Genomic DNA, 57,005 nt, shown 5'->3' on the forward strand with positions numbered 1-57,005 from the left:
GATCCGAGACCACTCTTCGTCGCTTAGATAAAATAACTTTCTGCCCATCCAAACCTCCTATCATCAGAAAGCTTGAATCACAGTTCCAATGTCACGAAAAGCACCAATTGAGTACAGACCCTAGAGCTGCCGCGACCGGTCTGCACAGGCGCAGACCGCAAACTATGACCTCCGCGGCGCAGGTATGCCGCGGGATGCAGATACAGGGAGATAGAGATCTATGATCCGTTTTTCATGGAAAACAGCAGCTTTGGCGGGCCTTGCCATCACATTCGCGGGTGCAGAGGTCATGGCAGCCACGACCTGGAACGCCTCGCTATGGGGCAAGCGCCGGGCCTTTACCGAGCATATGGAAAAGCTCTCCGAACTGGTTGCTCAAAAATCCAACGGCGAGTTCCAGATTAAACTTCACTACGGTGCCGCGCTGTCGAAGAACCGGGAAAACCTTGATGGTATTTCCATCGGTGCCTTCGAAATGGCGCAGTTCTGCGCGGGTTACCACCGCGACAAAAATCCGACCATTACCGTCCTTGAACTGCCGTTCCTGGGTGTGACGACACTGGAGCAGGAGATCAAGCTCTCCAATGCAGTCTACAGCCATCCGGCCACCCAGAAGGACCTGGCCCGCTGGAATGCCAAGCTTCTGATGCCCTCGCCGATGCCGCAGTACAACGTGGCCGGCACGGGCGCCGCGCCCACCAGCCTCGCTGACTTCGACGGCATGCGCATCCGGGCGACCGGTGGTATCGGCCAAGCCTTCAAGACGGTCGGCGCGGTTCCAACCTCGGTGACCTCTTCCGAGGCTTATAACGCGCTGGAATCCGGTGTGGTCGATTCGGTCGCTTTCGCACCGCACGCCCATCTGGCGTTCCGGACCGTCGATATCGCCAAGTGGTGGACGACCAACCTGAACCCGGGGACTGTGAACTGCCCGATCGTCGCCAATATCGATTCATTCGAGGCGCTTTCTGACGAGAACAAAGAGATCCTGATGAGCTCGATCCCGGAGGCTCTGGACCACTATCTGGCCAAATACGGCGAGGTCTATGACAAGTGGGGTCCAGTGCTGGAGGAGAACGGCGTTCAGAAAATTGATTTTCCTCAGGCTGAGATCGATGCTTTCCGCGAGTCCGCGGCGACGCCTGCGCGCGAAGCCTGGATCAAGGATATGGAAGCCAAAGGTGTTCCAGCTCAGGAACTCTATGATCTGGTTGTTAAAACCCTGAACGAATAGTTTGCTTTAGGCAGACATATATCCTCGGCCCCTGCTGATGCGGGGGCCGTTGCCTTTTCCGGGGGACACTCATGGCCAGCACCACCGTACGGACTGACGATTCGCTGCTCTCCAAAGCGGATCGGCAAATTTTCCGTGTCGAATCGACCCTTAATCTGATGGCCGGACTGGTCGTCTTCACGCTGATGATCCTGGCGGTCGCCCAGATCGTCGGGCGCAAAGTCTTCAACCTGCCGATCCCCGGTTTCATCGACTGGGTCGAGCAGTTCATGGTGGTCTTCGCGTTCCTGGGTGTGGCCTATTGCCAACGGCTTGGCGGGCATATCCGCATGGACATCCTGATCGGCAGGGTGCGTGGCCGTCCGCTCTGGCTGGCGGAGGTCGTGGGCGTGCTTCTCATGATGATTGCGGTCGGGGCTCTGGTCTACGGTTCCTATCTTCATTTCGAACGGGCCCTCACGATCGGTGATTCGACCATCGACATCGCACTGCCCACCTGGCCCGCGAAGCTGATGGTGCCGGTTGCGCTGGGACTGCTGTGGCTGCGGTTACTGGTTCAGCTGATTGGCTACGGGCGGGCATTCATCAACGGCGAAGAGATCCCCATCGCCGTCCCCATGATCGAGGACGCCGCCGCCGTTGCCAAGCGCGAGGCGGAAGAAGCCATGGGGCTCAGTCTCGATGAACTCGAGGGACGTGGCAAAGACCCTGATGGAGGTGATAAGGACAAGGGGGCACGGTCATGACCCCATTTGAGATTGGTCTCCTCTTTTCAGGTCTGCTGGTCGTTCTGGTCCTGATCGGCGTGCGGGTGGCCTTCGCGGCGGCTCTGATCGGCCTGTTCGGCCTGATCACCATTCAGGCGCAGCGCCTGGGCTTTGACAAAGGTCTGCTGGTCGCGATCAAGCTGGCGGGCACCATTCCGCATTCCAAGTCCACGACCTATGCCCTGTCGCTGATCCCGACCTTCATTCTGATCGGTTATCTCGCCTATTACGCCGGCCTGACCAAGAGCCTCTTTGAAGCCGCCAAGCGCTGGGTCGGCTGGCTGCCGGGCGGGCTGGGCGTCGCAACGGTCTTCGCCACGGCCGGTTTCGCCGCGGTTTCGGGCGCGTCGGTCGCGACCTCGGCGGTCTTTGCCCGCATTGCGATCCCGGAAATGCTGAAGGTCGGCTACGACAAAGCCTTCGCCGCCGGCGTGGTTGCCGCGGGCGGGACACTGGCCTCGCTGATACCGCCCTCGGCGATCCTGGTGATCTACGCGATCATCGTGGAGCAGTCGGTCGGGCAGCTTCTGCTGGCGGGCTTCCTGCCGGGTGCTGTCTCGGCACTGATCTACGCGGGGATCGTCATCGGCCTCGCCAAGTGGCGGAAAGACCTCGGGCCGCCGGTCGGCGGCTTCACCTGGCGTCAGCGCTTCGAGAGCCTGCCGGGTGCCATGCCGATTTTCGCAGTGGTCGCGATCATCATCTACTGCATCTATTTCGGCTGGGGCACGCCGACCGAAGCCGGCGCATTGGGCGCCTTCGTGGTGCTGGTCATGGCCGTCTGGAAGGGCATGCGCTGGGGCGAACTCAAGGGCGCCCTGATGGAGAGCGCCAAATTGACGGTGATGATCTTCACCATCATCTGGGGTGTCCTGCTCTATGTGCGCTTCCTGGGTTTCGCCGGCCTGCCGGAGACCTTCGCGGAATGGATTGCCGGACTGGATCAGCCCCGTATCGTGACCCTGCTGATGATCCTGGCGGCCTATGCGATCCTGGGCATGTTCATGGACGCGATCGGCATGCTGCTGCTGACCTTGCCGGTGGTCTATCCCGCGGTGATCGCGCTGGGCTACGACCCGATCTGGTTCGGGATCATCGTGGTGAAGATGGCCGAGCTCTGCCTGATCACACCGCCCATCGGGCTCAACTGTTTCGTGGTGGCGGGGGTCAGACCGGACATATCGGTGCAGGATGTCTTCAAGGGGGCATCGCCGTTTTTCATCGCGGACGTTCTGACCGTTGCCGTGCTGATCGCTTTCCCTGAAATCGTGCTGTGGCTGCCGAACAAGATTGCCGGGGGCTGACAGAGAAAGAGGCTGACGGAGAGCGGATCGGATCTCTATTGCCGGACAAGGCGTTCGAGCGCGACGCCTTTGCTCTCCTTGGTCGCCTGCAGCACCACATGGCTGCTGAGGTTCAGGCCTTCCGGCCCCGTGGCCAGCAGGTGATCGCTGATCGCCGTGTAGGTCCCGATATCGCTGCAGACAAAGCGTAGCAGATAGTCGAACTGACCGCTGACCTTGTGGCATTCCACCAGCTCGGGAATGTCCGCGACCGCGGCTTCAAAAGCACCGAACGCCCCTTTTTCGTGGCTTGAGAGGCTGACGCTGACGAAGACCGTGATCGTCTGCGCGACGCGTTCCAGGTCGATGTGGCAGCTATAGCCCTTGATGACCCCGAGCTTTTCAAGCCGCCTGACCCGTTGCAGGCAGGGACTGGGGGACAATCCGACCCTTTCCGAGAGCGCCTGATTGGTGATCCGGCCGTCATCCTGCAGTGTCGCCAGGATCTTGAGATCGATCCGGTCCAGTTCATTATGCTGTGTCACTTAGCTTCCTTCGCTGAATTCCCAGCGTTTGCGCCCTGGATATTCTGCTGAATTCCCAGAATTATTGGGTTTTTAATGCTTTCGTAAGTTACAGCAGTTTCTGCTGTCATGCCAGAGCTGTCCGGCAGGTCCTACTTGCAGCCGCAATATCTTCGGCAGCACATGAGCCCGGGTATCTGGCATCCTTGACCCGGGTTTGAACGATAGGATCGCTTTTCATGGTGGCTGGAACCGAAATTCTGGAGCGTGCGTCCTCTGGCGGCGATGCCGCGGTCGATACCTCGAGTACTTTATCGGCGGATATGTCGAATCAGATCGGATTGATCGGTGTCCCGACCGACGTCGGGGCCGGTGTCCGCGGTGCCTGCCTTGGGCCCGAAGCCCTCAGGATCGCGGGCCTTGCCAAGGCCCTGACGGGGCTTGGCCATAAGGTCTCGGATCTGGGCGACCTCGACGGGCCCCCCAATCCTGACGAGCAGCCGGGTAACGGCTGCCGCAATCTGCGTGAGGTCAGCACCTGGTGCCGTCTCCTGCGCGACCGCGTGACCGATGTTGCCGGTCAGGGCATGACACCTGTCGTGCTGGGCGGCGATCATTGCATCGCCATGGGCTCTATTGCCGGCATCGCCAAGCACTGCAGCGCCTCTGGGCAGCCGCTCTATGTGCTTTGGTTCGACGCCCATACGGATTTCAACACGCCCCTGTCGTCGCCCTCCGGCAATGTCCACGGCATGCCGATCGCCGCGCTCTGCGGGCGCATCAAGGACTCCGAGTTCGATCTGGGTGTCCCGACCCCTGTCGTCGACCCCAGCAGGATCAACCTCTTTGGGATCCGTTCCGTCGATCATATCGAGAAGGCGACCCTGGTCGACAGTGGTTTGAAGGTCTTCGATATGCGCGCGATCGACGAGCGCAGCACCTTCACCATCATGCGCGAGATCCTGGACGAGGTGACGGCGGCCAAGGGGCATCTGCACGTCAGCCTGGACGTGGACTTCCTGGATCCCAGCATTGCGCCGGGCGTCGGCACGACCGTTCCGGGCGGCGTCACCTACCGCGAGGCGCATCTTTGCATGGAGATGATTGCGGAGTCCGGGCTGATGGGGTCGCTGGATCTGGTCGAGCTCAATCCGCTGCTCGACGAAAAAAACAAGTCCGCCGAACTGCTGGTCGATCTGACCGGCAGTCTCTTCGGCAAGGCGACCCTGCACCGCTGAAGTGCGGCGCGCCGGCAAATCTTTGGAGATGAGAGATGGAACTGAATCCCAAACAACTGGTCGCGGTCGAGGCGGAACTTGGCGCCCATAACTATAAGCCGCTCGACGTGGTGCTCTCCCGGGGCGAGGGGATCTGGGTCTGGGATGCGGACGGCAAGCGCTACATGGATTGCCTTTCGGCCTATTCAGCGGTCAATCAGGGACACTGCCATCCGAAGATCCGGGAAGCGCTGATCGAGCAGTCCGGACGTCTTGCCCTGACCTCGCGCGCCTTTCACAACGATCAATTGGCGCTCTTCTATCAGGAGGTCTGCGAGCTCACCAATTCTCACAAGGTCCTGCCCATGAACAGTGGGGCCGAAGCGGTGGAGAGCGCCATCAAGGCGGTGCGCAAGTGGGGCTATGAGGTCAAGCGTGTTCCGGACAATCAGGCCGAAATCATCGTCTGCAGCGACAATTTCCATGGACGGACCATCACCATCGTCGGCTTCAGCACCGACCCGGCGGCGCGCAACCACTTCGGGCCCTTCGCGCCCGGCTTCAAGGTGGTTCCCTTCGGCGATGCTGAGGCCCTGGAAGCGGCTATCACACCCACCACCGTCGGCTTCCTGGTCGAACCGATCCAGGGCGAGGCCGGCGTGATCATTCCGCCCGACGGTTATCTGAAGCAGGTCCGCGAGATCTGCAGCCGGGAAAACGTCGTCCTGATCCTGGATGAGATCCAAACCGGCCTGGGCCGGACAGGCAAACTCCTGGCCGAGGAACACGAGGAGATCGAGGCTGATCTGACCCTGGTCGGCAAGGCGCTTTCCGGTGGTTTTTATCCGGTTTCCGCCGTGCTTTCGAACTCGGAAGTGCTGGGTGTGCTCAAACCGGGTCAGCATGGCTCGACCTTCGGCGGCAATCCCATGGCCTGCGCCGTGGCCCGGGCGGCCCTGCGCGTGCTGATCGAAGAGGGTATGATCGAAAACGCCGAGAAGATGGGAGACCATTTCCTCGACGGCCTGAAGAGCATCCGCAACAACCTGGTCAAGGAAGTGCGGGGCCGCGGCCTGATGCTTGCGGTCGAATTCCATCGTGAAGCAGGGGGCGCCCGGCAGTACTGCGAAGCGCTCCGCGAATCAGGAATCCTCTGCAAGGAAACCCATGTCGATACCATCCGCTTCGCGCCGCCGCTGATCATCGACAAAGACCAGATCGATTGGGCCCTGGAGCGCATCGCGCCGGTCCTGCGCATGCAATAACCGCTATGGCGCGGAGGTTCAGTCCTCGTCGCCGGTAAAGCGGATAATGCGGTGAAAATAGCGGCGCAGCGCCTCGTTGCGTTCCGGCCGGGCGTTGGTGGAAAAGATCACCAGGTCCGCATGACGCTCCATCCGCTCGAGCAGGTAGGAGACCTCTTGGTTGGCGTAGCGGTCATGGCTGTCCTTGACCTCTGTGCGTTTGCCGAAGAGCGCATCCGCTTCGTCGAAGAACAGCAGCCAGTTCTCGGCCTCGGCCCGTTCAAGCAGTTTGCTGAGGTTTTTTTCCGTTTCGCCGATATAGCGTGAGATCAGATTGGGCAGATCGACATAGACCACGCGGCGGCCGTTCTTTTGACCGAGCAGCAGCGCCGCAAGCGTCTTGCCGGTGCCCGGCGGGCCGGAAAAGAGAACGCGGTAGCTCTCCGCTTTGCCCGCACGGCGCAGGCTTTGCTCTTCCTTGCGGAGTTCCGCCAGTTCGACTTTGATCTTCTTGAAAGCGCCGACGTCCTGCCAGTTCAATTCGGTTGTCAGTTCTCGCGCCGGAAAGGATCTTCCGAAAGCCTTGAGATCATTCGCCTGGATTCTTGGCGTCATATCACGTCCCCTCTCTCCATCAAGCGCCGAATGTCTTTTCTCCCCGACTCATCCGCGTCCGAATGCACGTATTCTCGCATGATTGGCCGCGAGTATAGCTCATTTTTTGAGAGATCCACCAAATTGCGATCTCGGTGCGGTCCGGCGCTGTGTGAGAAAAAGAGCCGCCGGATGTGGAATCCGGCGGCCCATTGAGGTTTTCGACAGGGGTATGACCGCTATTTCGCGGCTTCTTCGAACTCGGCCGTCAACTTGGCTTCACAGTCGTTGACTGCGGTCTGCGCGGCATTAATCCATTCATTGCCGAAGTTCTTCGCATACCAGTCCCAGACCGGCTGCGCGGCTTTCTGGAAGGCCGCTTTCTCCTCGGCGGTCGGTGAGTAGATCGTGCCTCCGGCTTCCTTGAAGGTCTCGAAGGCATCCACGCCCTTGCGCATGGGCAGGACACGGGCCGTCTGCTTCAGGAACTGGAAGCCGTCATAGACGATCCGCTGATGTTCCGGGCTCAAGTCCTGGAACGCGTCTTCGTTCATCCACCAGAGCGCGGCCATATAGGCGTGGCCATCGAGCGAGATGTACTTGAGGTGATCCTGGAACTTCATGTTCACGATGTCGGTGATGCCGTTCTTGGTGCCCTCCACGACGCCGGTGCCCAGCGAGGTGTAAACCTCCGGCCAGGCGATCGGGGTCGGGTTGCCGCCCAGGGACTTCACCAGTTCGATCTGAATATCGGCGCCGATGGTGCGCAGCTTCAGACCGTCGACGTCATCAGGTGTTTTGACCTGTTTGCTGGTGGTCGCGATGTTGCGCCAGCCGCCGGTGTTGGAGACCACCATCAGTCTGGCCGCACCGACGTCCTGCAGCACCGCGGCTCGGATTTTGCTGACCAGCGGGCCGTCAAAGACGCATTCCGCCACCCGGTCGTTGGGCAGCAGATAGGGCAGATCCAGGAACTGGGCAGGCGGGTACCAGCCCGCGAGACCGCCGTTGGTGGTGATGTAAATCTCCAGCCGGCCATCCAGCAGAGCTTCCGAGCATTCGTCCGCGTTGGAGCAGAAGCGCCCCGACGGGAAGATCTCGACCTCGATCGCGCCGTTGGAGGCACTCTCGACGTAGTTCTTAAGCACCAGAGAGCCGTCATAGTCCTCGTCGTCCGGTGAGCCGAGAAACGCGATTTTCAAAGTCGTATCCGCGGCCATCGCCGGGGTGGTATTGATCGCTATCCCACTCAGGGCCGCTGCCCCGAAGCCGAAGGCGGCCGTGGTGGCGGCTAGTTTTTTCCAGGTCATCATCCCATTTACCTCCCTATTCTTGTCATTGGATCAAACCAAGGGCCCGAGGCAGAAACAGCGTCAGGTCCTCCACATAGGTGATCAGGAGGATCACCAGCACCTCTACCGCCAGGAACGGCAGCATGGATTTTACGATCAGCTCGACGCGCACCTTGGCGACCGACGAGGCGACGAAGAGCACCAGCCCCATCGGCGGTGTCGCCAGGCCGACAGTGACGTTCACGCACATGATGATGGCGAAGTGGACCGGATCGAGTCCCAGGTCCGTCACGAAGACGCTGCCCAGGATCGGGCCCAGGATCAGGATCGCCGGACCGGCATCCAGGAACATGCCCACGATGAAGAGCATGATGTTGCAGAGAAATAGCAGCAGCAGCGGGTTCTCCGTCAGCGACAGCAGAAAATCCGACAGCATCTGCGCCGCGCCGACCTGGTCCGCGACCCAGGAGAAGGATTTGGAAGCCCCGATCAGCAAAAGAATGATGCCCGATGCCACCGCCGCGCGCAGGAAGACCCGGGGCACTTCGCGCAGCTTCAGGGTGCGCAACACCACCAGGGCAACGAAGAAGGCATAGAAGGCCGCGACACCCGCCGCCTCGGTGGGTGTGAACCAGCCCGAGAGGATGCCGCCCAGAAGGATAACCGGCGTCAGCAGCGGCCAGAAGGAAGCGCCCGCGGCCCGCGCGACTTCTCGGGCGGGGGCGCGCTCGTTGGCGACGGGAAAATCATGCTTGATGGCGAGAAAATAGGTCACGGCCATCAGCCCGCCGCCGATCATCAGACCGGGAATGAGGCCGGCCGCAAAGAGCGCCGCCGGGCTGACTCCCATGATAAAGGCGTAGATGATCATGATGCCGCTGGGCGGAATGATCGGTCCGATCACTGACGAGGCCGCCGTCACCGCCGCTGCGAACTGACGGCTGTAACCGTTTTTCTCCATGGCGGGGATCAGCATCGATCCCAGAGCCGAAGTGTCGGCTACCGCCGAGCCTGACAAGCCGGCGAAAAGAATGGACGACAGGATATTGACATGCGCCAGCCCGCCGCGCACATGGCCGATCAGGGTCTGCGAGAAGTGCACCAGCCGTGCGGTGATCCCGCCTGTGTTCATGATCTCGCCGGCAAGAATGAACATGGGCAATGCCATCAGCGGCACCGACGACATGCCGGAGAAAAGCTGGCTGAGCAGAGAATTGAGATCGCGCGGTTTAAAGTCGTTGCCCAGGTCGTTCACCACCGTGACCCCCGAGGCGATCAGCAGCCCGAAGACGACCGGCACACTGACGGCCAGCAGGAGCAGGAAAGTCCAGAGAAAAGCCATTGGCATAACGCTATATTCCCCTATTCCGCCCGGTTGGCTTCGACTTCCTCGAAGCTCCGCACAGGTTTGACCTGTTCGTTAAAGGGATCGATCAGTCCGAGGATGTAACGGAAGATCAGCTCTATGTTGGCCAGCAGCAGCAAGGTCATGCAGATCGGCATGGAGATGTAGACCGCGCGCCAGGGAATGTTGATAACCGGGATCATCACCCGGGCCTTGAAGGGCCGGATCGAGGCCAGATCAAGTCCCAACAGCCAGTCCAGGAAGATCTCGGTCGGCATGAAGCGGATACCGACTTTGCGCAGGGTGAGGTCCAGACCAATCAGGAAGAGCAGCATGAGGATAAGGTGGATGACCAGCAGATGCAGCCGGGCGATGCGCCCGCCGAGCATGTCATGGAAAAAATCAAGGGACACGTTAGCTGCCCGGCGATAAGCGATCGGCGCGATGACGAAGGCGGAGACCGGCAACATCACGATGAAGGCTTTTTCCGTCCAGGGCATGGAAATGCCGGTTTTGCGGCCAAAGACCGAGAGGACCACCGTGATCAGCATGATGGCGATGCCGATCCAGGCAATGGGCTTCAGGACCTCCTCGGCGGCCCGGTTGACCCGTCGGAGGCCACTGATCACCAGCAGCAAAAGGCTTGTCATTTTTCCTCCCAATCGGATCGCCGGGCGGCGCTTTTTTCCGCGCCTTGCATTCCGGTCGATCCCGCGTCAGTCGTTTACCTGTCCACCATCCACATTGATTGTTTGTCCCGTCACGTAGCTCGCGTCCTTGCTGAGCAGAAATTTGATCACGGATGCAACTTCCTCGGGTTCGCCGAAGCGGCCCAGCGGGATTTCCCGCAGCAGCATGTCGCGCCGCTTTTCGATCACCTTGGCGGGCATCGAAGTTTTGATGATTCCGGGCGAAACCGCGTTGACGGTGGCCTTCGTCTTGAAACGCCGGGCGAGGGCGCGGGTCAGTCCGACCAGCCCGCCCTTGGCGGCGGTGTAGGCGACGTGATCGACAGCCCCCCGGCGGAAGGCGAGCGAGGAAACGAAGACCACCCGGCCGATTTCATCGGCGGGAAAGCGGTTCGTCATGGCGGTTGCCAGGTCGTAGCCATTGGTCAGATTGTTGGCCAGGGCACGATCCCAGATTCCGTGGTCACGCCCGAGTTGGGGATCTTCCTCGAAGACGCCGGCCAGATGGACAAAACCGTATATCGGGTCTGAGATGGCGGCGAGTGCGGCTTCGTAGTCGGCGGGTGACGCGGTATCGCGTGCGTCAGCCAGAACCTGTTGCTCTGTCGAGCTTTGAAGTTCGGACGCTAATTCCATGACGCTGCTGCCGGGCCGGTCGAGCAGCAAGAGACTGTACCCTTTGCCAAGGAAGATCGGACAACAGGCCCGTCCAATACCACCGGCGGCACCCGTCACGACAATCCATCTGGTGGCAGTATTCATCCGTCGCCGCCCTCCGGTCCATAAAGCCGCAGCGTTTCAATGCGGTTCGAGTCATTGAGTGCACCGGTATGCTGGACCACTGGCCCGAGCGGCAGGCGCGCGCCTTCGCGCACGAAAAGCACGGCCTTGCGCAGCGACACGTCGCGCTCCAGCACCTGACCGCCGGTCACGGGCTCTTCGGTCCAGAAGTCGTACCAGGTGCCCTTGGGCAGGTAGAATCGGACCCTGCCGCCGGGCTGCAACACCGGAGCCACGAAAAGATCGTCACCGAGCATATACTGCTCATCGAAGGCCCAGGCCGCCGGATCCTCCGGGCAGGCGACCGCCATGGCGCGCATCACCGGCAGTCCCATCTCCGCCTGATCCGCGCAATCCTCCAGATAAGGGATCAGGCGGTATCGCAATTCGAGCCAGTCGCGGACGATGACTTCGACGTCCTGGCCAAAGGCCCAGGGCTCGCGCTCGCCGATTCCATGCATCCGGCAGTGGGATGAGAGCACACCGGCCTGAACCCAGCGCACGTAGAGCTCCGGGTCGGGATCGCCGCCATAAAAGCCGCCGATGTCATGACTGTAGTAGGGACAGCCGCTCATACCCCAGGACTGGCCGCCCCGGATGCTTGCCGCCAGGCCTTCCCAGCTGACTTCCGGGTCGCCGCCCCACTGGATCGGTGCGGTTTGACTGCCGCTCCAACCGGACCGCGCCCAGACCATGGCGTCAGCGCCGAAGTGGTCTTGAGTCGCTTCGTAAACGCAGCGGTTATAGAGCAGGGGATAGACATTATGCAGGCGGCGGCCATCGTCGCCATTGGCCGCGTGCGCATCCCTGGGCACCTGTTCGCCGAAGTCGCTCTTGATCACATCGATCCCGCTGTCGAAGAGCCCCTGGTGCGCTTTCGCATACCAGGCATAGGCATCGGGATGAGTGAAATCGACAAGGCCGCTCGGTGGCAAGGGTGTGAGAACCGTGCCGAAGGGGGCCGGATCCCAATGGTAGACGTAAGGCGCGCCATCTTCGTCTTTCAGCAGCCAGTCTCTCGAGGCCAATTCGGCGAAGAGGGGATGTTTCTGTGAGATTAGCGGGTATTCCCAGACGCAAACCCGCAGTTTCAGGTCCTTGATCTTTTGGGTGAAGGCCTTGGGATCGGGATAGCGGTCGGCGTCCCACTCAAAGGCGAAACGCGTAGAGGTGTCGAGCCATGCCCGTCCGTCCAGCGTAAAGACATCGCAGGGCATGCGCTTTTCACGCAGGGTCTGCGCTGTCGATAGGGCCTCGTCCGCAGTCTTGTAAAAGGCTTTGCTCAGCCAGAGGCCGTAGCTCCAGCGCGGCGGCTTGGCGGGACGTCCTGTAAGAGCGGTATAGCGTTCGAGAATTTCCGTCGGTCCCTCGGCGGCGATCAGGAAGAGATCCAGTTCGCTGCTCTCGACCTCCAGGCCGTAAGTCCGGTGGGACCATTGGGGGTAGCCGACACCATGCCGCACGGTGGTCGGCGTGTTGACGAAGAGCCCCCAGCCCGCAGGGCTCCAGGCAAAGGGCGTATTCTTGTAGGAGATCTCGGCATTCACCCCGAGCGCGTCTTCGTTCTGGCTGACCACCAACTGACCGCGCCGGTTCAACGGACCGTACTTCTCACCCAGACCGAAAACCGGATGGCCGCTATCCAGATTGAATGCGGCGAAGAGCCCCCGCTCGGTTTCGGCGAAAGGCGGCAGCCTGAAGGAACGCCGAAAGTGCCGGTCGGTGGTCGAATGGAAGATGACCTTCCCGGCTTTGCGCAGAATAAAACAAAGGGGATCGTTCAGCAGATCCAGCTCCAGGTCGCCGGCCGCAAGACAATAGCCGCCTTCGACCTTGCCTGTTTTGAGGGCGAGCGCCGGGCCGAGGTCGGCGAGGATCGGATAGTCGGCCCCGTCGGGTTCGCCGAGCCGGATGCGGACGATGCCGGTCAGCGGAAAGGAAACCTCCAGGGGCTTGCCGCCGACCGAGAAGCGCGCCACGTGCTCATCCGAATCGATCAGGGCGAGGCCTGAAAGCGGGGAGAGGGCATGGGGCGTTAGCTCGGGCACAGCTTATCTCTTCAGGTCAGCTCGATGACGGGCAGGTCGAGCATGGCGGCCAGCCGCCGCAGGGCGGGGCGGTGCTCGCCGTAAACCAGTCCGGTGTGGTGTTCCAGCCCTTCGCGCATGATGCGCTCCAGCACCTCGCCTGCCGGTTTGTCGAAGCGCACGACGCCGGAGGTGCCGGAGAAGCTCAGCGGTGCCCGCAGGATCTCCGCGCCGCCCAGCACCAGGCGGATCTCGTTCTTGGCCTGGGTCAGGCGGGCCAGAGTTACCCTCCCGGGCTTCAGGGCGAATTCGTTCAGCAGGGGCAGTTTGCGGTTCGAGTGGATCGCCGGACCGATCGGGCCTTCCGGATCTGCCATGGAAATAGGCGCCTGCCCGCAGTGCCAGAAAACCGCTGTGTCGTCCTCGACGTTGACGTCGACCAGATCGGTGTTGAAGGCGGGCTCTCCGGCGGTCCACTGCAGGACCAGGGAACTCAGCGCGCCGAAGACATCGGCTTCGCAGCCACAGGGCGTGCCGTCCTGATTCATGAAAGCCATGGGGCCGCAGGCCGCGCAACCGAAGTCGGTGAAGAACTCTGGCCAGCAGCGCACGGCGAGGGCCTGCAGGTTTTCTTCGTCGGCGAGACCGCGCAGCGCGACGTAGACCTTCATGCTTTTCTGCAGGGAGTCCTGATCCAGATCGTCGAGCGAACCCAGGTCACCCGCGGCCCGTGCGCGAACCGCATCGGCTTTGGCGTCGTCGACAGCCGCCGCCGAGGCAATGAAGCCCCCGATCGGCAAAGTCTGGGTTTCCACGCCGAAGCGGGATTTCAGTTCCGCCGTATCGTAGGAACAGGTGTCGAAGCCCGCCGGATGTTCGCCGACCACGCCGATCCGGGTCTGGGTCAGACGCCGTTTCACATAGCCGGCGCGGGCGAGCGCCATGATCTCCTTCAGGGCCTCCGGAGAGTCCGCTTCACGGTGAACGTAATCGAAAGACTGTCCCGCTTTGCCGAGCGCGTGGGCGGCGAGATTGATACCGCAGAAGCCGTTCAGGCGCAGCCGCCCGCCGCTGCGGGGTTCCGGGAAGGACCAGAGGACCAGGGGCGCATCGACGGATTTCGCCAGCTCGACCGTCATGGTGGCGTCGGTGAAGGTCACCTGCAGTACGAGCAGCAGATCGAGCGGCTTCTCGGTCAGCGCGCCGAGGTTCGAGCGCATGGCCTCCGCGTCGAACTGAAGTGCGGTAGAGCCCACGATATCCGCATCCAGGCCTTCAAGCGCCGCCATGGCCGTGGCCAGTAGCGATTCCGCGTAGGGCACATCGAAGGTCGGTCTGCCGATGGCGACGACACCGATGGAGAGTCTGCGGCTGCCGAGGTTCGCGTTGATCATGCCGCGGTTCCATCCCCATACATGCGCGGAAATTCTGCCCCGGCCCCGGCGATGCGGTAGCCTTCCGCGAAAGCCGGATGGGCCTGCCAGGGTGTGGCCTCGGCGTCGGTGAGTTGGTTGATCGATTCCATGTAAGCCACGCTTTCGCTGGTCAGCGCGCGGTCGACGGCGTTCATATCGGGATAGTTCTGCATGGCCTGCCACCAGATGGCGCGTCCGGCCAGAAAGCCGTTGGCACCGGCGTTATAGGCATAGCGCAAAACGTTTTTGAAAGAGCTTTGGTTGGCGCCGGCGCTGAGCATCACCCAGGGGCGTGTGGTTGCCTCGCCCAAAGCGTCGAACCATTTCTGGCATTCGGCGGCATCGGGCGACCCCGGGTCGGGCACCTGATCCGCCGGGATCGGGCTTTCCAGTTTGAAAATATCGACCCCGAAGCGGGGATCGGCGAAGGTGCGCACGGAGTCCACGACATTCTGCGGCCGTTTGAATTGATGCTCGCGGTAGTCTGTCGTCTGATCCTCCTCGCCGGGCAGCGGGTAGACCAGCATCTCGAAGAGAAAACAGATGTCGTGGCGGGCGCAGGCCTGCCCGACCTCTTCGACGTATCTCTGTTGATGCGCGCAGATTTCGGGGTCCGCGTCGGGCCGGTACCAGGCCAGAACCTTCACGGCGTCCGCACCCATGCGCTTGATCTTTTCCACGCTCCAGTCGGTGATGCTGGCTGACTTGCGGCCGCCGCCGGTCTCTTCGAAGCGATGATCTTCCAGGGTGACGATCAGGCCCTGTCCCGGATGAACGTGCCGCACCGCATCCGAGTAGGCCCAGATGGGGTCCAGGAGCATGGCCGAGGCCTTGGGCGCCAGATTGCGCGTCAGGGCTTCCTTGACGGCGGAGACCTCCTCGTCCGGTGCGGACTCACCGCCTTTTTGCGCGGTGATCAGGTTCATGATCGGGGGCCGCTGATCGACGGCCACCATCTTGAAGCGCCCCTGCGTGTCGGCCAGACGGCGCAGAGACCAGAGTTTGCCTGCGGAAATTTCCATGTTGCTTGTCGCGACTCCCAACGCGCTATGACTGCTTCGGCAGTTTTGCTTTGTTATCGGTTGACCCTGTCTCGGCTGTTACCGTTTCGGCTCTTGGTGCCTGGGCAGGTTGTCCGATTTTCAAATTATACCGCTGTTTTGGAGTATAATGCTCGAATATGGACAAAAAATTCCATAAGAATTTTCATATTCCAACATTTTTTGGATCGATTTTCAGAAACGCGGCGAAAATCGCCCCTGATTCAGGCCGAATCCGTTGTCATGATTTCGACGCTGCAGTTGGCGAGAACCTTCTGCATTGCGGGTGGGGGCATACGATCGGTGAAGACGGCGGTGACATCCGACATGCTACCGATCTTGACCGAAGCGGTGCGCCCGAACTTGGTGTGGTCGGCAGCGACAATCACGTGGCGGGCGTTCCGCATCATGGTTTGGGCCACCATGGTTTCGTTATAGTCGTAATCCAGCAGGGTGCCGTCGCTGTCGATGGCGCCGACGCTGACGACCGCGAAGTCAACGCGGAATTGCTCCACAAAGTCCAGCGCCGCCGTCCCGACGATACCGCCGTTGTGGTGGCGGATGCTGCCGCCTGCCACCAGGGTGTCGATGTTCGGCCGGGTATGCAGCACCGTCGCAGCGTGCAGGTTGTTGGTGATGACCCGCAGGCCCTCGCGGTCGACCAGCTTGCGGGCGACCATCTCCATGGTGGTGCCGATGGTCATGAAGATCGAGCTGTTATCCGGCAGGTAGTCCGCGACCGCGCGGCCGATGGCTTCCTTTTCCTCCAGGTGCGAGATTTTTCGCAGCGCATAGTCGGTATTGATCACGCTGGAGGGCAGGCCGACGCCGCCGTGGTGCCGGACCAGGAGTTCCGCGTCGCAGAGCTCGGCCACATCCCGGCGCACCGTCTGGGTGGAAACCCCGAACTCTTTGGCCAGTGTTTCCACGATCCCGACGCCGCGCCGGCGCACGTGGTCTAAAATCGCTTCGCGGCGTTCGCTGCTTTTCATTACGTTTTCTCTCTCACGTCTTCAGACCTCAGTTCTCCTGCAGGAATTTCTCCAGCTCCGCGCGGCTGGGTGTTCCGGCGCGTCCGCCGGGCCGGGTGCACTTCAGGGCTGCGGCGGCGGTTGCGAAGCGCATTGCCTCGGCAAGAGGCTGCCGTTCCCCCAGGGCGAGAGCAAAGGCGCCGTGAAAGACATCGCCCGCGCCCAGGGTGTCGACGACCGTGACGGGAAAGGCGGGCTGATGGCCGCTGTTGCCCTCACCGTCGATCCAGAAGCAGCCCTCTGCGCCTGCTGTCACGGCAACAATTCCCTGGGTCTTGCTGCGCGCGGCCGCCAGTCCTGCCCGCGCATCCTCCTGGCCGGTAAAGGCCCGCAGCGCGGGTGCGGAGAAGACGACATGACTGGCGGCCTCGACCAGCGGCGCAATGGCCTCTGGCTCCGATGTCAGATCCGCATCCAGCACCGAGGTCGTTCCGCTTTGCCGCGCGGCCGCCAGGAGGCTTTTTGCGCCCTGCGGCCAACGCAGGTCGGCCAGCACGACATCCGCCGCCGCCACCTGTTCCAGGGGAAGCCAGGCGGGGTCGCCGTCGAGGCCGGGGTCGCCGGGTGTCACGATCATGCGCTCGCCCGCTGCGTCGATCAGAACGACGGCAAGGCCCGAGTTTCTATTTGGGAAACGGCGGACATTCGCCGTGTCGACGCCATAGGATTGAAGGTCGGCGAGGATTCTCCGTCCGACGTCATCCTCGCCCACGCGGCTCCAGAGCGCCGTTTCCGCACCCAGCCGTGCGGCCGCCGCGGCAGCGGTCGCCGCCGGGCCGCCGCCGACTTCGGTAAAGGACTTGGCGAAGTTCTTGCCGCCGCCGCTCGGTAAGTGTTCAAGCGTAAAAATCTGGTCCCAAACCGCCAGCCCCAGGCAGATCACTTTCGTCATTCAGGCAGGAGTCCGCGTTGCTTTCTGTTTCTCGCATTCCCTTCCTAGGATCGCGAAAAATGAGCGAAATGCAACATCGGTTGCGCAAAAACCAACATTGTGGACAGAGCCTTCAACCGGCGCAGGTGCGGGTCAGCTGCTCCCAGACAGGCAGTTTTTCATGCTGGACGCCATGCTGCGGATCAGGTCGAGGTAGAGATCCGGGCCGTCGCCAGCCTGTTCTGTCCCCAGGGGGTCGAGCACGCCGGAGCGGGCGTTGGTGCCCTCGGTCACCACCTGAACCAGCTTGGGTTCGAACTGCGGTTCCGCAAAGACACAGGTCTCGCCGAGCGCCCGCACGCGCTCCTGGATCTCCGCGACCCGCTGGGCGCCGGGAATCACCTCGGGGCTGACGGTGATGGAACCTGCGGCCGTCACGCCGAAGCGGTTTTCGAAGTACTGGTAGGCGTCGTGGAAAACGATAAAGGATTTGGCACGGACCGGTGCCAGATCGGCTGCGACTTCGCTGGTCAGCGCGTCGATGCGCTTGGCATAGCTCTCGGCATTCGCCTCGTAGGTCGCGGCGTTGGCCGGATCGAGCGCCACGAGGGCTTCTTCGATCTCATGCAGCATGGCCTTGGCGTTCTCCGGATCGAGCCAGAGGTGCATGTCGATCTCGCCGTGGGCATGCTCGTCATGATCATGCTTGTCATGGTCATGGTCATGGTCGTCGTGGGCATGTTCTTCGTGAGCATGTTTGTCGTGGTCATGATCGTCGTGGGCATGCTCATCATGATCATGTTTGTCGTGATCATGTTCTTCGTGAGCATGTTCATCATGGTCGTGTTTGTCGTGGTCGTGATCATCGTGGCCATGCTCTTCATGGCCGTGATCGTGCTTCTCGAAGGGGCCGCCCTCGCGGAACTCCAGTTTGGTCAGATCGTGCGCTTCGCTCAGGGTGACCAGTTTCGCATTTTCACCCAGGCTTTCGATCGGTTTTTCCAAAAAGGCCTCGAGGTCAGGACCGATCCAGAAGACCAGCTTGGCGTTTTGAAGATTCCGGGCTTCCGACGGGCGCAGGCTGTAGCGGTGCGGTGAGGCCGCGCCCTTTACGATCAGGCCGGGTTCGCCGACACCCTCCATGACCGCGCTCACCAGGGAGTGCACCGGTTTGATGGAGGTGACGACGGCGCCTTCCTCGAGGGCGGCGGCAGACGGGATTTTCATCAGGGCGACGACAGAAACCGTAGCCAGGGCGAGGGCTGTGGATCGCAGATGTCTGTCCGTCAAGCCCTTGAGAAGTCCGTTGATTTGCATTCCTGGCAGCCTTTGTTGAACGTTTCGTCGTTTGCGTCGATATGTTATGACATTACATCATATTTGTGAAACGCTATAACCTATGCAATACAGAGACGCAAGCGCGAGTGCGAGCCGGTTCTGTCGAATCCCTCACGAACGCTGCTCGTCTGCGTTAGTGAGCGGTGGAAACTGCCTGTATTGCCTGAGCAGACGAGTTTTGGTGGCCGCTTGGATATGAAGGATAGAATGGAACAGGCTGCAGCAGCACCGAAAACGCTGGTTGAGGCGCGCGGGATCGGTTTGCGCCGGGCGGGCCGCTGGCTGGTCAGCGGCGTGGATCTCGCGGTCAAAGCGGGCGAGATCGTGACCCTGATCGGACCCAATGGTTCGGGCAAGAGCACAACCGCGAAAATCACGATCGGGATCCAGAAGCCGGACAGCGGCCAGGTGACGCGTGCCAGGGGCCTGCGCATCGGCTACGTGCCGCAAAAGCTCACCATCGACTGGACCTTGCCGCTGACCGTGGCCCGCCTGATGACCCTGACGGGCCGCTATGGCACACCCGAAGTCACGCAAGCCCTTGAGGAGGTCGGCATAGCCCACCTGGCGCAGGCCGAGGTTCAGCATCTCTCCGGCGGCGAGTTCCAGCGCGCGCTTCTGGCCCGGGCCATGATCGGCAAGCCCGATCTGCTGGTGCTCGATGAGCCTGTCCAGGGTGTCGACTTCGCGGGCGAGGTCGCGCTCTACAATCTGATCCGGGAAATCCGGGACCGGACCGGCTGCGGTATCCTGCTGATCTCCCACGACCTTCACGTGGTCATGGCCGAGACCGACACGGTGGTTTGTCTTAACGGCCATGTCTGCTGCCGGGGTACGCCGGAGTCCGTCGTGACCAGCCCTGAGTACCTGCAGCTCTTCGGCAGCCGGGCCGCCGAGACCCTCGCGGTCTACCGCCATCATCACGACCATACACATCTGCCCGACGGCCGGGTGCAGCGCGCGGACGGCGTGATCCTGGGCGACGGGCACGCGCACGGCGACCATGCGCATTGTGATCACAGCCAACAGATTCCAGCCGAGCCTCAGACGCTGCCCGAGGCCGGGGCGGGCGTGAGCCCTCTGCCTGAACCGGCGGCCAAGGATCAGACCCGGGACCCGGAGGCCGCCAATGCTCGATGATTTCTTCGTTCGCGCGCTGGTCGCCGGTGTTGGGCTGGCTTTGGTCACCGGACCGCTTGGCTGCTTCATCGTCTGGCGGCGCATGGCCTATTTCGGTGACACCATGGCCCATTCGGCTCTCTTGGGTGTCGCCCTGGCGTTTCTTTTCGATATCAATCTGATCCTCGGCGTTTTCCTCGTCGCGGCGCTGGTCTCCGTCGCCTTGCTGCTGCTCCAACGGCGCGGCGTGCTCTCGACCGATGCGCTGCTGGGTATCCTCTCCCACTCGACCCTGGCTCTGGGGCTGGTCATGGTCGCCTTTATGACCTGGGTGCGGATCGATCTCATGGGCTTCCTTTTCGGCGATATTCTGGCCGTATCCCGGCCGGATATTCTGGTGATCTACGCCGGCGGTACGCTGATCCTGGGGCTGCTGATCTGGATGTGGCGGCCGCTTCTGGCCGCGACGGTCAGTACGGAGCTGGCCGAGGCCGAGGGCATGCGTCCGGAAGTTTCGCGTGTGGTCCTGATGCTGTTGATGGCCTGCGTCATTGCCATCGCCATGAAGATCGTCGGTATTCTGCTAATCACGGCATTGCTGATCATTCCGGCGGCGACGGCAAGACGCTTTGCCGGGACACCGGAACAGATGGCGGTGATGGCGTCGTTCCTGGGTGCCGCCGCCGTCGTGGGCGGGCTCTTCGGGTCTTTGCGCTTCGACACGCCTTCGGGACCCTCGATTGTGGTCGCGGCCCTGGCTTTCTTCCTCTTGAGCCTTTTATATGGCGGCAGGCTCAAAGCCCGCCTGACCGCCTCTAACGGGAGTTCCACATGACGGCGCCGCTTCCCAACCTGACCAAGAATCAGTCGCTCGTGTTCGAAACCCTCGCCGAAGCCGGCGCGCCCTTGAGCGCCTATACGATCCTCGACCAGCTGCGCGAGCACGGCTTTCGCGCCCCGCTGCAGGTTTACCGCGCTCTCGACAAGCTTCTGGAGCGCGGGCTGATCCACCGGCTGGAGAGCCTGAACGCCTTTGTCGCTTGCCAGCACAAGCATAGCCACGGTCACCAGGGCGCGACGGTCTTCGTGATCTGCGGGACCTGCGGCGACGTGAACGAACTGCACGACCAGGTGATCAACGATCAGATTATGCGCCGGGCGGTCGAACAGAAATTCCAGGTGGAAAGCGCGATGGTCGAACTGCGCGGCCGCTGTTCGGGCTGTGCGGACTGAGTCTGTGGTGGTGAAACTGCTCAGTTAAGCAGATCGAAGGCATCACCCCAGCAGTCGGCGACCTTATAGCCTTCCGGATAGGGATCGCTCGGGTCGAGACCGATCTGGTGGAAGCCGTGAATCCATCCCCGCCCGGTAATGCGGGGCAGGATCGCGGCGCGCCCGACCAAAGTCGTAGCACCGGCAATCTCAACCTTGAAACGGCTGTCGATGATCGAGCGTGCGGTAAAGCTGTCGCCGGCCTTGGCCTCACCGCGCGCCGCCATGACCGCGAGCCGGGCCGAATTGCCGGTGCCGCAGGGGGAGCGGTCGATCCGCCCCGGCGGCATGATGGTCGCGCCCTTGAGTTCGCCTTCAGCGTTATGGGACACGAACATGACGTAGGAGATCCCCTCCAGGCCCGGAATTTCCGGATGTGAGATCTCGAGCTGCTGGTTGATGGCGCGGTGGATCCGGCTGCCGGCATCGACCAGATGGCGCGCCGTATCCGGACCGATCTTGGTGTCAATCACCGCCGGATCGACCAGCGCGTAGAAGATGCCGCCGAAAGCAATATCGACGGAGACCTCGCCGATGCCTTCGACCTCGACCTTTGCGTCCAGCTGATCGGCGAAGCAGGGCGTCATGGCGAGCGACACGCTCTCGCACTTCCCCTCCCGGCAGGTTGCGGTTGCGGTCACCAGTCCGGCGGCGGTGTCCAGGGTGACGACGGTTTCGGGCTCGTGCATCTCCAGAATGCCGGTCTCCAACAGGACCGTGACCACACAGATGGCGTTGGAGCCGGACATGGCATGGGCCTTGTCGCCCTGCAGGCAGATGAAGCCGGCATCCGCGTCGGGGTGGCAGGGCGGAAACAGCAGGTTGGTGCTCATTTGCGCCGTGCCGCGCGGCTCGAAGACCAGGAACTTGCGCAGGGAATCGTCGACTTCGTTCAGATAGCGCAGCTTCTCCAGAATGCTGTCGCCGGGAACATCCAGAACACCACCGGTGACCACGCGTCCGATCTCTCCCTCGGCGTGGGCTTCCACAAGATTTACCGTTTTCTTCCAACGCATTGAGAGCTTCCAGTCTTCGGGAAAATTTTCCGATTAAAGCCATCGCCTTTCGCGGGACCTCAACCTACACTCCAGCCTTAACACGAAAACTTTGACGGTTGGAGGGATTGAATGGGACGTCTGGCGGGAAAGACGGTTGTGATGACGGCGGCGGGCATGGGCATCGGTCGTGCCTGCGCGATTGCCATGGCCGAGGAGGGGGCCGAGGTCCATGCGACGGACATCGACCAGTCCTCGCTCGACAGTCTGGCGGAGGTCAATCCCAACCTGAAATGCCTGCGTCTCGACGTGACCGACGCCGCCGCGATCAGGGCGCTCCCGGAGCGGATTCCGGTCCCGGACGTGCTCTTCAACTGCGCGGGCTATGTGCACGACGGGACACTGCTGGATGCGGACGACGCGGCCTGGGAACGTTCCTTTCAGATCAACGTGCGCTCCCATGCCCGCATGATCGAGGCTTTCCTGCCCGCAATGATCGAGAGAGGCGGCGGCTCCATCATCAATATGGCGACGGTGGCCTCCAGCCTGACCGGTGTGGCCAGCCGCTGTGTCTACAGCGCCACCAAGGGGGCGGTCCTGGGCCTGACCAAGTCGATTGCCAAGGATTATGTGACCGACAGAATCCGCTGCAACGCGGTCTGCCCGGGCACGGTCTTCACGCCTTCGCTCAAGGCGCGCATGGCGGCCAGCGGCGACTATGACAAGGCTTACGAGGCAATGCTGGACCGCCAGCCGACCCGTGAAATGACGCATCCGGAAGATATCGCGCCGATCGTTGTCTATCTGGCTTCGGACGAATCGAAGGTGGCGACGGGACAGTTTTTCGTGGTCGACGGCGGCTGGACGATTTGACGGCTTTTGAGAAGCGAGAGGGACGCGGGATGCAGGTGGGTTTTATCGGCTTGGGTGCGATGGGCTTTGGGATGGCTGCAAATCTCCTGGCCAAAGGCTTCGGTCTTTCTGTGATCGCCAACCGGAACAGGCAACCTGTCGAAGCCTTGCTGGCGCTGGGTGCCAGCGAGTCAAAAAGCTACGAGGAGCTTGCGGCAGCGAGCGACGTTGTAATCCTCTGCCTGCCGGATTCCGACGTGGTCGAGCGGGTTGTCGCCGTGTTGGAGCCAGAGCTGCGCAAGGGACAGATTCTCATCGACACCGGAACCTCTTCACTCGCGTCGACCGCAAAGCTGGCGGGCCGGATGGAGGCGATCGGAGTTTCCTTCGCCGAGGCACCGCTGACCGGCGGCACCAGGCAGGCCGAGGCGGGTGAGCTTGGTGCCTTGGTCGGCGCCGAGGACGCGGTGTTCGAGCGCATAGAGCCAGTGCTGAGGGCCTTCTGCGCGGCGGTTCAGCATTTTGGCCCGGTGGGCGCGGGCGGCCGGGCCAAACTGGTGAACAACTACATGGTGCTCGGCATTGCCGCTTTGGTGCTCGAAGCCTTCCATGCCGCGGACGTGGCCGGCGCCGATTGGGCGAAGCTTTACGACGTGGTCATCCGCGGGTCGGGCGATTCCGGTGTATTCCGGCGCATGATCGGCGGCGCGCTGGAGGACGATTTCAAAGGATATGTCTTCTCTGTGAAAGCGGCCCACAAGGACCTGCGTTACATCGCGGAAATGAACAAAGAGTTGGGTCTGGCAACGCCTTTGAACAAGGCGGTGCTTGATATCTTCGCGCGGGCCGAAGCGCAGGGTTACGGCGAGCTCATGATCAGTGAACTGCTGCGCGGTGATATTCGAAAGCGGCTGGGAGCCGGTTAGACTCCGCGTCGCTCGCCGCTTTCATGCTTCAGGTCCTATGTTTTGAATGACCTGGATGGTGGTATCGCGCACGGCGGGGATGGTCGGCTTGAGAATCTCCAAACGGTCGAAGATCTCGCCGTGTTGCCGAAGGTTCTCTTTCAGCGCCTGTCCAAAGGCCATGCGCAATTCAGTGCCGATGTTGAACTTCGAGACCCGGGTCTCTCGTGCCAGTTTCCTGCGGGTTTCGAAGGGAATGCCGCTGCCCCCGTGCAGCACCAGGGGAATCGAGGTCGCCGCCTCCACGGCGGCCAGGGCTTTGAAGTCGATCCCGGCGGTTTTTTCCGTCTGCAAATGAACGTTGCCGACCGAGATCGCCATGGCGTCGGCGCCGCTCTCCTTCTCAAAGCGTCCCGCTTCGGCAGGATCGGTCGTTGCCGAGGCCGCCCCTTGGGCATAGCCGACGAAACCCACTTCGCCCTCGACCGAAACACCGGCGGCATGCGCCTTCTCGACGATCCGGGCGGTGATCTCGATGTTCTCGGCGATCGGTAGTTTCGAGCCGTCGAACATCACCGAGGTAAAGCCGTGGTCGATGCCCTCCAGGCAGTCTTCCGGCGCGTAGCCGTGATCGATGTGGCAGACGACGGGCACGCGGGCCTGGTCCGCCAGATGCCGGAACATCTTGCCCAAAACCGCAACCGGTGTGTGTTTGCGGCAGCCGGGACCGGCTTGCAGGATGATCGCCATTCCGGCTTCCTCCGCCGCTTCCACATAGGCGCAGGCGTCCTCCCAGCCCAGCACCACAAGTCCGGCGACCGCATAGCCGCCGGACATCGCGTCCCGAAGAACGGAGCTGAGCGTCGCCGCCGTCATTTGAACTTGGCGATCATGTCCTTGATGCCGGGAATGGTCTCGACCTGATAGGCGTGGGTCGGATGGAAGTACTGCTTAAGGGAGCGCTGGCTGAGCCCGCCCAGGATCGTGAAGTAGTACATTTCATAGCCCGGCGCGACGACGCAGGGGTGGTAGCCCTTGTCGATGATGAAGGTCGAACCGTCGACGATATGAAAGGCCTCGCCGACCTTGTCTTCTTCCGTTTGCAAAAGCTGCATGCCGAAACCGTGCCCCGGCTTAAAGCGGAAGTTGTAGACCTCGTCGTGGCGGGATTCATCGGGCAGCAGATCGGAGTCATGCTTGTGCGAAGGGAAGCCGGACCAGCCGCCCTGGCCCACGGTGTAAAGCTCGGAGACCAGCAGGCGCCCGACCTTGTCGTGATACTTGGTGCCGAAGATGTGCTTGATCTTACGGTGCGTCTTGGTGTCGTCCGAACCGTACTGCACCTTGTCGATATCCGCGGCCCGGACCGCGAAGGGCTCGAGCACGTCGTCGTATTTGGCACCGGCAATGAAGACTTCGGCGTCATCGGAAGCGCAGACAAAGTTTGCCTTGGCAGCGGTCGGCACATAGACGCCCTCGGGCTCGCCGTCCCAGACATCGCTGCGGCGCAGGCCGATCCCGGCGTAGGCTTCGCCCTCGACCTCGACATCGACGGTTCCGGTCGCGGGCACGATGCAGGTTTCGTAGCCGGGAGTCCGGTATTCGAAAGCTTGGCCCTTCTTCAGCTTGACGATGTTGAAGTAGGTGAGGGGAACGCGCGAATCCTCGAGGTCGATGATCGGCTTGTTGTGGTTATCAAACGGGGCAATGTGCATGGTGCTCTCCGGGGGCAGTGGTTTCTTGAGAAGATAGGATGGGATGGGCCGACACGAAGTCGGCCAGCTCTTTGGGATCGGGCATGGCGGTGGAGCAGGAAACCCGGGTCACGACAATCGCGGCAGACGCGGAGCCCTGTCGAACGGCGTCCTTCGGTGAGAGGCCGTCCGCCAGTCCCGCCAGAAAACCGCCCATAAAGGCGTCGCCTGCGCCCGTCGGCTTGAGTGCCCGAACGGGATAGATACCGGTCTCGAAGCTTTCCGTAGCGGTAAAGGTGACGGAGCCGCGCTCGCCCATCTTGTAGACGACCAGCGAGGGGAAAGCCTGGAGCAGGGACCGCGCATGTTCGAAGCCATCCTGCCCGGGCCCGGCGGCGACATTGAACTCGACATCGTTGCCGATCACCAGGTCGCAGTGTTCGATGGCGCGGGTGTAAACCTCGGCGGCCTCTTCCTGCGACACCCAGGAGTAGGGCCGGTAGTCCATGTCGATGATCACGGGTGTTCCGGCGGCGCGGGCAAGTTCGATGGCGCGGAAGATGGCCGAACGCGAGGGTTCGGCGGCGAGCGCGGTCCCCGAGAGGATCACACCGCCTGCGGCGGCGTAATCCAGGGACTCCACATCGCCGGGGCCCATATCGAAGTCCGCCGCGCCGTTGCGGTAGATCACCGACTGGCAGTTTTCCAGCCGGGTTTCGACCACCGCGAGGCTGTTGCGGGCTTCACCAGCCACGCTGCGGCAGTACTTCGTGCCGACCCCGAACCTGGCGAGCCGCGCCGTCGCAAAACGTCCGACCGCGTCATCCGAGACGCAGGTGACCACCTCCGCGCCGCAGCCCAGCCTGGCAAGGGCGACCGCCGTGTTGGCCGCCGATCCGCCGACATGAGCCGAAAAGCTGTCCGCCTCTTCCAGGACGGTACCGGGCGGCTCGGCATAGAAATCCATGCCGGCCCGGCCAACGACGAGGAAGCTCCTCCGCTTCAGTTTGTCGATGAGCTTTTCCATGATTGTTAGACGCCTTGCCTCTGCTTGCGGCGGCTTTCTTCGGAGTCCTTGCGTGCGGCATCGATTTCTTTTCTGTCGGTCACCGCCGGAATGCCGGTCTCCCACCAGGTGTGCCCCTCCTGGGTCCAGCCTTCGAAGGCATCGACTTTCAGGGAGATCACGTAGGTGCGGTCCGAGGTCTTGGCCCGCTCGAAAGCCTCCTTGAGCGCAGCAATGGACTCAACCGTTTCCGCATTCGCGCCCATGGCCCTGGCGTGGGCTTCGAAATCGACCGCGAAGGGCTCAACCGCCAGATTGCAATCCTTGATCAGGTTGTTGAAGGAGACGTTGCCGGTGTTGTTCTGCAGCTTGTTGATCACCGCGAAACCGCCGTTGTCGCAGACAACGACAATCAGCTTCTTGCCCGACAATACCGAGGAATAGATGTCCGAATTCAGCATCAGGTAGGAACCGTCACCGGTGAAAATGATGGTCTCGCGCTCCGGCTCGTCTTCCTGTTGCGCGATGCGTGCACCCCAGCCGCCCGAAATCTCGTAGCCCATGCAGGAAAAGCCGAATTCCACATCGACCGTTCCCAGCGACTTTGTGCGCCAGTTCGCTGTCACCTCGGCGGGCAGGCCTCCGGCGGCGGCAACCACCCGGTCGCGCGGGTCGCAGAGTTCGTTCACCACGCCGATGACCTGGGCGTAGGACATGGGGCGGTTGCCGGGCCGGATGTTCTCATCGACATAGTGGTTCCAGGCCGCACGCTCGTCCGCCGCGAAGCCGCTCCAGCTTGAGGACGCGGCGTGATCGCCGAGCGCCGCAGACAGCAGGCGCAGCGAGAGCTTGGCATCGCCGACCACCGGCAGGGAGAGGTGCTTGCTGGCGTCGTGGCGCCCGACATTGAGGCCGATGATCCGGGCCTCCTGATCGAAGGCGGTCCAGGAGCCGGTGGTGAAATCCTGCAGCCGCGTGCCGACCGCCAGGATGACGTCGGCCTTTTCCGCGAGCTGATTGGCGGAGTTCGAGCCCGTCACGCCGACCGGGCCGCAGTTGAGCGGATGCTCGAACAGCAGGTTGGCACGCCCGGCGATGGTCTCGACCACCGGGATGTTGTGCTTCTCGGCGAAGGTGGCCAGCTCGGTGGTGGCCTTGCTGTATTGCACGCCGCCGCCCGCGATGATGACCGGGCGTTCGGCGGCGGTTAGCATTTCGGCGGCCGCGGCGATTTCCTCCTGATCCGGAGTCTGCCGCCGGATACGGTGCACGCGCTCCTCGAAGAAGGCGAGCGGATAGTCGTAGGCCCAGCCCTGGGTGTCCTGCGGCAAACCCAGGAAAGCCGGGCCGCAGTCCGCGGGATCCAGCATGGTGTTGATGGCGGCGGGCAGGGACTGAATGATCTGCGCCGGATGGGTGATGCGGTCCCAGTAGCGGGAGACGGACTTGAAGGCGTCATTGACCGAGAGACTCGGATCGCCGAAGTGTTCGACCTGTTGCAGCACCGGGTCGGGCAGGCGGGTCTGGAAGGCATCGCCCGCCAGCATCAGCAGCGGCAGGCGGTTGGTGTGGGCGATGCCCGCCGCGGTCAGCATGTTGGTCGTGCCGGGGCCTGCGGACGCGGTGGTGAACATGAAACGCTGCCGGAGTTTCTGCTTGGCGTAGGCGATGGCGGCCATGGCCATGGACTGTTCGTTCTGCCCGCGCCAGAGCGGCAGTTCCGTGCGATGGTTGTAAAGGGCCTCGCCCAGGCAGGTGACGTTGCCATGACCGAAGATTGCAAAACCGCCGCCGCAGAGCCGGGTTTTCTCCCCGTCGATCATGATGAACTGGTTCGCAAGGTGCCGGACCAGCGCCTGGGCCATGGTAAGCCGGACGGTTTTTCCCCTGCCGGACATTGAGTTCTCCCGAAGTCGAAATGATGCTTGACGCTTTACGCTAAAACGAGCTTAGTTGTTTTTGCAACCGGTTGCAAAAAAGAATCTCTTCTTCGGGAACGATCATGCGGAATTTGGGTATCGGCATCGTCGGTGGCGGCTATATGGGCAAGGCGCATGCCGTGGCCCTGCAGGCGGTCGGCGCGGTTTTCGATACGGCGTTGCGGCCGGTGTGCGAAATGATCTGCACAACCACGGAAGAAGGCGCGAAAGAGAAGGCGCGGGCACTGGGCTTCAAGCGCTCGACCGCCGCTTGGCGGACTCTCGTCGAGGATCCCGTAGTAGAGGCGATCGTCATCGCGTCGCCGCAGGCCTTCCATCGGGACATCGCTCTGGCGGCCTTCGAACGCGGCAAGCCGGTCTTTTGCGAAAAACCTCTGGGGGCCGGGCTGGAGGACAGCCGGGTGATGGTGGCGGCGGCCGAGCGCAGCGGCTGTGCCAACATGACCGGTTTCAACTACATCCGCACGCCTGCGTCCCAGCTGGCGCGGCAAATCATTGCCTCGGGTGAAGTCGGCGAGGTCACCTACTTTCGCGGCGAGCATACCGAAGACTTTCTGTCCGACCCTGAAGCGCCGGCCAGCTGGCGCACCCAGGGACGCGCCAACGGCACCATGGGGGATCTGGCGCCGCACATGATCAATGGCGCCCTGGCGCTGATGGGGCCGATCGAAAGCCTGATGGCGGATATCGAGACCGTGCACGGATCGCGCCCCGATTCCGGCGGTTCGCCGGAGACGGTTACCAACGACGACCATGGCCAGTTCCTCTGCCGCTTCGAGAACGGGGCCATGGGTATGCTCTACTTCAGCCGGATCGCGACCGGCCGCAAGATGGGCTACGCCTATGAGGTCTTCGGCACGAAGGGCGCGCTGCGCTTCGATCAGGAAGACCAGAACGCCCTCTGGCTTTACAAGGGCGATGCGGCGGGTGACCGGCAGGGCTACACCAAGATCCTGACCGGTGCCGAGCATCCGGATTACGTCCATTTTTGCCTGGGACCGGGCCACGGAACCGGGTATCAGGATCAGATTATCATCGAGGCGCGGGATTTCCTGCGGGCGATCGAGACCGGTGATGCCGTTTGGCCCACTTTCCGGGACGGGATGGAGGTCAATCGGGTGATCGCGGCGGCCTGGGCTTCGCAGGAAGAACGAAGATGGGTCTCGCTGAACTCCATTTGAACAGCGGTCCATTACAAGAAACTCAAAGAAAACAGGAAGACGATGTCGATCAGAATTGGAAATGCACCCTGCTCCTGGGGTGTTGAGTTCGCGGGCGATCCACGCAATCCAAGCTGGACCCGGGTTCTGGATGAGTGCAAGGCGGCGGGCTACAAAGGCATCGAACTGGGGCCGATCGGCTTCATGCCCGAGGATCCGCAGGAGCTTGGCGAGGCCCTGGCTGAACGGGAGCTTGAGCTGATCGGTGGCGTTGTCTTCCGGCCCTTCCACGACCCCGAGAAGTGGGAAGAAGTTCTGGACGGTGCGACCCGCACCTGCGCCGCCTTGAAGGCGCACGGGGCTGAGCATCTGGTATTGATCGATTCCATCTCACCGCGCCGGGCGCCTACGGCGGGCCGGCCCGACGAAGCCGAGCAGATGAGTGCCGACGAATGGAAGGGCTACGTTGAGCGGATCCGCCGGATCGCCAGGATCGGCAGCGAGGACTACGGCCTGACCGTGGCGATCCATCCCCATGCTGCGGGCTTCATGGATTTCGAACCCGAAGTCGAACGCCTGCTATCCGAGGTCCACGAAGACCTGCTGAAGATCTGCCTGGATACCGGCCACGCGCGCTACGCAGGCTTCGATCCCCTTGCTTTCATGCAGCGCCACATGGACCGCATCTCCTATATGCACTTCAAGGACATCGATCCGCAGGTGAAGACGGACGTCATCGCCAAGCGGACGGATTTCTATAAGGCCTGCGGACAGGGCATCTTCTGCACCCTGGGCAAGGGCGAGACGGATTTCCCGGCGGTGCATAAGTACTTGAACGATGTCAGCTTTACCGGCTGGTGCACGGTCGAGCAGGACTGCGATCCGGAGATCCGTGACACCGCATTGGCTGACGCCCGCGCAAACCGCGAGTATCTTGAATCCATTGGCTTCGCCTGAGCCTGAGCTATAGCGGGAACGGACTTATGACCAAGCTGAAGTGGGGCATGATCGGCGGCGGCGAGGGCAGCCAGATCGGCCCGGCGCACCGTCTCGGCGCGGGCCTGGATGGCCTCTTCGAGTTGACTGCCGGCGCGCTGGACGCCGATGCGAAAAAGGGCCGCGCCTACGCCCGGCGCCTGGAGATTGCCCCCGATCGCGCTTACGGCGACTGGCGGGAGATGCTGGCCGGAGAATCCGCGCGGGAGGACCGGATCGATCTGGTTACCGTCGCGACGCCTAATTCGACGCACTTCGAAATCACCAGGGCCTTTCTGGAACAAGGCTTTGACGTGCTCTGCGAAAAGCCCATGACCATGACCGTGGAGGAGGGCGAGGAGATTGTGGCGCTGGCGGAAAAGTCCGGGCGGATCTGCGCGGTGAACTACGGCTACAGCGGCTATCCTCTGGTCCGTCACATGCGGGCCATGGTGGCGCGGGGTGACCTCGGGCAGGTGCGTCTGGTCAAAGCGGAGTTCGCCCACGGCTTCCACGCGGATGCCGCCGACGCGGATAACCCGCGTGTCCGCTGGCGCTACGATCCGGCCCAGGCCGGTGTCTCCGCCGTCATGGCCGATTGCGGGATTCACGCGCTGCACATGGCCTGTTTCGTCACCGGGCAGGAGGTGACGAGCCTCTCCGCCGATTTCGCCTCTTGCATCGAGCGCCGCACTCTGGAAGACGACGGCATGGTCTCTTTCCGCATGACCGGCGGCGCGGTTGGCAGGCTCTGGACCAGCGCCGTCGCCGTGGGCCGGATGCACGGACTGAATATCCAGGTCTTCGGCGAAAAAGGTGGTCTACGCTGGGCACAGGAATGGCCGAACCAGCTTTACTGGACGCCTCTGAACGAGACCACCCGCACGCTTGAGCGTGGCGGGCCGGGGCTTTCGCCGGAGGCGGACCGTGCCTCACGGGTGACCATCGGTCATGCGGAGGGGATGCCTCTGGCCTTCGCCAACATCTACGCGGATCTCGCCGAGGTGATCACCGCGCGCAAAGAAGGCCGGGCACCCGATCCCGCCGCCACGCACACTCCGCGCGCCATTGACGGGCTGAATTCCATGGCGGCGGTCTATGCGGCTGTGGAGTCCGCGGGCAACGGCAGCCGCTGGACCGAAGTGCGGCCGCCTTCGCGGCGGTGACTGGTTAGCCCTCGATTGGTTTCAGGGTGCCGCGCTCCACGACTGAGCAGGGGAAGAGGCGCACTTCCGGCGCTCTTTCCGGGGTGTCGAGCATGGAGACCACCAAATCCACCGAGCTCAGGATGATCTCGCTGGTCGGCTGGCGGATCGTGGTCAGGCTGTAGGCCTGCCAGGCCGCCATGTTCATATCGTTGAAGCCGATAAAGCCGACATCCTGAGGGATCGACAAACCTGCATCCCGGGCGGCATCCATGGCCCCCATGCAGATCAGATCGTCGCCGCAGAAGACCGCTTCGAATCTGCGGTCATTCAGGAGTTCGCGCATCGCCTGCTGGCCGGAATTGTATGCGTAGGCATCGGCGTAGAGACTGGAAACGATTTCAAGCCCGATTTCTTTTGCGCGCCGGGTAAAGCCGGCCGCCCGGTCCTGGGCGGAGGTCGCGCTCTGCGGACCGCCGAGGAAGGCGACGCGTTTGTAGCGGTGTTTCTGCAGGGTTTCCGCCGCCAGCGCGCCGCAATGCTCGTTGTCGATGCCGACAATATGGATGTCCGGTGTCGAGGCGAAACGTCCGAAGGCATGGACAACCGGAACCTGCGCCTCCTTGAAGGCATGGGCGAAGAGGGGCGGCAGGGTCGAGGAGGCGACGATCACGCCGTCGACACTGTACTGTTTGAGAAGCTGAACCGAGGCCGAAGGGTCGGTCTGATCGGTCAGATTGACCAGCAGCGGGCGCAGATTGCGCTCCTGCAGCGCGCGGGTATAGAGATCGAAGACCTCCAGAAAGACCGGGTTCTGAAAATTGTTGGCGATCAGCCCGATCAGCTTGGTGCGGTTGGTCGCCAGGCTGCGCGCGATCAGGCTGGGCGAATAGCCGAGGTCGCGCGCCGCCTTCTCCACCTTTTTGCGGGTTTTGGCCGAGACGCTGGCGCCCTGGGTAAAGGTCCGGGAGACCGCCGAGCGGGAAACGCCGGCGCGCTCCGCGACTTCTTTGAGTGTGACTGCCATTCGCTATTCTGCACCGACGCCGCGTGAGTGGGGCGCGCTCCGGCTCAGGTTTAGCTGAGTGAAACGCGTCCGGCCAAGGAAATGATGACCTCTTGTGGAAAATTTTGCAACCGGTTGCAAAAAACAACGATCTGTGGTTTATGGAAACTGTGGGTTGTCAGCGCTTGCCGTTGGCCCTGAATTACGGGAGGAAAAACAAATGAAAAAACTACTCTGTGCTGTGGCCGCCGCCGCAGCCTTCGTAGGAGCAAATATTTCCACTGCGTCGGCCGAAGGCGAGAAATTCATTCTGGTAAGTCATGCGCCGGATTCCGACTCCTGGTGGAATACCATTAAAAACGCCATGGCGCTCGCCGGCGAGCAGGTCGGGGCCGAAGTGGAGTACCGCAATCCGCCGACAGGCGACATCGGCGACATGGCGCGGATCATTTCCCAGGCCGCCGCGTCCAATCCCGACGGCATCATCACCACGCTGGCCGACCCTGACGTCCTGCGCGGCCCGATCGAGGATGCGGTCGCGAAAGGCATCCCGGTCATCATCATCAATTCCGGCACACCGGAGCAGGCCGCCGAGGTGGGCGCGCTGATGTATATCGGCCAACCCGAATACGACGCGGGCCTTGCCGCCGGCATGCGCGCCAAGCGTGACGGCGTTGGTTCCTTCCTCTGCGTGAACCATGTCGTCTCCAATCCGGTGGTGGGTGAACGTTGCCGCGGTTTCGCCGATGGGCTAGGTGTTGATCTCGGCAAGTCGATGATCGATTCCGGCCAGGACCCGGCGGAAATCAAGAACAAGGTGAAGGCCTATCTCTCCGCCAACCCTTCGACCGAGGCGGTCCTGACCCTCGGCCCGACATCGGCGGGTCCGACCATCGAGGCGCTGAAGGAAAACGGCATGGCCGGCAGCCTCTACTTCGGCACCTTCGATCTGGGCACCGAGATCGTCAAAGGCATCAAGGACGGCACGATCAAATGGGGGATCGACCAGCAGCCTTTCCTTCAGGCCTACATGCCCGTGATCATTCTTGCCAACTATCAGCGCTTTGGCGTGCTGCCGGGTAACAACATCAACTCGGGCCCGGGCTTTGTCACCAAGGAAGCCCTGGAGAAGGTTGAAAAGTATGCGGGCGAGTACCGCTAACCCGGGCTGCGCGCTCTGAAGCGAAAATCCCCGGGCAGCCATTTTTTGCCCGGGGCGCTTTTCAACTTTTTATCCGTCTGTACTTTCATCAACGCCAAGAGTCTGCCGACCCGTTGCCTGGCCGTCCGGTCAGCGACCAACGGACAGCCGTAAGCAAATCATAAGAAAAATCGGCTTGTCGGTGGGGAGGAAGATATGACTGCGACAAAGGCAGAACCAGACCCGTCACCTGCTCCACGATCCGGCGCGCCGGAAAAAGACGAGCGGGTCAAGGAGATTTCAGGTTTCCGCAAGGCCATGATCCGCCCCGAGCTGGGTTCGATCTGCGGCACGATCCTGGTTTTTGTTTTCTTTCTTCTGGTCGCCCGGGATTCGGGCATGTTTTCCGCCGAGGGCGTGCTGAACTGGGGGGTCGTTTCAGCGCAGTTCGCGATCATCGCCGCCGGCGCCTGCCTTCTCATGATCGCCGGTGAGTTCGACCTTTCAGTCGGTTCCATGATCGGCTTTTCCGGGATCGTCATCGCGCTGATGTCCGTGACCTGGGACTTCCCCATGTGGGTCGCCATCATCACCGCCTTCATCGTCGCTGTCGCGATCGGCTGGCTGAACGGTTACCTGGTCATCCGCACCGGCCTGCCGTCCTTCATCGTGACGCTGGCGTTTCTCTACATCCTGCGCGGCCTGACCATCTTCGCGGCCATCGCGACCACCAACAAGACCATCATCGGGGGAATCCGCGACAAGGCGGAGGGCGATTGGCTTGCCGCCCTGTTCGGCGGGAAGATTCTCAACGGCCTCTTCGTCTGGCTGGCCGACTTGGGCCTGATCGGAAAGTTCGTCGCAGGCAGCCGTGCGGGACAGCCGATTGTCGACGGCGTGCCCATGCTGATTGTCTGGGCGTTGATCCTGATCGTCTTTGCCCATGTCTTGCTGACGCGCACCCAGTTCGGCAACTGGATTTACGCCTCGGGCGGCGATGCCCAGGCGGCGCGCTATACCGGTGTGCCGGTCGATCGGGTCAAGATCCTGATGTTCATGTTCACCGCCTTTTGCGCCACGGTTTTCGCGACCTGCCAGGTGATGGAGTTCGGCTCCGCCGCCGCCGACCGCGGTCTGCTGAAGGAATTCGAGGCGATCATTTCCGTGGTCATCGGCGGCGCGCTGCTGACCGGCGGCTACGGCTCGGTGATCGGCGCGGCGCTCGGGGCGCTGATCTTCGGCGTCGTGCAGCAGGGGCTCTTCTTCGCGGGCGTTGAATCTTCGCTCTTCCGGGTCTTCCTCGGGGGTATCCTGCTGCTCGCGGTGATCCTCAACACCTATATCCGCAGAATCATCACGGGGGAACGCTGATATGTCCACGCCCTTGATCGAACTCCGCGATATCGAAAAGCACTTCGGGGCCGTCATTGCCCTGGCCGGCGTTTCCCTCTCGGTTCATCCCGGCGAGTGCCATTGCCTGTTGGGAGATAACGGCGCGGGCAAATCGACCTTCATCAAAACCATGTCCGGTGTCCATGCGCCCTCCAAGGGTCAGATCCTGATGGGCGGATCCGAGGTCAAGTTCGGCGGCACCCGTAACGCGATCGAGGCGGGCATCGCCACGGTCTACCAGGATCTGGCAATGATCCCGCTAATGTCGGTCACGCGGAATTTCTGGATGGGCCGGGAGCCGAAGAAGCGGGTGGGTCCGCTCAAGTTCATCGACTTCGAGACGGCGAACCGGGTGACAATGGAGGAGATGGCGAAGATGGGCATCCGTCTGCGCGAGCCGAATCAGGCCGTGGGCACGCTCTCCGGCGGCGAGCGGCAGACCGTCGCCATCGCCCGGGCCGTCCACTTCGGGGCCAAGGTGCTCATCCTCGACGAGCCGACCTCCGCCCTGGGCGTGCGCCAGACCTCGAACGTCCTGGCGACCATCGACAAGGTCCGCAAGAAGGGCATCGGTGTGGTCTTCATCTCGCACAATGTCCGCCATGCCATGGCGGTGGGCGACCGCTTCACGGTTCTGAACCGGGGACAGACCCTGGGCACCGCCAAGCGTGGTGAAATCTCACCCGAAGAGCTTCAGGAAATGATGGCCGGCGGCGAGGAACTCGCGGAACTGGAGGGTTCGCTCGGCGGTACGGTTTGATGTGCTGAGACCCGTTCCGGCCCGCTCCCCCTCCCGGCCACCCATATGATCATGCCGTGGGTGGCCGGGAGGGGGAGCGGGCCGGTGCCGCACTCAAACAAAAAGACTAATCTAAAAGCGCCCGCGCGGTGTTCTGATCGGTGACAAGCCCGGTCAGCAGACCCTGGTCCAGGACCGCGCGCAGGGCCGTGACCTTGTTCTCGCCGCCAGAAATCATGATGCGCTGCTTGATCTTGGCGAACTCGCGGGGCCTCAGACCGATCACCCGGCGATTGACCGGGTGGTCGATCACTTCGGCGTCGCGTCCGATGTAATAGCCCAGGAAGTTTCCGATCGCGCCTGCCGAGCGGACGGAGGCGAAGTCTTCCTCGTTCACGAAATCGACCCGCCGGATGGTGGCGCTGTTCAGGCCGCCGATGCTGACGACGGCCAGTTCCGACTGCATCGCGCGCTTGTAGATGTCCTGCAACAGGGGTTGCTGGAAGAGGATATCGCGGCTTTCCGCCGTGTCGCAGACGATGGGGCCGGGCAGGTAGAGGCATTCGGCGCGCAGCTTCCCCGCCAGTTGGGTCGTGGCTTCGAAGGCGTTAATCGACGAGCGCCGGGTGAGCGAACCCAAGAGGGCGACCACTGAGACATCGCGCATGGGCGTTTCCGGGACGGCGTCGGCGAATTCCTTCAGGGTGACGCCCCAGCCAAGACCAATGGTCATGCCGTTTTTCAGGCGCCGCAGCACCGGTTCGCAGGCCGCCGCGCCGACGATGCGGGAGAGCTCGTCCTCGTCGGTTGCGTAAGCCAGGGTGACCTCCGCCAGGTCCAGCCTGTAGCGTTCGGCCAGGGCTTCGCCGAGCTCCACGTTCTCGGTCAGTTTCGAATTGATCGAGATACTGACCACACCCCGCCGGCGCGCCTCGGCCAGAAGCCGGATCACGCGCGTGCGGTTGACGCCGACCCGGGCCGCGATCTCCTGCTGCGTCATGCCCAGTACGTAGTAGCACCAGGCAATCCGGACCGCGAGTTGCTCGGGCCAGTCCTGCTGGTCGCTGCTCTCGCGCACGTCACTGTTACTGATCGAAACCATGTCCCCACCAAACCATCGGCTACCGTGGCGTCTATGCTTTCGCCACGGGAATACCGGCTCTTTTCAACTTCTGGCGCGTCCGGCGCACTTCGCCGACTCGAACACCACACCCCCTTTGAGGGCGTAGGGATAACACTTCAACTGCGAGACCTAAAGCGGGGAGACGGCGGTCCCGGAGGCCTCTTCGGGCACCTGACTGGAAGCCCTCAGATCGTCAATGTAACAAATGTTATTGCGTGTGAACATTTGTTATGTCACGCTTCCTGTCAACAAAAGGGGCCGGATCCGTGAAAGCGGGCGCTGTGTGAGCAGACGTTGCGCAGGCGGTGATCGGCATAAAAAGAGTCCAGGGAGGTTCATTCGTGCGTGTTCGGCGTCTGTCATGCTTGTCTGAACCACGGTTGTAACGATGGCGTCGCTTTCGCTCCGGGCACCGCGCGTTTTCATTTCCGACCGCCCTTTGCCGTGGCTGCTGCCTCTGATCCTCATCCTGGTCGTCTTTGCGCTCTATCCCTTTTTCTACAACATCTATCTGAGCCTGCATGAGTTCGTGCCGCGGAAACGCGAGCTGGTTTTTGTCGGTGTCGAGAACTGGGCGAACCTGTTCCAGGACGGCCGCATGTGGGGGTCCCTCTGGGTTACCCTGCTCTACACCGGGATCTGTCTCGCCGTTCAGCTCGTGCTGGGCATGGTCATTGCCCTGCTGATCGATTCCGATGACCCGGGGTTCGGCATTCTGCGCGGTCTTCTGACCCTGACGCTGGTGATCCCGCCGGCGATCACCGGCATGATGTTCCTGCTGATGGAGGACGCCCAGTTCGGGGTGATCACCTATTTCCTTGAATCCCTGGGTTTCCTGACCGAAGGCTCGATTCTGGGCAGCAGCGATACAGCCCTCATGGGCGTGATGCTGGCCGACATATGGCAATGGACGCCCTTTATGGTGTTGATTTTCGTTGCCGGACTGCGCGCCCTGCCGCCCGACCCCTTCGAATCGGCGATGATCGACGGCGCTTCGAGCTGGCAGATCTTCCGCCGCCTGACTCTGCCGATGATGAGCAAGGTGATCGCCATCGCGGTTCTGATCCGCGGCATCGATCTCTTCCGGACCTTCGACTATGTCTATGTCATGACGTCGGGCGGTCCGGGCACCTCGACCTACACACTCAGCCTCTACGCCTGGCAACAGACCTTCAGTTTCATCAAGTGGGGCTACGGCGCCACCATCAGTCTTTTCGCGCTCTTTGTGATCCTGATCGCCGCCAACATCTTCGTCAGCCTGACAAAGACGAGGTGGTAGGCGATGCTGCTCAGTCCCACCCAACGCGTATTGCGCGCCTTTGCCGCCTGGGCCGTCGTCGCGCTTTTTGTTTTCCCGATCTATTACTGGATCACCGTCGCCTTCAAAGTGGAACGCGAGATCTTTTCCCTGCCCCCGAAAGTCTTTCAGTTTACTCCCAGCTGGAAATCCTTCGAGGAGGTCTTTGGCGTTTCCTTGGGGTTTGAGAACGGCCTGGAAGTGATTCCGGGCGGCGGTAATTTTTACATGACCCCGCGTCTGGTCGACAGCATCGTGGTGGCGTTTTTCTCCACCATACTTGCCGTTGCGATCGCGGTGCTCGCGGCCTACGCCCTCTCGCGCATGCGCATCAAGGGTCAGCATCATTTCGTCTTCTGGATCCTGTCGACCCGGATGATGCCCCCGGTGGCCGTCGCAATCCCGATGTTCTTTATCTACAAAAACTTCGGCCTGCTCGACACCCACGTCGGGATCATCCTGATCCACGCGCTGATGAACCTGCCGCTCGCGGTCCTGCTGCTGAAGAGTTTCTTCGACGATATTCCGACCGAGATCGACGAAGCCGCCCTTATCGACGGCGCCTCGCGTTTTCTGATCTTTCGAAAGATCGTCCTGCCCATGGCCATGGGCGGAATCGCGGCGACGGCGGTGCTTTGCTTCATCTTCAGCTGGACCGAATTTCTCTTCGTCCTGACCCTCACGCAAACATCCCTGAAAACCGTACCGGTGGTCTCCTCGACCTTCGTGACCTCCACAGGGACGGCCTGGGGCAACATGGCGGCACTGGGCACGGCGGCCATGCTGCCCGCCTTCGTCTTCATTCTACTGGTTCAAAAGAATCTCGTGCGCGGTCTCACACTGGGATCACTGAAACAATGACCGGAGCGTTAACCCACCTTGGAACGACCACACCGCGCAGAGAAGTCAAGGTTCTGAGACTTCCGGCACATAAGCCATGACATGGGAGGAAAACTCTATGAATCCGATAGATAAAAAACTGTATCTTGCATCGATCACCGACCGCTATGTGAAGGGCAAAATGGACCGCCGCAGTTTCCTGCGCGCGGCTGGCAAACTCGGTCTGGGCGCCGGTGTCCTGGGTCTCAGTTCCATGATGCCGTTCGGCAGCCGGGGCGGTTTTATCTCACCGGCCGCCGCGGCGGAGATCGAGCCCGATGCGGAGATGATGGCCTGGCTGAAAGACGTGGCCAAACCCTTTGCCGGTCAGACCGTCCGCCTGGCAACGGAATCCACGCCACCTTCGAATGCCATCAACTCGGCGCTGAAGCCCTTCTTCGAGGAGGCGACCGGAATCAATGTCGAGATCGAAGTTCTGCCGCTGGAGCAGGTTCTTCAAAAGCTGACCCTGGACGTGGCGTCCGGGCTGGGCACCTACGATCTCTATTATATCGACCAAAGCTGGATGGCGAGCTTCTCTGGCGACGTGATCGATCCGCGTGAAAAGTACGCGGCGAACAAAGATCTCGCGATGCCCAACTACAACATGGACGACTTCCTGCCGGCTCTGGTCGACGGTATTTCCATGTACGAGGACACTATGGTCGGTGTGCCGTACGATATTCCGATCTTCATCACCATGTACCGCAAGGACATCTATGATGAGTTGGGACTGAAGGTGCCGACCACCATGGACGAGTACCTGGCCAACGCGGTCGCGATCCATGAGGCCAAGCAGCCCGAAATCTACGGCACCAACGGGCAGATGAAGTCCGGTCACTACAGCCTGGAATGCGATTGGACCGCATGGCTCTGGTCCCACGGTGGCTCGATCTTCGGTCCCGACGGCAAGTTCACCGGCAATGACGAAGCCGGTCTCGAGGCCATGGACTATTGGGTCAAGCTCTTCGCGAACATGCCCGAAGGTGTGACCACCTGGACCTGGGACGGGCAGGGCCAGTCCATGGCTCAGGGCATCGTCGGGCAGACCCTCAGCTGGGGCGAATTCTTCCCCTTCTGGGACAACCCGGAAGCCTCGAAGGTCTCGGGCCTGATGGAAGCCGCGGTTCCCCCGGCGCCGAAGGCTCCGCTCAGGACCACGGAGCAAACCGGCTTTGGCGAGATCCCCGGCGTCGGCCATCAGGGCGGCTCTTCCCTCGCGGTTTCCAAGTATTCCAAGAACCAGGATGCTGCCTGGCTCTTCGCGCAGTGGGCGACCTCCTACGATACCCAGGTGTACATCACGACACTGGGCGGCGGCACCGGCCCAACCCGCGAGAGCGTCTACGACGACCAGCGGGTCAAGGCAAACGCCATCAAAGGCATCGGCGGTACGACCCGTCACCTGGATGCAGTGCGGGAAACCATCGCAAACCACATGGGCTCCGAGCCGGATCTGCCGGAATGGGCGGAACTTTCCAACGACACCATTCCGGTCGAGTTGGGCCGCTTCTGGGCAGGCGATTACGACTCGCCGAAGGCCGCCATGGACTCGATTGCCGAGAAGGTGGATGCCATCGTCGATCGCGGCTGAGGCAGGGCAATCTGACGGTTGGGGCGGTGCAGGTAGTGCCGCCTTTCGACCCTCCAGTGCGCCGTAAAGAGTCGAAGATAAAGGAGATTTCTGGATGGAAAAGCCGCTCGTCGTCATCACCGGGGCCAGCTCCGGCATAGGCGAAGCCACGGCTAAGGCCTTTGCGAAAGCCGGTCATCCGCTGTTACTGCTTGCTCGCCGGTTGGAACGGATGGAAGCCCTGGGTTTGGACAATTGCCTCTGCCGCAAAGCTGACGTGCGCGACCGCGACGCCATCACAGCGGCGGTGAAAGAGGCCGAAGCTCTCTACGGCCCGGCGGACTGTCTCTTTAACAATGCCGGCATCGCCCGTCTGGCGGATATCGGCGAGCAGAACCCGCTCGAGTGGGACGAGACCATCGATATCAACACCAAGGGCGTCATGAATGCCCTGCACGCCGTGATGAACGGCATGAAGGAACGCGGTCACGGCACCATCGTCAACATGAGTTCCATCGCCGGACGCAAGGTCTATCCGGATCACACGGTTTACTGCGGCACGAAGTTCTTCGTGCATGCGATTTCCGAGAGTATCCGCGGGTATCTGGCGCCCCACAACGTGCGTGTGGTGGTGATCTCGCCCGGCATTATCGAGACCGAGGTGCTGGACCACGTCACCGACGAAACCACCCTGAAGAACTACAAGGACAACAAGGTCCGTATCGGCGGCGGCATCTCCGCCGATCACGTGGCCGATATGATTCTCTTCGCCTACCAGATGCCCCAGAACGTCCTGATCCAGGAAATGGTCGTGACGCCGACACGTCAGGAATTCTAACCGGATGTCCAAGGCTTCCGACAGCTTGGTGATCGGGCTCGACAGTTCCACACAAAGCACCAAGGCGATTGCCTGGACTGCGGCGGGAGAGGCTGTGGCCGAGGGGCGTGCGCCGATCCCCCTCTTCAATCCGCGGCTGGATTGCTTCGAGCAGGATCCGCTGGATTGGTGGGAAGGCTGCGTGACGGCCCTGACGGACTGCGTGGCGCAGGTGGGGGCGGAACGCATCGAAGGGCTCGCCATTTCGAACCAGCGCGAAACCATCGCCTTTCTGGACGCTGCCCATGAGCCGGTTTATCCGGCGATCACCTGGCTCGACGAGCGCTCCCGTGCGCAGGTGGCGAGCTTCTCCGAGAGCTTTGGCGCGGAACGTATTCACCGGATCACCGGGCGGCCTGTGGATATTACGCCCTGCCTCTACCGTCTGGTCTGGATGCGGGAAAACGAGCCCGAGATCTATGCCCGCACCGCGCACTTTGTCGATGTGCAGAGCTATCTGGTGCAACGGCTGGCCGGCGGCCCTTACAGGACCGGCTGGACCTCCGCCGATCCCATGGGCCTGTTCGATATGGAGGCCAAGTGTTGGTCTGCGGAGCTGCTGAACGCGCTTGAGATCGATGTCGCCCAGTTGCCGGAAGCCCATCCACCAGGCACGGAATTGGGGCGCATCACATCCGAAGCCGCCGCGGCAACCGGCTTGAAGGCAGGGACTCCGATTTACGCGGCGGGCGGTGACGGCCAGTGCGCGGGACTGGGGACCAACTGCGTCCAGCCCGACCGCGCTTACATCAACCTGGGGACGGCGGTGGTATCGGGTGTCTGGTCGCCGGACTATCGTGTCGGCCCGGCCTGGCGCACGGAGATCGCGGCGCAGGGTGAAGGCTACATCTTCGAGAATTGCCTGCGCTCCGGAACCTTTCTGGTCGACTGGTTCGTCGACCGCTTCATGCCGGGCGGCCGAAGCGATCCGGAGATCTTCAGCCGTCTGGAGGCGGAAGCTCTGGAGGTGCCGATCGGATCCAACGGTTTGCTCATTCAGCCCTACTGGTCGGGGGTGATGGATCCGCACTGGGACACCGAGGCGCGCGGGGTCATCCTGGGGCTCAGCGGCAGCCACGGCGCCGCGCAGATTTACCGCGCGATCCTGGAGGCCATCACTCTGGATCAGGTGATGCGGACGCGGGAGACCGAGCGCGCCCTGGGACATCCGATCTCACACTACGTTGCCATCGGCGGCGGCGCCGCCAGTCCGCTCTGGCGTCAGATGCTGGCCGACGCCTCGGGCAAGCAGGTGCGGATCAGCGACACGGTCGAGGCCTCGGCCCTGGGCGCGGGGATGACGGCCGCTTACGGGGCTGGCTGGTATCCCTCCATCGTCGCCGCGGCAGAGGCCATGTCCGGCGAGACGACCGCGATCGAACCGGATGCCGAAAAGGGCGCGCGCTACGGCGCGCTGCTCGACATCTATCGTGATCTTTATCAAGCCACATCAAGCATCAACAGGCGGATGGTGCAGTTTGCAGAGGAAGGAACATCTGCGTGACCGTTAAACCGGAAATGTCGAGCCCAGACGGCGTGAGTATCGAGAGCTACGGCGGTGTTCTCGACCAATTGGTTGCCGGAGACTGGGTAAACCCGAAAACCGGCGAGCGGCACGGGATCCCGCCCAAGGCCATGGTGATCGCGGCCAGCCTGGATGGGGCGGAAGCCGACCTGATCGCCGCCCGCCACCGGGGCAAGTCGATCATGGTGGTCAGCGACAGCTTCACCCGCGAGGCCTTGGGGCGGCGCGTCTTCGAAGCCCTCAAGCCACTGGGCAACGTCACGGAGTACGTCTGGGCAAAACCCAGCTGTTCGGAAGACGGCGTGAAGCAACTCCAGGAAGACACCCGTGGCGCCGAGGTTCTGATCGCGGTGGGCTCGGGCACGGTCAACGACAGCATCAAGTACGCGACGTATCTTGACGGGCGCGACTACTCGGTCTTCGCGACCTCGCCCATGAATGCCTATTCAACCTCGACCGCGTCGGTCTCCTTCGGCGGTTTCAAGAAATCGATCCCCTGTCACGGGGCGAAGGGCATCTACTACGACCTCAGCGTGATCGCCAAGTGTCCGCCGCGGCTGATCTCGGCGGCCTTCGCCGATGTGATCTGCCGCACGACCGCTCAGGTCGACTGGCTGATGTCGCACATTCTCTTCGATACGCCCTATTCGGACACGCCTTACGTCCTGTTGAATTACGACGAGGGGGACATGATCGCCAACGCGGACAAGATGCTCTCCGGCAGTGTCGAATCCCTGGCCATGCTTACTCGGATCTCCGCCATCATGGGGCTGGGCACGTCTTTTACCGGCACGACCCACTGCGGCAGCATGGCCGAGCATATGATCTCGCACTACATCGACATGTTTGCCGGCGAGGCGCACCCGCGCACGTCGCACGGCGAACAGGTCGGGGTGGCCACCCTGTCTCTGTCCAAGCTGCAAAACAGGCTTCTGAACGCGGATCATCCGCCGGTGATGCGCCCGACGGTCATTCCCGAGGCGGAGCTGCACGCGAAGTTCGGCGCCGACTACGCCAACATGATGATCGAGCAGACCCGGCTCAAGGCGCTCGATCAGCGCGAGGCCGACCGCCTGAACCAGCTCTTTGCCGATGACTGGGACGGCTTCGCGGATCAGCTGCGCGCAGTGATGCTGCCTTACGAACGGGTGAAGTCGGCGATGGAAGCCGCGCACTGTCAGCTTACCGGCGAAGAACTGGGACTCCCGGCGGGCTTCTATTCCGACGCGGTGCGTTATGCGCGCTTTATCAGGGAGCGCTTCAGCGCGCTCGACCTGGCCGACGACAGCGGGCAGCTGGAGAGCTACGCGCAGAGCTGCGTCTGATCGCGAAGACGCAGATAAGATCAGAATTGAGGACATTCAGGTATGGCGACCGTTGAATACGACGGGATTGGAAAAAGCTTCGGTCCGGTGAAGGTGATGGAGAACATTTCCTTCACCATCGATACGCAGAAGTTCGTGGTGCTGCTCGGCCCGTCGGGCTGCGGCAAGACCACTCTGCTGCGCATGACCGCCGGCCTGGAGACGATCTCCGCCGGCGAGATCCGCATGGCCGGTGAGCGGGTCAACGAGATCCATCCGCGCGACCGGGATATCGCCATGGTCTTTCAGACCTATGCGCTCTATCCGACCATGACGGTTTTCGACAACATCGCCTTCAGCCTGCAGGTGCGCAAGGTGGCGCCCGAGGAGATCAAGCGGCAGGTCGAGGAGGCCGCCGAGATCCTCAACCTGACCGACTATCTGAAGCGCTATCCCAAAGCGCTCTCTGGCGGCCAGCGGCAGCGGGTGGCCATGGGCCGGGCATTGGTACGTCATCCCAAGGTCTTTCTCTTCGACGAGCCGCTGTCCAATCTGGATGCCAAGCTGCGCGGCCAGATGCGTTTCGAGATCCGGCGCATCCACGACCGGCTGAACACGACGACCATCTACGTCACCCACGATCAGATCGAAGCCATGACCATGGCCGACGAGATCGTGGTGATGAACGGCGGCAGGATCGAGCAGATCGGCACGCCGGAAGAAATCTACGACCGTCCGGCAAACTGCTTTGTCGCCGACTTCATCGGCTCGCCCTCCATCAACCTGCTGAAGGGGATCGTCGAACGTCAGGACGGCAGGGCTGTGATGCGGGTCGGCGAGAGCGGCCTGCATCTGCCGGAGAATACTTCGGCGCGCGAAGGGCAGTCCCTCGTTTACGGCATGCGGCCGCTGGACATCGAGGTCGGCGACAGCGGCGAGGCCTCGGGGACGGTCGAGTTCGTCGAGAACACCGGCGCGGAAACCCATCTGCACATCAACTTCGACGGACACGACATCCGCGCCGTCGCACAGGGCCGCCTGCGGGTGAAGACCGGCGACCGGCTGAACTTCACCATCAATCCGGAGAAGGTGCACCTCTTCGATCAGACCAGCGAAAAGCGGATCGACTGATGGCAAAAATTCTCATCCTCGGCGCCGGTGTCATGGGCAGCTCGCTTTCGGTTCCCGCTCTGGATAATGGGCACGAGGTTCTCCTGGCCGGGACTCATCTGGACGTGGAGATCATCGATGCGCTGAAAGCGGACAGAAGCAAACACCCGACCCTGCGGGCGCCTTTGCCTACAGAGGTGATCCCGCTTCAGATCGGGGAAGTCGGACCGGAACAGGGCGCCGCAGCCGATGTGATTGTGGTCGGGGTCAGCAGCCCGGGCATTGACTGGGTGATCGGGCAGCTCATCCGGCTGGTCGACCGGCCAAAGCCGATTGCGCTGGTCACCAAGGGTCTGGCTGAAACCGGGCATGAAAAGCCCGGCGCCTTTACCGACCGGGTCCGCAACGCTCTGGGCGCCAAGGGCCTTGGCGATTGCGCCCTGATCGGAATCGGCGGGCCCTGCATTGCCCGTGAGTTGGCATTGCGCCAACCGACCTCGGTGGTTTTCGCGTCTGACGAGCTCTCCGTCGCGGCCGATTTCGCACGCATGATGCAGACCGAATACTACCGCGTGCATACCAGCGACGATCTGCTGGGTGTGGAGGCCTGCGCGGCGCTCAAGAATTTCTACGCGATCGGGGTCAGCGCGATGATCAGCCGCTACGTCAACCCCGACAAAGCCGAACCCGCGCCCGCAAAAAACCCGACCGCCGCCGTGTTCAATCAGGCGATCCAGGAAATGGCGCGGCTGGCCGCCTGGATCGGCGGCCGGCGCGAGACTGCCTTCGATCTGGCGGGGGCGGGCGATCTGCATGTGACCGTCGGCGGCGGCCGCAACAGCAAACTGGGCAAGCATCTGGGGGCAAACCTCGCCGTCACGCAGGTGATGGAAGGGCCGCTGAAGGGCGAAACCGTGGAGGGGCTCGACACGGGCCGCAGCCTGGCACCCGGGCTCTTCAGCGCTTTCGAGCGCGGCACGCTCAATCCGGGGGCCTTTCCGCTCGCCTGCGCGCTGCTCGACGCAATCCTCAAAAACAAGCTCTTCGCCTTCGACCACGGCAGTCTGGGAACGGCACTTTATCCAATGGAGACGACATCATGACGGACAGCGGCATCAAGGTTAAAAAGCTGGGCATCGGCTGCGATCATCTTGGTCTGGCCATGAAGAACGATCTGCGTGACCACCTGGCGGCCCAGGGGATCGAGGTCGTCGATCTGGGGGTGCATGACGAAACGCCGGTCGATTACCCGGATATGGGATCGGGCCTGGCCCGGGAGCTGGCCGCGGGTGCCTTTGAACGCGGGATCCTGATCTGCGGCACCGGCGCGGGCATGGCGATCGCCGCCAACAAAGTGCCCGGCGTGCGCGCGGTCTGTGTCACCGATCCCTATACGGCCGAGCGGGCGATCGCCAGTAACGACGCCCATGTGGTGACCTTTGGGGCGCAGATCACGGGGCTCTCGGTTGCCCGGATGCTGGCGGATATCTTCATCCGCAACAGCTTTCAGGGCGGCCGCTCCGCGCCCAAGGTCGCCAAACTCGCGGCCCTCGACGAGGCGCGATAAGGTCGTAGCAGGCCAGAGCCGCAGGACAAGCGGCCTGCAGCTCTCGGCTGACGGTCTTGGCGATGGACCCCTCACGGATTTGTGACAGAGGGTCGGATCCTGGCTCTCACGCGGTCCGGCAGCGGCCATGCTGCTGGAGGACGGCAATCTGCCGCTCTCGGTTAAGGATAACGGCCCCGATTCCGCTCATTTCCAGGGCGTCATGCCGGCTACGCAGGGAAAACGGCGTTAAAAATTATAGTTAATAATGATTATCAATTGCATAAATTCTCGACATCGTTATCTTGCAGTCTCCGGCGCGAAGCTTACTTAAAGCTTTTCCTCTGTCCGCACTGCGCTTAAAACAGCGCGCCGCGCTGACGAGAGCGTGATCACAAGCTATAGAGACTGACCAGCGATTTTCACGGGATCTGTGAGAATCGGCCGGGTTCTCGATGTCGTTTTACTGAGATGGAAACTGGAGTGCTAGGGTGAGTACAGAATCTGCGCAGCTACCGAAATCGGTGACCTCTGAACGGGTTATTGACGTGCGGCATTGGACGGACCGTCTCTTTTCCTTCCGGATCACCCGGCCCGCGAGTTTCCGCTTCCGTTCCGGCGAGTTCGTGATGCTCGGCCTGATGAACGGTGAGAAACCGCTGCTGCGGGCCTATTCCATCGCCAGCCCGGCCTGGGATGATGCGCTGGATTTCTTCTCCATTAAAGTGCCCGAAGGTCCGCTGACCGGGCGCCTGCAGTCCATTCAGGCGAACGACAACCTTCTGCTGGGGCGCAAGCCGACCGGGACCCTGGTTCTGGATGCCCTGCGGCCGGGCAAAAACCTCTATCTCCTCTCGACCGGAACCGGCATCGCGCCCTTCGCCAGCATCATCCGCGATCCGGACACCTATGCGAACTTCGAGCGGGTGATCGTCACCCACACCTGCCGCGAAATCGCCGAGCTGGCCTACGGCCAGAAACTCGTCGATGACGTCAAGGAAGACCCCCTGGTGGGCGAGGAAGCGACCGCACAGCTTGAGTACTTCGGCAGCGTCACCCGCGAGGACTACGTCAACATGGGCCGGATCACCCATCTGATCGAGAACGGCCACTTCTTCAAGACGGTCGGGACCGAGCCTTTCGATCCGGAGCGCGACCGGGTGATGATCTGCGGCTCCATGGGTATGATCCGGGACGTCCGCGCACTGGTCGAGAATGCCGGCTTCATCGAGGGCGCGAACTCGAAACCCGGCGATTTCGTGGTCGAGAAGTCTTTCGTCGATTAAGGCTGGCGTGTAGCTTTACACCGCCGCTTAAATTACGACACGACGGGTTTGACGATGGATACAGCAACGGGCTCAGAAGCCAACTCCACCCTGGAGCTTTTGCGCAAACGCCGCTCTGTGGTGGCAAACAACATTGGCGAACCCGGTCCGACGCGCGCGGAGCTGGATCTGATCCTGGAGGCGGCCATCCGCGTGCCGGATCACGGTAAGATCGGCCCCTGGCGTTTACAGGTTCTGAGCAAGGCGGCACAGGCCATGCTCGGCGATGTGCTGGCGGCGGAATTCAAGGCGCGCATTCCCGAGGCCAACGATAAGCAGGTGGAATTCGAGCGTCAGCGCCCGCAGCGTGCGCCGGTCCTGATCGTGGTCAGCAGCAACGTGAACCGGGAGCACTCCGTGCCCGAGTCCGAGCAGATGCTCTCCTGCGGCGCGGTCTGCATGAACCTGCTGAATGCTGCGGTCGCCATGGGTTACGCTGCCCAGTGGTTGACCGAATGGCCCGCTTACAACGACACTGTAAAGCAGGCGCTGGGCGTATCCGCCGATCAGCATATCGTAGGCCTGATGTACGTCGGCACCGCCGCCGAGGCGCCGGGCGAGCGGGTTCGCCCCGACCTTGCAACGGCGGTGAGCTATCCGGAAGTGATCCCGGTTCCCTGAACAGACTGCTTTCCGATTTCTTAAGCCCACCCTCAAGATCAGATCAAGTTGAGATGGAATCGCCGACGGCGATTGATCGGGCTTGTGAATCCGGTCTCATTCTAAGGTCTAGAACGGATTCACATCTTTTGACGGTACCACAAAGTGGCTCCGTCAAAAGATGATCCGGTCTAGCGGTGGGCTTTTTTGTTGTCCGGTTTTTATTCACGGGGCTTCTTATCCGTTATGCGCTGGCGGTTTCGGCGATTTTGCAGGAAAATCCGTGAACTCTTTTCGGGTGGCCTCGTTATAGCAGGTAGTACCGAAGGACGTTGTTCGTGCCCTTTGGTATAAGAAGGTCAAATCAGCCGAGGCGGCGCCGGTCTTAAGCCGACGTTGATAAATGACCTGGAGCAAGTTGGGATGGCCATGACGCTGCACGCGAGGCAGGAAGCGTTCGAAGCAATGACGCGGCCCCTACTCGACAGCCTCTACCGCACGGCCTTGCGCATGACCCATGAACCGCAGGCTGCGGAGGATCTGGTGCAGGATACCTGTCTGAAGGCCTTTCGCGCGCTCCATCGTTACGAAGCTGGCACAAACTACCGGGCGTGGATCTTTAAGATCATGACCAACACCTGCATAGACCGGCGCCGGGCGCGGCCCGAGCCTCTGGCAATGGACCTGGAAGAATTCCCGGCCGGTGCGGGGAGCGGTGAAGCGGGCTCTGGCGGATCGCAGGCCACCGGACTGGGAGGGGCAGGCACCGTTCTGCCGTTTCCCGGTTTATCCGGGAGCGATCCGGAGCGGGATCTTCAGCAGAAGGACTTCCGGACGGCCGCCCTCCGCTCGGTCGAGGCTTTGCCGCAGGAACTCCGCATCGTCGTGCTTTTGGCGATTTTCGAGGAGTTCTCCTATGCGGAAATTGCTCAGGTGGTGGGCTGTCCCATCGGCACGGTGCGTTCACGCTTGAGCCGGGGCCGGCAGGCCCTGAAAAAAGACCTGAGCCGATTTGCACGGTCCGACCCGGGCGAGGCTTCCGGCGTCGTAAAGGGGACATCGCAGCGGCGCTCCGCCGAGAATGCCAGAGCAGAGAATGCCAGAGCTGAGAATGCCAGAGCTGAAAATGCCGGAGAAAGCGACTAGAGAATGGCGAATTCAAACTGCGATAAACTCAGCGATGCTCTCTCGGCCTACGCCGACGGCGAGCTGTCGCCTCAGGAAACCACGCTCATCGAAGCGCACCTTGAGAGCTGCGCAGTCTGCCGGGGCGCACTGGCGGCCCTGAAAACGACGGACCGTCGCCTCAAGGCGCTGCGCCAGGAGGAGCGGGCGCCGGAGGACCTCTGGGGTAAGGTGATGACATCGGTCGCCACCATGGATCGTGATGCATCGGAGCAGGATGACGAGGCTGCGGCTGATTCCGTCTGGGGCGCGTCGCGATTCGGGCGCCGCCAGAGCCTGGGCATCGCAGCGGGTGTCCTGCTGACACTCGGGGTCGGTCTCTCGTCACCTTATTGGAGTCGCCTCGGCGGTAAAAATCCCCTGATCGTCGAGCCGGTGAACGACTTTATCACCTTCAAGGTCAGCGAGCGCCCGCTCGATATGGCCGCTTCGGACCCCGTCGCGCTGAAAGAGTGGTTTCAGGGCAAGGTGGATTTCCGCTTGCCGCTGAAGGGCGCCGAGATCGACGGCTACCGCCTGGTCGGCAGCCGCCTGTGTTACTTCCTCAAACGGCGGCTCTCCGCTTTGATGTACGAGCGATCCGGTGCGCGGATTTCCCTTTACGTCATGACCGGCGAAAATCTGGAGGTTCCGGAAGGCACCTGGGAGCCTGCTGCCAGCCGGGAAATCGCCAGCTTTGCGGTCGAAGACTACCGGAACCTGATCTGGCAGGATGGTGGTCTGGTCTACGCCCTGGTGTCCGATCAGCCGAAAGACGACATGCTGCGCTTTGTGGCCGGGCTGCATCTCGACAGCGCGTAGGTCCGGTGTCCGCTGAGGACAAGCTGCCAGAGATATCGCCCGGTCGAACCCGGCGTGCCGACCCACAGGGGCAGCGGGTTCGACCGCGATTTCAGGCTGCGTTGCCGGACTTCAGTTTACTTGCGATCGTAGCGACATGACGGCCCTGATCGCGGGCAAGTTTGAGTTCGATATCCGTCGGTGTGCGCGAGCCATCCGCACCGGCGAGCGTCGCGGCGCCGTAGGGTGAGCCGCCCCGGACCTGTGAGACGTCGGTGAGCTCGGCCGAGGAGTAGGGCAGGCCGACGATGATCATACCGTGATGCAGAAAGGTGTTGTGTGTCGAGGTCAGGGTCGTCTCACTGCCGCCCCCGGTGCCGGTCGAGGTAAAGGCGGATGCGACCTTGCCGATCAGCGCGCCCTGCGCCCAGGCGCCGCCGGTCTGATCCCAGAAGTTCCGCATCTGGCTAGCCATGTTGCCGAAGCGGGTGGGGGTGCCGACGATGATGGCATCGTAGTCGGCCAGTTCCTTCGGTTCGGCGAGGGGGGCATCCTGATCGAGTTTGGCCCCCGCGGCACGGGCAACATCCTCGGGCATCAGTTCGCGCACGCGTTTGGTCGCGACCGTGACGCCGCTCACCTCGGCGGCGCCCGCCGCGACGGCGGCCGCCATGGCTTCGATATGTCCGTAGGTCGAGTAGTAAAGCACCAGTACTTTGGTCACGTAGGATCGTCCTTTCGTCTCACTGTTGGGCCGTTTTTGGAATGTGGCGTAAGCGGGTTGGCCGCACCCGCTGCCTCACCGGGGTGAGACAACGCGCGGCTATTTCTTCAGACTCTAGGCCAGGGCCGTTTGAACCCGGTCCGGGATAAAGGGCAGATGGCGCAAACGCCTCCCGGTCAAGGCATGGAAAGCGTTTGCGACCGCGGCGGCAACCATCGGGGTTCCAACCTCACCGATGCCTGTGGGCCGCGCCTCGCTTTCTTCCAGATGGATCTCGATCTCCGGTACTTCGTTGGCCCGCAGGATCTCATAGTCGTAGTAGTTCGACTGCTCGACCTCGCCGCCGCTGATGGTGACGCGCTCCTTGAGGCTGCTGCTCAGCCCGAAGACAATACCGCCCTCGATCTGGGCCAGGGCATTGTCGGGCGAGACGATCAGCCCCGCGTCGACGGCGGTCCAGAAGTGCTGGACCGTGATGACCCCACTCTCCCGGTCCAGCGCGATTTCAGCTATGCCGGCAGCCATGGAGTCGCCGTAACCGGCGAAGGAAACACCGAGCGCGGTTTCCTCCCGCGGGCTGTTCCAGTCCGCCATCTCGGCGACCCGCTTCAGGAGCTTTTGGCCGCGCGGATTGGAGGCCAGCAGCGCCAAGCGAAAGTCGATGGGATCGCTGCGCGCCTCCAGGGCCAGTTCGTCCATGAAGGCTTCGGCGGCAAAGCTCGTGTAGCTGGCGCCGATTCCGCGCCAGGGGGCCAGGGGGGCATGGCGCTCGGTCAGAATGTGTTCCGCGCGCATGTCGGGAAAGCCGTAAAACTTGCTCTCCGAGCCGCGCATGGAGATGATGTCCTTGGGCCGCACCTGTTCCCAGCGCAGCGCGTTGAAGTAGGCAATCACCGACGGCGTGGCGACCCGGTGTTCCCAGCCGGACAGCGCGCCGTCGGCGGTCAGTCCGGCCCGGAGTCGCTGTGCCGCCGCGGGCCGCAGGCGTCCGTTCTTGACGTCGTCCTCCCGCGTCCAGACCAGTTTGACCGGACGTCCCATTTCCTTCGAGATGAGCAGCGCATCGCTGACATACTCCTGTTGCAAAGCCGTGCGCCGTCCGAAGCTGCCGCCCATGGTCAGGGCATGGAGCCGCACGCGGTCCGCCGTGGTTCCTAGAGTTTCCGTGATCGTCCGTGTCGTCCAGCTCTGGGTCTGCGTACCGACCCAGACCTCCGCACCCAAACCGTCGGGGTCCACCGAGGCCACGGCGGCCATGGGTTCGATCTGTGCGTGATAGGCGTAGTCGGAGAGATACTCCGCTTCGACAACCCGATCGGCGGCGGCAATGGCCGCGTCCGTGTCGCCGGCCTCGCTCCAGACCGCACGTTCGGCTGTCGGGTTCTTCAGGGCCGCTGAGTAATCCGAGAGCGTCATCTCGCTGTCGGACGCCAGTACGCCTGTCGCGCCCGTCCAGTCGACCTGCAGGCGGTCTTTGCCGGCCAGGGCCGCTTCCAGCCGCTCGGCGACCACGGCGATCCCCTCCGGCAGAGTGAGGACGCGCAGGACGCCTGGGACGGCCAGGCTCTCGCTGTCCTCGACCCCGGCGGCAGAGACGCCTTCGACAGGCGCGCGCAGCACGGCCGCGAACAGCATGTCCGGAACCTGAACGTCGATGGCGTAGGTCTCACGTCCCGTGCTTTTGGCCGGAATGTCGCGGCGCGGCAAATCAGATCCGATGAGGCGGAAGCTGGACGCGGGTTTCAGATCCGTCTCGGTCACCTCGGGTACCGAGAGATCGTCTATGGGCAGGGCTGCGATTTCACCGAAAGTCATACGCCGGTCCGAAGCTTCGTGCAGGACGACGCCGGGTTCTGTCGTCACTTCGGTCATGGGCACGTCCCAGGACTTGGCGGCCGCGCGCATGAGAATCCGCCGGGCCTGTGCGCCCGCGATTCGAAGGCTGTCGAAATAGCCGTATACGGCGGTGCTGCCCGCCGTGTAGAGAATGTTTCCGAAGATCGGATTGCCGAAGCTCCGGTCGTCGCGGTCGAGCTGATCGATCTCCACCTTGTCCCAGTCGGCGTCGAGTTCCTCGGCGAGAATCAGCGGTAACGCGGTTGAGCTGCCCTGGCCCATCTCGGTCGAGGGAAAGACCAGGTGCACGCGGTCGTCCGTGCCAATCCGCACCCAGGCCGTGATCTCGGTTTCGGCGGCTTCTTGCGTGGTCTCATTTGCGCCCGCCCGAGAGACGGTAACGAGGCCGGCGCTCCCGATGGCGAAGGTCAGGGCGGAGGCGGATTGCAGGAAGCGCCTGCGGGTGAGCGGTGCAAGCGCTTCGGATGGTGTGGCTGAATGATTCTGCATCTTACACCTCCCTGGCGGCGCGCTGAACAGCTTTGACGATGCGGTTGTAGGTCCCGCAGCGGCAGAGGTTCGGGCTCATGTAGTCGAGGATCTCCGCGCGTTCGGGACTGTCGTTTTCCGCCAGAAGGGCGGCGGCGCGCATGATCTGGCCGGACTGACAGTAGCCGCACTGGGGAACCTGCTCGGCGACCCAGGCGCGCTGCAGGGGGTGGCCTCCATCCGGGGACAGCCCCTCGATCGTCGTGACCTTCGCGCCCTCAAGGCTGTCGATGGAGGTCAGGCAGGAAAAGGAAGGCGTGCCGTCGATGTGTACCGTGCAAGCGCCGCACATGCCGGCGCCACAGCCGAACTTGGTGCCGGTCAGGCCGAGATGCTCGCGCAGCACCCACAATAACGCCGTATCCGGCTCCGCATCGGTCTCGATCTCTTCATTGTTGACGTTCAATCGGATCATCGAAGTCTCCTGAATGTCGGCAAAGGGATAACCAGAACCTGTTGAGCATCGGCTCAACAGACCCGGGACCGGAGTCGACAAACTGCCGATGGCTATGGCGAGGGGATGGGCGTAGAGCTCCGGGCGCGCTCGAATGGCTTAGACCCCGGCGCTGCGCCGGGTGGCAACATTCTGGACGGCATGTATGGGCGTACGCGGTTCAGTTCATGGGCCTCGCAGCCTGTCATGGGGTCTTGAAAGGTTAACTTGGTGCGAGGGTCCGATATTCCAAGGCCGCGGTTTCAATATCACGCTCAGTTGTTCCGGCGAGTCCTGTTGCGGACTCAGATTTGGAATGCGGGTTGTTTGGAAGCTGTGCTTCAAAAAGCACGAAGGCGGGAGGGATCCTGCCTTCGTTTTTATCGTCGCTGCTGTTGGCAGCTTTTGGGCCCGGACTCTTTGGCGAGAAGGCGCCCTCCGAATAGCGTCGCGGCGGAAGGCTTCGCCCTCCTGGTGCAGGATCACACTAGATTCGATGATGTAGTGTCCCGTTGAATCTGAAATTCAAGGAAGTGAATTTCAGATTCGGGACACTGGATGATGGTCGCTACATCGCCCCCCGGAATCACAGGTGGTCGTCGCTGCACGACTCTTGATCATCTCGGCGGCCTGTCAACAATTGCGTAGATTATCTCGAAAAGTTCATCTCGCGCCTGAACGGAAGTCAGTTCGCCGGTCGCAGCCGCATGAGAGAGAGATTCGGCGGCGCCAATTATTGCCCAGAGCCCAGCCGATGATATCGAACCTGTCCGGGCGAAAGGAAGAAGTGCGGCCCTGCATCTTTCGATGAACCCGATTTGATATTCGCGTTTAATCGCCTCGAGTTCCGGGGACCCGGCAAGCGCGGCAATTACGCCCGGAATTTCGCGTCCCTGAAGCAGAATGCACTCGACATAGGAGGACGCGATTACTCTGGCTCTGCCCGCCAAGCTCGAGGCGCTTGTCTTCAAGGCCGCCTCCATGAGTGCATTCTGACGCGCGTCGTATTCCCTGTACAATTCGGCAAGCAGCCCGGACCGCGATCCGAAATGATCGTAAACCACCGGTTTCGTTACGCCTGCTTTCTCGGCCAAGCGACCGAGCGTAAGCGCTTCCGTTCCTTCCTCTCGAATTATCCTCCAGGCAACGTCAAGAAGCTGGCGAAATCGATCCGCTCTTGCCAAACGCTGCCTTCGGGGAGGCTTCCCATCCAATTTTTTCCGGACCACTTGATATCTTATATACCATTAGTAAGTTACTAATAGTATATTATTTTTAGCCAAGAAACAACGCGTAAGAAGGAACTCTTGCATGCACGCCCTCATCGTCTTTGCCCACCCCGATCCCAAATCCAGGACGCGCAGCGTCGCCGCTCGCGTTGCGGAAGGGATCGTCGATTCAGATCATGGGCATTCCTTTGAAATCGCGGACCTGGCCGCAGAGGGGTTTGATCCGAGGTTTATTTCATCGGATATCGCCGCTCACCTGCGCGCATCGCCTCCTTCGGCCGATGTTACCGCGGAGCAAGACAGGATCGATCGCGCCGACGCTCTTGTACTTGTGTATCCCGTTTACTGGTGGTCTATGCCGGCGCTTTTGAAAGGCTGGATAGATCGGGTTTTTGCCAATGGGTGGGCTTACGATGAAGCTCCAGGCCTCAAGCTGAAAAAAAACCTTCAACACCTTCCGGTTCACTTGATCGCAATTGGTGGCGCAAGCGAACGAACCTATGCGCGGCACGGATATTTTGGTGCGATGAAGACGCAGATCGACCACGGCATCTTTGACTATTGTGGCGCGCCCGTAAAAACCTCAGAGCTTCTGCTGGATTCCGAAACGCAGGATCCGAAATCACTCATGGACGCCGCCCACAGCATTGGTGCAAACGTCTTCTCGCTATCGGAACAAAAAGTGGCGTAACCAAAGCATCGACTGCGGCGCGTCCGCCAACGTCATTGGCGACAGCGACCAGGTCTCGATCTGCAGAGGAAAGCATCCTTTGCAACGCCAAACACTTTCAGGATAAGTCGGGCAGGAGGAGTCAGGTTGTTCGCCCCTGAAGACTTGCGCTCTGAGCGAAGATGTCAGTCTGCGGCGAGGGGCTGTCAGTCCCGGTTTTGGCTTTCAGCGGAATTGTTTCTAAAAGCACGAAGGCGGGAGTGATCCCGCCTTCGTTTTCCCGTCTATACGAATTGCCCCTTTAGAGGCTCGGCCCCTTTAAAGAGAAGGTTGGGGCCGCATGTCCTTGGGGTCGATGCCCGCGACGGCGACCGGCTTCTTCATGGCGTCGCGCCGGAAGGGCTCGCC

The 57,005-nt window shown here is 62.0% G+C and carries 53 protein-coding genes; 30 read left to right on the plus strand and 23 right to left on the minus strand.

From position 1 onward, the window contains the following. Positions 1-220: 220 nt before the first annotated feature. The 3 genes from FKG95_RS27790 to FKG95_RS27800 all read left to right on the plus strand — a co-directional run bounded on the left by FKG95_RS27790 (position 221) and on the right by FKG95_RS27800 (position 3,305). The gene (locus FKG95_RS27790; protein ID WP_142899734.1) at positions 221-1,234 is read left to right on the plus strand and encodes a C4-dicarboxylate TRAP transporter substrate-binding protein; all 1,014 of its coding nucleotides are present in this window, start codon (positions 221-223) and stop codon (positions 1,232-1,234) included. 71 nt (positions 1,235-1,305) lie between these two features. Continuing rightward, a complete protein-coding gene (locus FKG95_RS27795) occupies positions 1,306-1,980 on the plus strand; it encodes a TRAP transporter small permease subunit (protein ID WP_142899735.1) in 675 nt (224 codons plus the stop codon). Then, entirely contained in the window at positions 1,977-3,305 is a 1,329-nt protein-coding gene (locus tag FKG95_RS27800) for a TRAP transporter large permease (protein ID WP_142899736.1), read from the plus strand. Before FKG95_RS27795 ends, FKG95_RS27800 begins: the two co-directional genes overlap by 4 nt. Positions 3,306-3,340: 35 nt before the next feature. On the opposite strand, the gene FKG95_RS27805 is transcribed toward FKG95_RS27800, so the two are convergent. Then, positions 3,341-3,829: an Lrp/AsnC family transcriptional regulator gene (locus FKG95_RS27805; RefSeq protein ID WP_142899737.1), complete on the minus strand. Its 489-nt coding sequence runs from the start codon at positions 3,827-3,829 to the stop codon at positions 3,341-3,343. A gap of 218 nt (positions 3,830-4,047) precedes the next feature. Between FKG95_RS27805 and rocF the strand changes: the two genes are divergently transcribed. Both rocF and rocD read left to right on the plus strand, forming a co-directional pair. Beyond that, positions 4,048-5,046: an arginase gene (rocF, locus tag FKG95_RS27810; RefSeq protein ID WP_246116926.1), complete on the plus strand. Its 999-nt coding sequence runs from the start codon at positions 4,048-4,050 to the stop codon at positions 5,044-5,046. 35 nt (positions 5,047-5,081) lie between these two features. Next, on the plus strand, positions 5,082-6,290 hold the full coding sequence (gene rocD / locus FKG95_RS27815; protein WP_142899738.1) for an ornithine--oxo-acid transaminase: 1,209 nt from the start codon (positions 5,082-5,084) through the stop codon (positions 6,288-6,290). 18 nt (positions 6,291-6,308) lie between these two features. On the opposite strand, the gene FKG95_RS27820 is transcribed toward rocD, so the two are convergent. From FKG95_RS27820 to znuA, 11 genes are all read right to left on the minus strand, one after another. Next, positions 6,309-6,884, minus strand: a complete 576-nt coding sequence (locus FKG95_RS27820; RefSeq protein WP_142899739.1) for an ATP-binding protein — start codon at positions 6,882-6,884, stop codon at positions 6,309-6,311. A gap of 218 nt (positions 6,885-7,102) precedes the next feature. Next, complete coding sequence (locus tag FKG95_RS27825) at positions 7,103-8,176, minus strand: TRAP transporter substrate-binding protein (protein WP_142899740.1); 1,074 nt, start codon at positions 8,174-8,176, stop codon at positions 7,103-7,105. Between the two features lie 22 nt (positions 8,177-8,198). After that, entirely contained in the window at positions 8,199-9,503 is a 1,305-nt protein-coding gene (locus FKG95_RS27830) for a TRAP transporter large permease (RefSeq protein ID WP_142899741.1), read from the minus strand. Positions 9,504-9,517: 14 nt separating this feature from the next. Further along, positions 9,518-10,150 carry a TRAP transporter small permease gene (locus FKG95_RS27835; protein WP_142899742.1) on the minus strand — a complete coding sequence of 211 codons (633 nt, stop codon included), beginning with the start codon at positions 10,148-10,150 and terminating at the stop codon, positions 9,518-9,520. A 66-nt stretch (positions 10,151-10,216) separates the two neighbouring features. Further along, positions 10,217-10,951: an SDR family NAD(P)-dependent oxidoreductase gene (locus tag FKG95_RS27840; protein WP_142899743.1), complete on the minus strand. Its 735-nt coding sequence runs from the start codon at positions 10,949-10,951 to the stop codon at positions 10,217-10,219. After that, complete coding sequence (locus FKG95_RS27845; RefSeq protein ID WP_142899744.1) at positions 10,948-13,017, minus strand: TIM-barrel domain-containing protein; 2,070 nt, start codon at positions 13,015-13,017, stop codon at positions 10,948-10,950. The genes FKG95_RS27840 and FKG95_RS27845 overlap by 4 nt, the downstream gene beginning before the upstream one ends. An 11-nt stretch (positions 13,018-13,028) precedes the next feature. After that, positions 13,029-14,390: an L-fucose/L-arabinose isomerase family protein gene (locus FKG95_RS27850; RefSeq protein ID WP_142899745.1), complete on the minus strand. Its 1,362-nt coding sequence runs from the start codon at positions 14,388-14,390 to the stop codon at positions 13,029-13,031. Beyond that, positions 14,387-15,433 (minus strand): tagatose 1,6-diphosphate aldolase, encoded by a 1,047-nt coding sequence (locus FKG95_RS27855; protein WP_142899746.1) that lies wholly within the window; start codon positions 15,431-15,433, stop codon positions 14,387-14,389. Before FKG95_RS27855 ends, FKG95_RS27850 begins: the two co-directional genes overlap by 4 nt. Before the next feature lie 242 nt (positions 15,434-15,675). Then, positions 15,676-16,443 (minus strand): DeoR/GlpR family DNA-binding transcription regulator, encoded by a 768-nt coding sequence (locus FKG95_RS27860; protein WP_142899747.1) that lies wholly within the window; start codon positions 16,441-16,443, stop codon positions 15,676-15,678. 28 nt (positions 16,444-16,471) lie between these two features. Further along, complete coding sequence (locus FKG95_RS27865) at positions 16,472-17,374, minus strand: PfkB family carbohydrate kinase (RefSeq protein ID WP_142899748.1); 903 nt, start codon at positions 17,372-17,374, stop codon at positions 16,472-16,474. A gap of 132 nt (positions 17,375-17,506) precedes the next feature. Further along, positions 17,507-18,670, minus strand: a complete 1,164-nt coding sequence (znuA, locus tag FKG95_RS27870) for a zinc ABC transporter substrate-binding protein ZnuA (protein WP_142899749.1) — start codon at positions 18,668-18,670, stop codon at positions 17,507-17,509. 228 nt (positions 18,671-18,898) lie between these two features. Between znuA and FKG95_RS27875 the strand changes: the two genes are divergently transcribed. Genes FKG95_RS27875 through FKG95_RS27885 form a run of 3 tightly spaced genes read left to right on the plus strand, consistent with a single transcriptional unit; the run spans position 18,899 to position 21,043 of the window. Further along, on the plus strand, positions 18,899-19,831 hold the full coding sequence (locus FKG95_RS27875) for an ATP-binding cassette domain-containing protein (protein WP_179954310.1): 933 nt from the start codon (positions 18,899-18,901) through the stop codon (positions 19,829-19,831). Continuing rightward, positions 19,821-20,645 (plus strand): metal ABC transporter permease, encoded by an 825-nt coding sequence (locus tag FKG95_RS27880; RefSeq protein ID WP_142899751.1) that lies wholly within the window; start codon positions 19,821-19,823, stop codon positions 20,643-20,645. Before FKG95_RS27875 ends, FKG95_RS27880 begins: the two co-directional genes overlap by 11 nt. Then, positions 20,642-21,043 (plus strand): Fur family transcriptional regulator, encoded by a 402-nt coding sequence (locus tag FKG95_RS27885; RefSeq protein ID WP_142899752.1) that lies wholly within the window; start codon positions 20,642-20,644, stop codon positions 21,041-21,043. Before FKG95_RS27880 ends, FKG95_RS27885 begins: the two co-directional genes overlap by 4 nt. Before the next feature lie 20 nt (positions 21,044-21,063). On the opposite strand, the gene FKG95_RS27890 is transcribed toward FKG95_RS27885, so the two are convergent. Then, the gene (locus tag FKG95_RS27890) at positions 21,064-22,098 is read right to left on the minus strand and encodes a proline racemase family protein (RefSeq protein WP_142899753.1); all 1,035 of its coding nucleotides are present in this window, start codon (positions 22,096-22,098) and stop codon (positions 21,064-21,066) included. A gap of 111 nt (positions 22,099-22,209) precedes the next feature. Between FKG95_RS27890 and FKG95_RS27895 the strand changes: the two genes are divergently transcribed. Together FKG95_RS27895 and FKG95_RS27900 are read left to right on the plus strand one after the other, a co-directional pair. Further along, entirely contained in the window at positions 22,210-22,950 is a 741-nt protein-coding gene (locus FKG95_RS27895) for an SDR family oxidoreductase (protein ID WP_142899754.1), read from the plus strand. Continuing rightward, positions 22,947-23,855, plus strand: a complete 909-nt coding sequence (locus FKG95_RS27900) for an NAD(P)-dependent oxidoreductase (protein ID WP_281281514.1) — start codon at positions 22,947-22,949, stop codon at positions 23,853-23,855. The genes FKG95_RS27895 and FKG95_RS27900 overlap by 4 nt, the downstream gene beginning before the upstream one ends. Before the next feature lie 21 nt (positions 23,856-23,876). Here FKG95_RS27900 and FKG95_RS27905 read toward each other — a convergent pair whose 3' ends face one another. Genes FKG95_RS27905 through iolD form a run of 4 tightly spaced genes read right to left on the minus strand, consistent with a single transcriptional unit; the run spans position 23,877 to position 28,432 of the window. Then, entirely contained in the window at positions 23,877-24,710 is an 834-nt protein-coding gene (locus FKG95_RS27905; protein WP_142899756.1) for a class II fructose-bisphosphate aldolase, read from the minus strand. Then, entirely contained in the window at positions 24,707-25,549 is an 843-nt protein-coding gene (locus FKG95_RS27910; RefSeq protein ID WP_142899757.1) for a 5-deoxy-glucuronate isomerase, read from the minus strand. Before FKG95_RS27910 ends, FKG95_RS27905 begins: the two co-directional genes overlap by 4 nt. Further along, positions 25,530-26,555: a 5-dehydro-2-deoxygluconokinase gene (gene iolC / locus FKG95_RS27915; protein ID WP_142899758.1), complete on the minus strand. Its 1,026-nt coding sequence runs from the start codon at positions 26,553-26,555 to the stop codon at positions 25,530-25,532. The genes FKG95_RS27910 and iolC overlap by 20 nt, the downstream gene beginning before the upstream one ends. A 5-nt stretch (positions 26,556-26,560) precedes the next feature. After that, a complete protein-coding gene (iolD, locus tag FKG95_RS27920; RefSeq protein WP_142899759.1) occupies positions 26,561-28,432 on the minus strand; it encodes a 3D-(3,5/4)-trihydroxycyclohexane-1,2-dione acylhydrolase (decyclizing) in 1,872 nt (623 codons plus the stop codon). Positions 28,433-28,536: 104 nt separating this feature from the next. Between iolD and FKG95_RS27925 the strand changes: the two genes are divergently transcribed. From FKG95_RS27925 to FKG95_RS27935, 3 genes are read left to right on the plus strand one after another with little or no spacing between them, the layout of a single operon-like run. After that, positions 28,537-29,655 (plus strand): Gfo/Idh/MocA family protein, encoded by a 1,119-nt coding sequence (locus FKG95_RS27925; protein WP_142899760.1) that lies wholly within the window; start codon positions 28,537-28,539, stop codon positions 29,653-29,655. A 42-nt stretch (positions 29,656-29,697) separates the two neighbouring features. Beyond that, positions 29,698-30,591: a sugar phosphate isomerase/epimerase family protein gene (locus FKG95_RS27930; protein ID WP_142899761.1), complete on the plus strand. Its 894-nt coding sequence runs from the start codon at positions 29,698-29,700 to the stop codon at positions 30,589-30,591. A gap of 26 nt (positions 30,592-30,617) precedes the next feature. Further along, on the plus strand, positions 30,618-31,775 hold the full coding sequence (locus FKG95_RS27935) for a Gfo/Idh/MocA family protein (RefSeq protein WP_142899762.1): 1,158 nt from the start codon (positions 30,618-30,620) through the stop codon (positions 31,773-31,775). 4 nt (positions 31,776-31,779) lie between these two features. On the opposite strand, the gene FKG95_RS27940 is transcribed toward FKG95_RS27935, so the two are convergent. After that, positions 31,780-32,781, minus strand: a complete 1,002-nt coding sequence (locus tag FKG95_RS27940) for a LacI family DNA-binding transcriptional regulator (RefSeq protein WP_142899763.1) — start codon at positions 32,779-32,781, stop codon at positions 31,780-31,782. Between the two features lie 199 nt (positions 32,782-32,980). Between FKG95_RS27940 and FKG95_RS27945 the strand changes: the two genes are divergently transcribed. The 3 genes from FKG95_RS27945 to FKG95_RS27955 all read left to right on the plus strand — a co-directional run bounded on the left by FKG95_RS27945 (position 32,981) and on the right by FKG95_RS27955 (position 36,053). Further along, the gene (locus FKG95_RS27945) at positions 32,981-33,922 is read left to right on the plus strand and encodes a sugar ABC transporter substrate-binding protein (protein ID WP_142899764.1); all 942 of its coding nucleotides are present in this window, start codon (positions 32,981-32,983) and stop codon (positions 33,920-33,922) included. A gap of 195 nt (positions 33,923-34,117) precedes the next feature. Continuing rightward, complete coding sequence (locus tag FKG95_RS27950; protein ID WP_142899765.1) at positions 34,118-35,272, plus strand: ABC transporter permease; 1,155 nt, start codon at positions 34,118-34,120, stop codon at positions 35,270-35,272. A 1-nt stretch (position 35,273) separates the two neighbouring features. Beyond that, positions 35,274-36,053 carry an ATP-binding cassette domain-containing protein gene (locus FKG95_RS27955; RefSeq protein ID WP_142899766.1) on the plus strand — a complete coding sequence of 260 codons (780 nt, stop codon included), beginning with the start codon at positions 35,274-35,276 and terminating at the stop codon, positions 36,051-36,053. A 106-nt stretch (positions 36,054-36,159) separates the two neighbouring features. Here FKG95_RS27955 and FKG95_RS27960 read toward each other — a convergent pair whose 3' ends face one another. After that, positions 36,160-37,134 (minus strand): sugar-binding transcriptional regulator, encoded by a 975-nt coding sequence (locus FKG95_RS27960; protein WP_142899767.1) that lies wholly within the window; start codon positions 37,132-37,134, stop codon positions 36,160-36,162. Between the two features lie 409 nt (positions 37,135-37,543). Here FKG95_RS27960 and FKG95_RS27965 point away from each other — a divergent pair, with 409 nt between their 5' ends. The 13 genes from FKG95_RS27965 (at position 37,544) to FKG95_RS28025 (ending at position 51,177) form a co-directional block, all read left to right on the plus strand. Then, complete coding sequence (locus FKG95_RS27965) at positions 37,544-38,434, plus strand: carbohydrate ABC transporter permease (protein WP_142899768.1); 891 nt, start codon at positions 37,544-37,546, stop codon at positions 38,432-38,434. 3 nt (positions 38,435-38,437) lie between these two features. Further along, on the plus strand, positions 38,438-39,313 hold the full coding sequence (locus FKG95_RS27970; RefSeq protein WP_142899769.1) for a carbohydrate ABC transporter permease: 876 nt from the start codon (positions 38,438-38,440) through the stop codon (positions 39,311-39,313). A 97-nt stretch (positions 39,314-39,410) separates the two neighbouring features. Next, positions 39,411-40,925 carry an ABC transporter substrate-binding protein gene (locus tag FKG95_RS27975; RefSeq protein WP_142899770.1) on the plus strand — a complete coding sequence of 505 codons (1,515 nt, stop codon included), beginning with the start codon at positions 39,411-39,413 and terminating at the stop codon, positions 40,923-40,925. A gap of 94 nt (positions 40,926-41,019) precedes the next feature. After that, positions 41,020-41,742, plus strand: coding sequence for an SDR family oxidoreductase (locus FKG95_RS27980; protein ID WP_142899771.1), 723 nt, complete (start codon positions 41,020-41,022; stop codon positions 41,740-41,742). Between the two features lie 4 nt (positions 41,743-41,746). Further along, positions 41,747-43,285, plus strand: a complete 1,539-nt coding sequence (locus tag FKG95_RS27985) for a xylulokinase (RefSeq protein ID WP_142899772.1) — start codon at positions 41,747-41,749, stop codon at positions 43,283-43,285. Further along, on the plus strand, positions 43,282-44,631 hold the full coding sequence (locus FKG95_RS27990) for an iron-containing alcohol dehydrogenase (RefSeq protein ID WP_142899773.1): 1,350 nt from the start codon (positions 43,282-43,284) through the stop codon (positions 44,629-44,631). Before FKG95_RS27985 ends, FKG95_RS27990 begins: the two co-directional genes overlap by 4 nt. Positions 44,632-44,673: 42 nt before the next feature. Next, the gene (locus FKG95_RS27995) at positions 44,674-45,741 is read left to right on the plus strand and encodes an ABC transporter ATP-binding protein (RefSeq protein ID WP_142899774.1); all 1,068 of its coding nucleotides are present in this window, start codon (positions 44,674-44,676) and stop codon (positions 45,739-45,741) included. After that, complete coding sequence (locus FKG95_RS28000) at positions 45,741-46,823, plus strand: glycerol-3-phosphate dehydrogenase (RefSeq protein ID WP_142899775.1); 1,083 nt, start codon at positions 45,741-45,743, stop codon at positions 46,821-46,823. Before FKG95_RS27995 ends, FKG95_RS28000 begins: the two co-directional genes overlap by 1 nt. After that, the gene (locus tag FKG95_RS28005; RefSeq protein WP_142899776.1) at positions 46,820-47,287 is read left to right on the plus strand and encodes an RpiB/LacA/LacB family sugar-phosphate isomerase; all 468 of its coding nucleotides are present in this window, start codon (positions 46,820-46,822) and stop codon (positions 47,285-47,287) included. The genes FKG95_RS28000 and FKG95_RS28005 overlap by 4 nt, the downstream gene beginning before the upstream one ends. A 470-nt stretch (positions 47,288-47,757) precedes the next feature. Continuing rightward, the gene (locus FKG95_RS28010) at positions 47,758-48,552 is read left to right on the plus strand and encodes a ferredoxin--NADP reductase (protein ID WP_142899777.1); all 795 of its coding nucleotides are present in this window, start codon (positions 47,758-47,760) and stop codon (positions 48,550-48,552) included. A gap of 54 nt (positions 48,553-48,606) precedes the next feature. Next, positions 48,607-49,212, plus strand: coding sequence for a nitroreductase family protein (locus FKG95_RS28015; protein WP_142899778.1), 606 nt, complete (start codon positions 48,607-48,609; stop codon positions 49,210-49,212). Positions 49,213-49,620: 408 nt separating this feature from the next. Continuing rightward, entirely contained in the window at positions 49,621-50,337 is a 717-nt protein-coding gene (locus FKG95_RS28020; RefSeq protein ID WP_281281515.1) for a sigma-70 family RNA polymerase sigma factor, read from the plus strand. 3 nt (positions 50,338-50,340) lie between these two features. Continuing rightward, entirely contained in the window at positions 50,341-51,177 is an 837-nt protein-coding gene (locus tag FKG95_RS28025) for an anti-sigma factor family protein (RefSeq protein WP_142899780.1), read from the plus strand. 91 nt (positions 51,178-51,268) lie between these two features. Here the strand turns inward: FKG95_RS28025 and wrbA are convergent, their stop codons facing one another. The 4 genes from wrbA to FKG95_RS28045 all read right to left on the minus strand — a co-directional run bounded on the left by wrbA (position 51,269) and on the right by FKG95_RS28045 (position 55,882). After that, a complete protein-coding gene (wrbA, locus tag FKG95_RS28030; RefSeq protein WP_142899781.1) occupies positions 51,269-51,880 on the minus strand; it encodes an NAD(P)H:quinone oxidoreductase in 612 nt (203 codons plus the stop codon). Positions 51,881-51,994: 114 nt separating this feature from the next. After that, complete coding sequence (locus tag FKG95_RS28035; protein WP_142899782.1) at positions 51,995-54,226, minus strand: xanthine dehydrogenase family protein molybdopterin-binding subunit; 2,232 nt, start codon at positions 54,224-54,226, stop codon at positions 51,995-51,997. A 1-nt stretch (position 54,227) separates the two neighbouring features. Next, entirely contained in the window at positions 54,228-54,680 is a 453-nt protein-coding gene (locus FKG95_RS28040; protein ID WP_142899783.1) for a (2Fe-2S)-binding protein, read from the minus strand. A 635-nt stretch (positions 54,681-55,315) separates the two neighbouring features. After that, positions 55,316-55,882, minus strand: coding sequence for a TetR/AcrR family transcriptional regulator (locus tag FKG95_RS28045; protein WP_246116927.1), 567 nt, complete (start codon positions 55,880-55,882; stop codon positions 55,316-55,318). Between the two features lie 127 nt (positions 55,883-56,009). On the opposite strand from FKG95_RS28045, the gene FKG95_RS28050 reads away from it, so the two are divergent. Then, positions 56,010-56,618 carry an NAD(P)H-dependent oxidoreductase gene (locus FKG95_RS28050; protein WP_142899785.1) on the plus strand — a complete coding sequence of 203 codons (609 nt, stop codon included), beginning with the start codon at positions 56,010-56,012 and terminating at the stop codon, positions 56,616-56,618. Positions 56,619-57,005 lie beyond the last annotated feature (387 nt).

The organism is Denitrobaculum tricleocarpae (assembly GCF_007004665.1).
Lineage (GTDB): Bacteria > Pseudomonadota > Alphaproteobacteria > Kiloniellales > Kiloniellaceae > Denitrobaculum > Denitrobaculum tricleocarpae.

Coding starts and splice junctions, on each gene's coding strand:
- FKG95_RS27795 (WP_142899735.1), top strand. CDS start 1,306: ATGGCCAGCACCACCGTACGGACTGACGATTCGCTGCTCTCCAAAGCG.
- FKG95_RS27880 (WP_142899751.1), top strand. CDS start 19,821: ATGCTCGATGATTTCTTCGTTCGCGCGCTGGTCGCCGGTGTTGGGCTG.
- znuA (WP_142899749.1), bottom strand. CDS start 18,670: ATGCAAATCAACGGACTTCTCAAGGGCTTGACGGACAGACATCTGCGA.
- FKG95_RS28050 (WP_142899785.1), top strand. CDS start 56,010: ATGCACGCCCTCATCGTCTTTGCCCACCCCGATCCCAAATCCAGGACG.
- FKG95_RS27910 (WP_142899757.1), bottom strand. CDS start 25,549: ATGCACATTGCCCCGTTTGATAACCACAACAAGCCGATCATCGACCTC.
- FKG95_RS27895 (WP_142899754.1), top strand. CDS start 22,210: ATGGGACGTCTGGCGGGAAAGACGGTTGTGATGACGGCGGCGGGCATG.
- FKG95_RS27980 (WP_142899771.1), top strand. CDS start 41,020: ATGGAAAAGCCGCTCGTCGTCATCACCGGGGCCAGCTCCGGCATAGGC.
- FKG95_RS28015 (WP_142899778.1), top strand. CDS start 48,607: ATGGATACAGCAACGGGCTCAGAAGCCAACTCCACCCTGGAGCTTTTG.
- FKG95_RS27800 (WP_142899736.1), top strand. CDS start 1,977: ATGACCCCATTTGAGATTGGTCTCCTCTTTTCAGGTCTGCTGGTCGTT.
- FKG95_RS27995 (WP_142899774.1), top strand. CDS start 44,674: ATGGCGACCGTTGAATACGACGGGATTGGAAAAAGCTTCGGTCCGGTG.
- FKG95_RS27930 (WP_142899761.1), top strand. CDS start 29,698: ATGTCGATCAGAATTGGAAATGCACCCTGCTCCTGGGGTGTTGAGTTC.
- rocD (WP_142899738.1), top strand. CDS start 5,082: ATGGAACTGAATCCCAAACAACTGGTCGCGGTCGAGGCGGAACTTGGC.
- FKG95_RS28025 (WP_142899780.1), top strand. CDS start 50,341: ATGGCGAATTCAAACTGCGATAAACTCAGCGATGCTCTCTCGGCCTAC.
- FKG95_RS28005 (WP_142899776.1), top strand. CDS start 46,820: ATGACGGACAGCGGCATCAAGGTTAAAAAGCTGGGCATCGGCTGCGAT.
- FKG95_RS27955 (WP_142899766.1), top strand. CDS start 35,274: ATGTCCACGCCCTTGATCGAACTCCGCGATATCGAAAAGCACTTCGGG.
- FKG95_RS28040 (WP_142899783.1), bottom strand. CDS start 54,680: ATGATCCGATTGAACGTCAACAATGAAGAGATCGAGACCGATGCGGAG.
- FKG95_RS27820 (WP_142899739.1), bottom strand. CDS start 6,884: ATGACGCCAAGAATCCAGGCGAATGATCTCAAGGCTTTCGGAAGATCC.
- FKG95_RS27885 (WP_142899752.1), top strand. CDS start 20,642: ATGACGGCGCCGCTTCCCAACCTGACCAAGAATCAGTCGCTCGTGTTC.
- rocF (WP_246116926.1), top strand. CDS start 4,048: ATGGTGGCTGGAACCGAAATTCTGGAGCGTGCGTCCTCTGGCGGCGAT.
- FKG95_RS27790 (WP_142899734.1), top strand. CDS start 221: ATGATCCGTTTTTCATGGAAAACAGCAGCTTTGGCGGGCCTTGCCATC.
- FKG95_RS27940 (WP_142899763.1), bottom strand. CDS start 32,781: ATGGCAGTCACACTCAAAGAAGTCGCGGAGCGCGCCGGCGTTTCCCGC.
- FKG95_RS28035 (WP_142899782.1), bottom strand. CDS start 54,226: ATGCAGAATCATTCAGCCACACCATCCGAAGCGCTTGCACCGCTCACC.
- FKG95_RS27950 (WP_142899765.1), top strand. CDS start 34,118: ATGACTGCGACAAAGGCAGAACCAGACCCGTCACCTGCTCCACGATCC.
- FKG95_RS27855 (WP_142899746.1), bottom strand. CDS start 15,433: ATGGAAATTTCCGCAGGCAAACTCTGGTCTCTGCGCCGTCTGGCCGAC.
- FKG95_RS27860 (WP_142899747.1), bottom strand. CDS start 16,443: ATGAAAAGCAGCGAACGCCGCGAAGCGATTTTAGACCACGTGCGCCGG.
- FKG95_RS27850 (WP_142899745.1), bottom strand. CDS start 14,390: ATGATCAACGCGAACCTCGGCAGCCGCAGACTCTCCATCGGTGTCGTC.
- FKG95_RS27965 (WP_142899768.1), top strand. CDS start 37,544: ATGGCGTCGCTTTCGCTCCGGGCACCGCGCGTTTTCATTTCCGACCGC.
- FKG95_RS27840 (WP_142899743.1), bottom strand. CDS start 10,951: ATGAATACTGCCACCAGATGGATTGTCGTGACGGGTGCCGCCGGTGGT.
- FKG95_RS27875 (WP_179954310.1), top strand. CDS start 18,899: ATGGAACAGGCTGCAGCAGCACCGAAAACGCTGGTTGAGGCGCGCGGG.
- FKG95_RS27835 (WP_142899742.1), bottom strand. CDS start 10,150: ATGACAAGCCTTTTGCTGCTGGTGATCAGTGGCCTCCGACGGGTCAAC.
- FKG95_RS27925 (WP_142899760.1), top strand. CDS start 28,537: ATGCGGAATTTGGGTATCGGCATCGTCGGTGGCGGCTATATGGGCAAG.
- FKG95_RS27960 (WP_142899767.1), bottom strand. CDS start 37,134: ATGGTTTCGATCAGTAACAGTGACGTGCGCGAGAGCAGCGACCAGCAG.
- FKG95_RS27865 (WP_142899748.1), bottom strand. CDS start 17,374: ATGACGAAAGTGATCTGCCTGGGGCTGGCGGTTTGGGACCAGATTTTT.
- FKG95_RS27830 (WP_142899741.1), bottom strand. CDS start 9,503: ATGCCAATGGCTTTTCTCTGGACTTTCCTGCTCCTGCTGGCCGTCAGT.
- iolC (WP_142899758.1), bottom strand. CDS start 26,555: ATGGAAAAGCTCATCGACAAACTGAAGCGGAGGAGCTTCCTCGTCGTT.
- FKG95_RS27975 (WP_142899770.1), top strand. CDS start 39,411: ATGAATCCGATAGATAAAAAACTGTATCTTGCATCGATCACCGACCGC.
- FKG95_RS27985 (WP_142899772.1), top strand. CDS start 41,747: ATGTCCAAGGCTTCCGACAGCTTGGTGATCGGGCTCGACAGTTCCACA.
- FKG95_RS27825 (WP_142899740.1), bottom strand. CDS start 8,176: ATGATGACCTGGAAAAAACTAGCCGCCACCACGGCCGCCTTCGGCTTC.
- FKG95_RS27935 (WP_142899762.1), top strand. CDS start 30,618: ATGACCAAGCTGAAGTGGGGCATGATCGGCGGCGGCGAGGGCAGCCAG.
- FKG95_RS27890 (WP_142899753.1), bottom strand. CDS start 22,098: ATGCGTTGGAAGAAAACGGTAAATCTTGTGGAAGCCCACGCCGAGGGA.
- FKG95_RS27945 (WP_142899764.1), top strand. CDS start 32,981: ATGAAAAAACTACTCTGTGCTGTGGCCGCCGCCGCAGCCTTCGTAGGA.
- FKG95_RS28020 (WP_281281515.1), top strand. CDS start 49,621: ATGACGCTGCACGCGAGGCAGGAAGCGTTCGAAGCAATGACGCGGCCC.
- iolD (WP_142899759.1), bottom strand. CDS start 28,432: ATGTCCGGCAGGGGAAAAACCGTCCGGCTTACCATGGCCCAGGCGCTG.
- FKG95_RS27905 (WP_142899756.1), bottom strand. CDS start 24,710: ATGACGGCGGCGACGCTCAGCTCCGTTCTTCGGGACGCGATGTCCGGC.
- FKG95_RS27970 (WP_142899769.1), top strand. CDS start 38,438: ATGCTGCTCAGTCCCACCCAACGCGTATTGCGCGCCTTTGCCGCCTGG.
- FKG95_RS28000 (WP_142899775.1), top strand. CDS start 45,741: ATGGCAAAAATTCTCATCCTCGGCGCCGGTGTCATGGGCAGCTCGCTT.